Annotated in this window: 49 protein-coding genes and 6 pseudogenes (2 of these 55 running past the window's edge); 36 read left to right on the top strand and 19 right to left on the bottom strand. The window is 67.8% G+C overall.

Annotated features, from left to right (window positions below; all coding sequences use genetic code 11):
- Together QP166_RS15520 and QP166_RS15525 are read right to left on the bottom strand one after the other, a co-directional pair.
- Positions 1-655: the start of an alpha-amylase family glycosyl hydrolase gene (locus tag QP166_RS15520; protein WP_333916722.1), read on the bottom strand. Its footprint begins 923 nt before the window's first position; only the first 655 of its 1,578 coding nucleotides appear in the window; its start codon is at positions 653-655; its stop codon lies off the left edge, out of view.
- A gap of 337 nt (positions 656-992) precedes the next feature.
- Positions 993-1,544: a CAP domain-containing protein gene (locus tag QP166_RS15525; protein ID WP_333916723.1), complete on the bottom strand. Its 552-nt coding sequence runs from the start codon at positions 1,542-1,544 to the stop codon at positions 993-995.
- Between the two features lie 104 nt (positions 1,545-1,648).
- Between QP166_RS15525 and hemW the strand changes: the two genes are divergently transcribed.
- The gene (gene hemW / locus QP166_RS15530; protein WP_333917362.1) at positions 1,649-2,839 is read left to right on the top strand and encodes a radical SAM family heme chaperone HemW; all 1,191 of its coding nucleotides are present in this window, start codon (positions 1,649-1,651) and stop codon (positions 2,837-2,839) included.
- Positions 2,840-2,982: 143 nt separating this feature from the next.
- On the opposite strand, the gene QP166_RS15535 is transcribed toward hemW, so the two are convergent.
- Entirely contained in the window at positions 2,983-4,143 is a 1,161-nt protein-coding gene (locus tag QP166_RS15535) for a Gfo/Idh/MocA family protein (protein ID WP_333916724.1), read from the bottom strand.
- Positions 4,144-4,271: 128 nt separating this feature from the next.
- Here QP166_RS15535 and QP166_RS15540 point away from each other — a divergent pair, with 128 nt between their 5' ends.
- The 8 genes from QP166_RS15540 to QP166_RS15575 all read left to right on the top strand — a co-directional run bounded on the left by QP166_RS15540 (position 4,272) and on the right by QP166_RS15575 (position 12,243).
- Positions 4,272-4,652, top strand: coding sequence for a c-type cytochrome (locus QP166_RS15540; RefSeq protein WP_333916725.1), 381 nt, complete (start codon positions 4,272-4,274; stop codon positions 4,650-4,652).
- Positions 4,653-4,666: 14 nt separating this feature from the next.
- Positions 4,667-5,710 (top strand): sugar phosphate isomerase/epimerase family protein, encoded by a 1,044-nt coding sequence (locus QP166_RS15545; RefSeq protein WP_333916726.1) that lies wholly within the window; start codon positions 4,667-4,669, stop codon positions 5,708-5,710.
- Between the two features lie 53 nt (positions 5,711-5,763).
- Positions 5,764-7,074, top strand: a complete 1,311-nt coding sequence (locus QP166_RS15550) for an MFS transporter (RefSeq protein WP_333916727.1) — start codon at positions 5,764-5,766, stop codon at positions 7,072-7,074.
- Positions 7,071-7,979: a hydroxypyruvate isomerase family protein gene (locus QP166_RS15555; RefSeq protein ID WP_333916728.1), complete on the top strand. Its 909-nt coding sequence runs from the start codon at positions 7,071-7,073 to the stop codon at positions 7,977-7,979. Before QP166_RS15550 ends, QP166_RS15555 begins: the two co-directional genes overlap by 4 nt.
- 34 nt (positions 7,980-8,013) lie before the next feature.
- Positions 8,014-8,589, top strand: a complete 576-nt coding sequence (locus tag QP166_RS15560; RefSeq protein WP_333916729.1) for a gluconate 2-dehydrogenase subunit 3 family protein — start codon at positions 8,014-8,016, stop codon at positions 8,587-8,589.
- Positions 8,586-9,422, top strand: coding sequence for a sugar phosphate isomerase/epimerase family protein (locus QP166_RS15565; protein WP_333916730.1), 837 nt, complete (start codon positions 8,586-8,588; stop codon positions 9,420-9,422). The genes QP166_RS15560 and QP166_RS15565 overlap by 4 nt, the downstream gene beginning before the upstream one ends.
- A 26-nt stretch (positions 9,423-9,448) precedes the next feature.
- The gene (locus QP166_RS15570) at positions 9,449-11,128 is read left to right on the top strand and encodes a GMC family oxidoreductase (RefSeq protein WP_333916731.1); all 1,680 of its coding nucleotides are present in this window, start codon (positions 9,449-9,451) and stop codon (positions 11,126-11,128) included.
- Positions 11,129-11,220: 92 nt separating this feature from the next.
- Positions 11,221-12,243: a LacI family DNA-binding transcriptional regulator gene (locus tag QP166_RS15575; protein ID WP_333916732.1), complete on the top strand. Its 1,023-nt coding sequence runs from the start codon at positions 11,221-11,223 to the stop codon at positions 12,241-12,243.
- A 57-nt stretch (positions 12,244-12,300) separates the two neighbouring features.
- Here QP166_RS15575 and QP166_RS15580 read toward each other — a convergent pair whose 3' ends face one another.
- Positions 12,301-12,798 carry a hypothetical protein gene (locus QP166_RS15580; RefSeq protein ID WP_333916733.1) on the bottom strand — a complete coding sequence of 166 codons (498 nt, stop codon included), beginning with the start codon at positions 12,796-12,798 and terminating at the stop codon, positions 12,301-12,303.
- Between the two features lie 58 nt (positions 12,799-12,856).
- Positions 12,857-13,195, bottom strand: coding sequence for a DNA primase (locus QP166_RS15585; RefSeq protein ID WP_333916734.1), 339 nt, complete (start codon positions 13,193-13,195; stop codon positions 12,857-12,859).
- Positions 13,196-13,315: 120 nt separating this feature from the next.
- On the opposite strand from QP166_RS15585, the pseudogene QP166_RS15590 reads away from it, so the two are divergent.
- Positions 13,316-14,283, top strand: a pseudogene (locus QP166_RS15590) (isopenicillin N synthase family dioxygenase).
- Positions 14,280-14,522, top strand: coding sequence for a polymer-forming cytoskeletal protein (locus tag QP166_RS15595; protein ID WP_333916735.1), 243 nt, complete (start codon positions 14,280-14,282; stop codon positions 14,520-14,522). The pseudogene QP166_RS15590 and the gene QP166_RS15595 overlap by 4 nt, the downstream one beginning before the upstream one ends.
- A gap of 163 nt (positions 14,523-14,685) precedes the next feature.
- Here QP166_RS15595 and QP166_RS15600 read toward each other — a convergent pair whose 3' ends face one another.
- Together QP166_RS15600 and QP166_RS15605 are read right to left on the bottom strand one after the other, a co-directional pair.
- Positions 14,686-15,204 (bottom strand): phosphoribosyltransferase, encoded by a 519-nt coding sequence (locus QP166_RS15600; RefSeq protein WP_333916736.1) that lies wholly within the window; start codon positions 15,202-15,204, stop codon positions 14,686-14,688.
- Positions 15,205-15,250: 46 nt separating this feature from the next.
- Positions 15,251-16,453 carry a penicillin-binding protein activator gene (locus QP166_RS15605; RefSeq protein WP_333916737.1) on the bottom strand — a complete coding sequence of 401 codons (1,203 nt, stop codon included), beginning with the start codon at positions 16,451-16,453 and terminating at the stop codon, positions 15,251-15,253.
- Between QP166_RS15605 and rsmI the strand changes: the two are divergent.
- The 7 genes and pseudogenes from rsmI to QP166_RS15640 all read left to right on the top strand — a co-directional run bounded on the left by rsmI (position 16,452) and on the right by QP166_RS15640 (position 23,517).
- A pseudogene (rsmI, locus tag QP166_RS15610) lies at positions 16,452-17,305 on the top strand (16S rRNA (cytidine(1402)-2'-O)-methyltransferase). The gene QP166_RS15605 and the pseudogene rsmI sit on opposite strands and share 2 nt — an antisense overlap.
- Positions 17,306-17,397: 92 nt before the next feature.
- Positions 17,398-18,981 (top strand): beta-N-acetylglucosaminidase domain-containing protein, encoded by a 1,584-nt coding sequence (locus tag QP166_RS15615; RefSeq protein WP_333916738.1) that lies wholly within the window; start codon positions 17,398-17,400, stop codon positions 18,979-18,981.
- Positions 18,879-19,310: a hypothetical protein gene (locus tag QP166_RS15620; protein ID WP_333916739.1), complete on the top strand. Its 432-nt coding sequence runs from the start codon at positions 18,879-18,881 to the stop codon at positions 19,308-19,310. The genes QP166_RS15615 and QP166_RS15620 overlap by 103 nt, the downstream gene beginning before the upstream one ends.
- Before the next feature lie 76 nt (positions 19,311-19,386).
- Positions 19,387-21,450 carry a TonB-dependent siderophore receptor gene (locus QP166_RS15625; RefSeq protein WP_333916740.1) on the top strand — a complete coding sequence of 688 codons (2,064 nt, stop codon included), beginning with the start codon at positions 19,387-19,389 and terminating at the stop codon, positions 21,448-21,450.
- A gap of 70 nt (positions 21,451-21,520) precedes the next feature.
- Complete coding sequence (locus tag QP166_RS15630) at positions 21,521-21,901, top strand: YraN family protein (RefSeq protein WP_333917363.1); 381 nt, start codon at positions 21,521-21,523, stop codon at positions 21,899-21,901.
- 31 nt (positions 21,902-21,932) lie between these two features.
- Positions 21,933-22,898 carry a glutathione synthase gene (gshB, locus tag QP166_RS15635; protein WP_333916741.1) on the top strand — a complete coding sequence of 322 codons (966 nt, stop codon included), beginning with the start codon at positions 21,933-21,935 and terminating at the stop codon, positions 22,896-22,898.
- A gap of 19 nt (positions 22,899-22,917) precedes the next feature.
- Entirely contained in the window at positions 22,918-23,517 is a 600-nt protein-coding gene (locus QP166_RS15640) for a DedA family protein (RefSeq protein ID WP_333916742.1), read from the top strand.
- 1 nt (position 23,518) lies between these two features.
- Here the strand turns inward: QP166_RS15640 and QP166_RS15645 are convergent, their stop codons facing one another.
- Positions 23,519-24,421 carry a tyrosine recombinase XerC gene (locus tag QP166_RS15645; protein WP_333916743.1) on the bottom strand — a complete coding sequence of 301 codons (903 nt, stop codon included), beginning with the start codon at positions 24,419-24,421 and terminating at the stop codon, positions 23,519-23,521.
- A gap of 71 nt (positions 24,422-24,492) precedes the next feature.
- Between QP166_RS15645 and QP166_RS15650 the strand changes: the two are divergent.
- Positions 24,493-25,925 (top strand): annotated as a pseudogene (locus QP166_RS15650) (diguanylate cyclase domain-containing protein).
- 71 nt (positions 25,926-25,996) lie between these two features.
- Positions 25,997-28,169 (top strand): annotated as a pseudogene (locus tag QP166_RS15655) (primosomal protein N').
- Between the two features lie 37 nt (positions 28,170-28,206).
- On the opposite strand, the gene QP166_RS15660 reads toward QP166_RS15655, so the two are convergent.
- From QP166_RS15660 to QP166_RS15675, 4 genes and pseudogenes are all read right to left on the bottom strand, one after another.
- On the bottom strand, positions 28,207-29,031 hold the full coding sequence (locus tag QP166_RS15660) for a hypothetical protein (RefSeq protein WP_333916744.1): 825 nt from the start codon (positions 29,029-29,031) through the stop codon (positions 28,207-28,209).
- Positions 29,032-29,113: 82 nt separating this feature from the next.
- Positions 29,114-30,447 (bottom strand): annotated as a pseudogene (locus tag QP166_RS15665) (dihydrolipoamide acetyltransferase family protein).
- A gap of 5 nt (positions 30,448-30,452) precedes the next feature.
- A pseudogene (locus QP166_RS15670) lies at positions 30,453-31,456 on the bottom strand (alpha-ketoacid dehydrogenase subunit beta).
- Positions 31,457-31,679: 223 nt separating this feature from the next.
- On the bottom strand, positions 31,680-32,978 hold the full coding sequence (locus QP166_RS15675) for a 3-methyl-2-oxobutanoate dehydrogenase (2-methylpropanoyl-transferring) subunit alpha (RefSeq protein WP_333916745.1): 1,299 nt from the start codon (positions 32,976-32,978) through the stop codon (positions 31,680-31,682).
- Between the two features lie 278 nt (positions 32,979-33,256).
- Here QP166_RS15675 and QP166_RS15680 point away from each other — a divergent pair, with 278 nt between their 5' ends.
- The 6 genes from QP166_RS15680 to QP166_RS15705 all read left to right on the top strand — a co-directional run bounded on the left by QP166_RS15680 (position 33,257) and on the right by QP166_RS15705 (position 41,125).
- Positions 33,257-33,934 carry an ImuA family protein gene (locus QP166_RS15680; RefSeq protein ID WP_333916746.1) on the top strand — a complete coding sequence of 226 codons (678 nt, stop codon included), beginning with the start codon at positions 33,257-33,259 and terminating at the stop codon, positions 33,932-33,934.
- Positions 33,935-34,130: 196 nt separating this feature from the next.
- Positions 34,131-34,880, top strand: coding sequence for an ImuA family protein (locus QP166_RS15685; protein WP_333916747.1), 750 nt, complete (start codon positions 34,131-34,133; stop codon positions 34,878-34,880).
- Entirely contained in the window at positions 34,795-36,384 is a 1,590-nt protein-coding gene (locus tag QP166_RS15690; protein ID WP_333916748.1) for a Y-family DNA polymerase, read from the top strand. Before QP166_RS15685 ends, QP166_RS15690 begins: the two co-directional genes overlap by 86 nt.
- A complete protein-coding gene (locus tag QP166_RS15695; protein ID WP_333917364.1) occupies positions 36,372-37,166 on the top strand; it encodes a DUF6504 family protein in 795 nt (264 codons plus the stop codon). Before QP166_RS15690 ends, QP166_RS15695 begins: the two co-directional genes overlap by 13 nt.
- Before the next feature lie 139 nt (positions 37,167-37,305).
- Positions 37,306-40,611, top strand: a complete 3,306-nt coding sequence (locus QP166_RS15700) for an error-prone DNA polymerase (RefSeq protein ID WP_333916750.1) — start codon at positions 37,306-37,308, stop codon at positions 40,609-40,611.
- A 64-nt stretch (positions 40,612-40,675) separates the two neighbouring features.
- The gene (locus QP166_RS15705; RefSeq protein ID WP_333916751.1) at positions 40,676-41,125 is read left to right on the top strand and encodes a BLUF domain-containing protein; all 450 of its coding nucleotides are present in this window, start codon (positions 40,676-40,678) and stop codon (positions 41,123-41,125) included.
- 4 nt (positions 41,126-41,129) lie between these two features.
- Here QP166_RS15705 and QP166_RS15710 read toward each other — a convergent pair whose 3' ends face one another.
- The gene (locus tag QP166_RS15710; RefSeq protein WP_333916752.1) at positions 41,130-42,131 is read right to left on the bottom strand and encodes a fumarylacetoacetate hydrolase family protein; all 1,002 of its coding nucleotides are present in this window, start codon (positions 42,129-42,131) and stop codon (positions 41,130-41,132) included.
- Between the two features lie 51 nt (positions 42,132-42,182).
- Positions 42,183-42,749, bottom strand: a complete 567-nt coding sequence (locus QP166_RS15715) for a S24 family peptidase (protein WP_333916753.1) — start codon at positions 42,747-42,749, stop codon at positions 42,183-42,185.
- Positions 42,750-42,883: 134 nt separating this feature from the next.
- Here QP166_RS15715 and QP166_RS15720 point away from each other — a divergent pair, with 134 nt between their 5' ends.
- Positions 42,884-43,060, top strand: coding sequence for a hypothetical protein (locus QP166_RS15720; RefSeq protein WP_333916754.1), 177 nt, complete (start codon positions 42,884-42,886; stop codon positions 43,058-43,060).
- Between the two features lie 294 nt (positions 43,061-43,354).
- Here the strand turns inward: QP166_RS15720 and QP166_RS15725 are convergent, their stop codons facing one another.
- Both QP166_RS15725 and QP166_RS15730 read right to left on the bottom strand, forming a co-directional pair.
- A complete protein-coding gene (locus tag QP166_RS15725) occupies positions 43,355-43,654 on the bottom strand; it encodes a hypothetical protein (RefSeq protein ID WP_333916755.1) in 300 nt (99 codons plus the stop codon).
- A 108-nt stretch (positions 43,655-43,762) separates the two neighbouring features.
- Positions 43,763-44,314, bottom strand: a complete 552-nt coding sequence (locus QP166_RS15730; RefSeq protein WP_333916756.1) for a type 1 glutamine amidotransferase domain-containing protein — start codon at positions 44,312-44,314, stop codon at positions 43,763-43,765.
- Positions 44,315-44,389: 75 nt separating this feature from the next.
- Between QP166_RS15730 and QP166_RS15735 the strand changes: the two genes are divergently transcribed.
- From QP166_RS15735 to QP166_RS15765, 7 genes are all read left to right on the top strand, one after another.
- Positions 44,390-45,454 carry a DNA topoisomerase IB gene (locus QP166_RS15735; RefSeq protein WP_443027220.1) on the top strand — a complete coding sequence of 355 codons (1,065 nt, stop codon included), beginning with the start codon at positions 44,390-44,392 and terminating at the stop codon, positions 45,452-45,454.
- A 1-nt stretch (position 45,455) separates the two neighbouring features.
- Positions 45,456-46,622 carry a mechanosensitive ion channel family protein gene (locus QP166_RS15740; protein WP_333916758.1) on the top strand — a complete coding sequence of 389 codons (1,167 nt, stop codon included), beginning with the start codon at positions 45,456-45,458 and terminating at the stop codon, positions 46,620-46,622.
- A 214-nt stretch (positions 46,623-46,836) separates the two neighbouring features.
- On the top strand, positions 46,837-48,108 hold the full coding sequence (locus QP166_RS15745) for a dicarboxylate/amino acid:cation symporter (protein ID WP_333916759.1): 1,272 nt from the start codon (positions 46,837-46,839) through the stop codon (positions 48,106-48,108).
- A gap of 52 nt (positions 48,109-48,160) precedes the next feature.
- Positions 48,161-48,544, top strand: a complete 384-nt coding sequence (locus tag QP166_RS15750; RefSeq protein ID WP_333916760.1) for a glycine zipper 2TM domain-containing protein — start codon at positions 48,161-48,163, stop codon at positions 48,542-48,544.
- The gene (locus QP166_RS15755; protein ID WP_443027221.1) at positions 48,483-49,163 is read left to right on the top strand and encodes a MaoC family dehydratase; all 681 of its coding nucleotides are present in this window, start codon (positions 48,483-48,485) and stop codon (positions 49,161-49,163) included. The genes QP166_RS15750 and QP166_RS15755 overlap by 62 nt, the downstream gene beginning before the upstream one ends.
- A 23-nt stretch (positions 49,164-49,186) precedes the next feature.
- Positions 49,187-50,365, top strand: coding sequence for an acetyl-CoA C-acyltransferase (locus QP166_RS15760; RefSeq protein ID WP_333916761.1), 1,179 nt, complete (start codon positions 49,187-49,189; stop codon positions 50,363-50,365).
- A gap of 351 nt (positions 50,366-50,716) precedes the next feature.
- Positions 50,717-51,220, top strand: a complete 504-nt coding sequence (locus QP166_RS15765; RefSeq protein ID WP_333916762.1) for a pyridoxamine 5'-phosphate oxidase family protein — start codon at positions 50,717-50,719, stop codon at positions 51,218-51,220.
- 76 nt (positions 51,221-51,296) lie between these two features.
- On the opposite strand, the gene QP166_RS15770 is transcribed toward QP166_RS15765, so the two are convergent.
- A complete protein-coding gene (locus tag QP166_RS15770) occupies positions 51,297-52,544 on the bottom strand; it encodes a polyhydroxyalkanoate depolymerase (RefSeq protein ID WP_333916763.1) in 1,248 nt (415 codons plus the stop codon).
- 156 nt (positions 52,545-52,700) lie between these two features.
- Here QP166_RS15770 and QP166_RS15775 point away from each other — a divergent pair, with 156 nt between their 5' ends.
- Together QP166_RS15775 and QP166_RS15780 are read left to right on the top strand one after the other, a co-directional pair.
- Positions 52,701-54,473 carry an ABC transporter transmembrane domain-containing protein gene (locus tag QP166_RS15775; RefSeq protein WP_333916764.1) on the top strand — a complete coding sequence of 591 codons (1,773 nt, stop codon included), beginning with the start codon at positions 52,701-52,703 and terminating at the stop codon, positions 54,471-54,473.
- Between the two features lie 65 nt (positions 54,474-54,538).
- A complete protein-coding gene (locus QP166_RS15780; RefSeq protein WP_333916765.1) occupies positions 54,539-56,083 on the top strand; it encodes a hypothetical protein in 1,545 nt (514 codons plus the stop codon).
- Between the two features lie 210 nt (positions 56,084-56,293).
- On the opposite strand, the gene QP166_RS15785 is transcribed toward QP166_RS15780, so the two are convergent.
- Together QP166_RS15785 and atpD are read right to left on the bottom strand one after the other, a co-directional pair.
- Entirely contained in the window at positions 56,294-56,548 is a 255-nt protein-coding gene (locus QP166_RS15785) for an ATP synthase F1 subunit epsilon (RefSeq protein WP_184039176.1), read from the bottom strand.
- Between the two features lie 130 nt (positions 56,549-56,678).
- Positions 56,679-57,671, bottom strand: partial view of a F0F1 ATP synthase subunit beta gene (gene atpD / locus QP166_RS15790; protein ID WP_333916766.1) — the 3' portion only. 486 nt of this gene lie beyond the right edge of the window; 993 of the gene's 1,479 nt are visible here — the last part of the coding sequence; its start codon lies beyond the right edge, outside the window — the gene reads right to left on this strand; the stop codon is at positions 56,679-56,681.

Consider the following 57,671-nt stretch of genomic DNA (forward strand, 5'->3'; position numbering starts at 1 on the left):
GATTGTCGGGAAAGCCCTTCGCCTTGACGATATGCCACAGCACGTCGATCCGGAACCCGTCCACGCCGCGATCGAACCAGAAGCGCATCGCATCCAGCATCGCCGCCTTCAGCGCGGGGTTGCGCCAGTTGAGGTCGGGTTGCTGCTTCAGAAAGGCGTGCAGGTAATATTGCCCGCTCGCCGCGTCATATTCCCACGCCGACCCGCCGAAATCGCTGATCCAATTGTTGGGCGGTCCGCCGTCGGGCGCGGGATCGCGCCAGATGTACCAGTCGCGCTTCGAACTATCCCGGCCCGACCGGCTCTCCACGAACCACGGATGCTGGTCCGAACTGTGGTTGGGGACGAAATCGAGCAGCAGCTTGAGCCCGCGCGCATGCACTGCCGCCAGCAACCGGTCGAACGCCGCCAGATCGCCGAACAACGGCGCGACGCCGCAATAATCGGCAACGTCATAGCCGAAGTCGGCCATCGGCGAGGGAAAGATCGGCGACAGCCAGATCGCGTCGACGCCGAGCGATGCGACATGATCGAGCCGCCGCTCGATCCCGGCAAGGTCGCCGACGCCGTCCCCGTCGCTGTCCTGAAAGGAGCGCGGATAGATTTGGTAGACGGTGCCGCTTTCCCACCACGGGTGATCGTTTCGCTGGGTCATTGCGGGCGATAACCGCGCGGGCGGCATTGCGATCCAAACAAGTCGCGTGCGACCCGCCGCCTCACGGTCTCACGACCTGTGTCGCGTGTTCGAATGATCACCGCCGTATTCGTTCGCAGGCGGGGGTTGATCACCCGCTGCCAGCCACCGTTGCAGCGCCATGACCTGTCTCGAACAGGAGTCGTCATTGCGAGCGCAGCGAAGCAATGACGAACATGGGTCGGTTGCGTGCGATCATGATGCCGTAACAGGTCCGGCATGACGGTCGGGCTTTCGCAAGAGTGTCGTTCACGTGAGCGAAAGCATGCGTCGGCACGCCGTCAGCCTCGCCCCTGAACTAATACGGCCGCCGCCCGGCGATCTCACCCCCAGGATTGTAACGGCAAACCAGAAAATCCTCCGCTTCCCCGCTCTCCAGCGCGCATCCAAGCTCGGTGGTGTCGCGCCACACGATCTGGGCATAATGCGCCGCATCCTGCCAGCGGCCGGTGCGGCTGAAACGCGGGCTGGGACGGTTGCGGAAATGGCGGCGCTCGTCGATCCAGTACCGGACCATTTCACCGTAATCATATCCGCCACGCGTGCCCGCAAACAGGTTTTCCCCCTGCCGCGCGCCCGCCACGGATTGCTCGGCGTGGAACAGGCGACCGGCGCGCGCCAGTTCCTGCGCATGCTGGTCTGCCGCCGCCGCCAGCGTCGGGCTCCACGACAGCGGCGGCAGCCCCACCGCGCGGCGCGCGCGATTGTGCCCGTCGAGCATTGCGCGCTGGAGCAACGATCCGTCCCGCACCGCCGCCACACGCCGCGACCGCCACTCGACTCCGGCGCCAAAACCGGGCGCGGCGACGGTCAGGGCGAGCAGCAGCGTGACGAACCAGCGAACAAGCATCGCGCACCGATTGGCAAAAGACCGGCATAAACGGCAACATAGATTAGCGGCCCGAAATGGCGGCGGTGGCCTTTGCCGGGACGAACCGCCATATGCACGCGACCATGCACCTGATCGACCACGTTTCCCGCGATGCCGCTGCACGGGATCGCGCCGCGCGCGCCGCTGCACCGCTCGCGCTGTACATCCACTGGCCGTTCTGCGTGTCCAAATGCCCCTATTGCGACTTCAACAGCCATGTCCGCGCGACGGTCGACGAGGCGGAGTGGCATGAAGCCCTGCTCGCCGACCTTGCGCACGAAGCGGCGTTGCTGCCGGGCCGACGGCTGGGGTCGATCTTCTTCGGCGGCGGCACGCCCTCGCTGATGCCGCCCGCCACGGTCGCGGCGCTGATCGAGGCTGCGACGAAGGCATGGACGCCGGTCGGCGACGTAGAGATCACGCTGGAGGCGAACCCGTCCTCGGTCGAGGCGGCGCGCTTCGCCGATCTCGCCGCGGCGGGGGTCAATCGCGTCTCGCTCGGGCTACAGGCGCTCGACGACGAAGCGCTGCATTTCCTCGGCCGCGCACATGGCGTCGAAGAGGGGCTCGGGGCGCTCGACGTGGCGCAACGCCATTTCGCGCGCGTCAGCTTCGACCTGATCTACGCGCGCCCCGGTCAGCCGCTCGACGCATGGGATGCCGAGCTGGCGCGCGCGCTGTCGTTCGGCACCGAGCATCTGTCGCTCTATCAACTGACGATCGAGCCCGGCACGCGCTTCGCCACCGAGGCGGCGGCAGGGCGATTGACGATCCCCGATGGTGACAGTGCCGCCGACCTCTTCGAGCTGACCCGCGCACGCACCGCTGCGGCGGGGCTGCCCGCCTACGAAATCTCCAACCACGCCCGGCCGGGTGCGGAGAGCCGCCACAATCTCGCTTACTGGCGTTACCGTGATTACGCCGGGATCGGCCCCGGCGCACACGGGCGACGCGATCATCTCGCGACCTTCCGGCGCAAGAAGCCTGAGAACTGGCTCGCCGCCGTGGCGCGCAACGGTCACGGCCTGGAAAGCGAGGAACCGCTCGACGCGCCGACCCGCGTCAGCGAGGCGTTGCTGATGGGGCTACGGCTGCGCGAGGGCGTCGACGTGGCGGGGATCGCGGCGGCGGCCGGGATGCGTGTCGAGGACATCGTCGATCTCCCCGCGATCGCCGCGCTGCCCGAGCTGATCGTCCATGATGGCAATCGCCTGCGCGTCACCGAGGCGGGCATGATCCTGCTCGACGCGATCCTGCCGAAGGTGGTGCGGTAGCCGTTAGGCTTCACCCATTCCGTTCGTGCTGAGGAGGCATTGAGCGAAGCCGAAATGCCGTCTCGAAGCACGCTTGTTGCGCGTGCCCTCCGAGACAAGACGTCGACCGGCTCAGCCATTCCTCAGCACGAACGGAGCTAGTGTCACTCCGCCAACCCGCTCCACTTCTGATCCGACCCGGCATTGGCGACCACCGCCTCGACGAACGCCATCGTCCGCACACCGTCGCCCGTGCCCGGGAACCATGCCGCCGCGCCGCGCTCGGCGACCGTATCGCCGCCGCGGATCGTCGCCGCGACCGCGCGATAGAGATTCGCGAACGCCTCGATATAACCTTCCGGGTGTCCGGCCGGCGTGCGGATGCGGCCCAGCGTCGTATCGGCCAGTCCCGGTCCGCCGGTGCGCACGATCTCGCCCGGCTTGTCGAGCCAGCGCAGCGTCAGCGTATTGGGCTCCATCTGTGCCCAGTCGAGCCCGCCCTTCTCACCGTGGATGCGCAGCCGCAGGCCGTTCTCGTCGCCCGCCGCCACCTGCGTCGCCTTCAGCACGCCGCGTGCGCCGCCGTCGAATCGCAACAGCACGCTGACGTCATCGTCGAGGCGCCGCCCAGGCACATGCGTCGTCAGGTCGGCGCACAGCGTGTCGACGCGCAGCCCGCTGACATGTTCGGCGAGCTGGAAGGCGTGGGTGCCGATATCGCCCAGACAGCCGCCCAGCCCGGCGCGTGCCGGGTCGGTGCGCCATTCGGCCTGGCGATTGCCCTCGCGGTCCAGCGCGCTGCTCAGCCAGCCCTGCGAATATTCGACCTGTACCAGCCGGATCGCGCCGAAGTCGCCGCACGCCACCCGCGCGCGCGCTTCCTCGACCATCGGATAGCCGCTGTAGGTGAAGGCCAGCGCGTAATGCCGTCCGCTCCGCTCGGTCGCCGCGGCGATCGCCTGCGCCTCTTCGAGGTTCAGCGACATCGGCTTCTCGCAGATGACGTGGAAGCCCGCGTCGAGCGCCGCGATCGACATCGGTGCATGCAGGTGATTCGGTGTCACGATCGCCACCGCGTCGATTCGTTCGCCCTCCGGCAGGGCACGCTCGGCCGAAAGCAGCTCATCAATCGAGCCGTAGACGCGTCCCGCATCGAGACCGAGCAGCTCGCCGGTGCGCGTATTGCGCCCCGCGTCGGTACTGAACGCGCCCGCGACCAGCCGCCAGTCGCCGTCAACGCCCGCCGCCATCCGGTGGACCGCGCCGATGAACGCGCCTTCGCCGCCACCGACCATCCCAAGCTTAAGTGGTTCTACCCGCGCCATTCATCCTCCCGTCATCCGCATACCGGCATTACGAAGACCGTAACGTCAGCCGCCTTGCTATCGCCCGGTTTAGCGGTAAACTGGCGGCAATCAAATTGGCTTTGCCTAACTGGGTTTGGAGAGATGCGATGAAATTGATCGCCGGCCTAATCGCCGCCCCGATCGTCGCCGTGGCTGCGCTTGCGGTTTCGGCCCCTGCGCCTGCGCAACAGAATGGCCAGCAGGCGTTCGCGGCGTGCAAGGCGTGCCACACGCTCCATAAGGGCGAGCGCAACAGCATCGGACCGAATCTTGCCGGCCTGTTCACGCGCCCACCGGCCTCCGCGCCGGGCTTCAACTATTCGGCGGCCTTCAAGAAGGCGCAGCTGAAGTGGACCGACGCGTCGCTTAACGAATATCTCGCCGCGCCGCAGAAGAAGGTGCCGGGCACCCGGATGCCGATCTCGACCCCGGATCCCGCCAAGCGCGCCGCGATCATCGCCTATCTGAAGTCCGAGACCACCAAGTGAGCGGCGGCGGCACCATGCGCGGCCCGGGCGTCTTCCTCGCGCAGTTCATGGGTGACGCCGCGCCGTTCGACACGCTCGACAATGCCGCGCGCTGGATGGCCGACGCCGGTTACGAAGGCGTGCAGATCCCGACCCGCGACGAGCGGTGCATGGACCTGAAACTCGCTGCCGAGAGCCAGGATTATGCCGACGAGCTGGTCGGCCGCTGCCGCGAGGCGGGCGTCGCGATCACCGAATTGTCGACCCACCTGCAAGGCCAGCTCGTCGCGGTCCACCCCGCGTACGACACCGCCTTCGATGTCTTCGCGCCGGAGGAACTGCGCGGCAAGCCGGCCGAGCGGCAGGCGTGGGCGGTCGACCAGCTCAAGCTCGCCGCCAAGGCGAGCCGCCGGCTCGGGCTCGACGCGCATGCCACCTTCTCGGGCGCTTTCGCGTGGCCATTCGTGTATCCGTGGCCGCAACGCCCGGCAGGAATGGTCGAGGACGCCTTCGCCGAACTCGGCAAACGCTGGACCCCGATCCTCGACGCGTTCGAGAACGAGGGCATCGACCTTTGCTTCGAGCTGCATCCCGGCGAGGACCTGCACGACGGCACCACCTTCGAGCGGTTCCTCGACGCGGTCGGCGGGCACAAGCGCGCCAATATTCTCTACGATCCCAGCCACTTCGTGCTGCAGGCGATGGACTATCTCCAGTTCATCGACTTCTACCATGACCGGATCCGCATGTTCCACGTCAAGGACGCGGAGTTCAACCCGACCGGCAAGGCAGGCGTGTACGGGAGCTATTCGGACTGGGTCGATCGTCCGGGCCGCTTCCGCTCGCTCGGCGACGGGCAGGTCGACTTCGGCGGGATCTTCTCGAAGCTGACGCAATATGGCTATGCCGGCTGGGCGGTGCTCGAATGGGAATGCTGCCTGAAGCATCCCGAGGACGGCGCACGCGAAGGCGCTCCGTTCATCGCCGCGCACATGATCCGTCGTCCCGAACGTGCCTTCGACGATTTCGCAGGCGGGTCCGATCCGGCTGCGAACCGGCGCTTGCTCGGGCTCGACTGATCGGCCAGACTGTAAAAATCAGATAAAAGAATCGTGCGGTAAAGGGGTAGAGGGTGCAGACAGAGGCAGCGGCATTTACGGGGCAGCATCGGTCCCGATTATTCTGGCTGAGCGTACTCGCGCTGACCACCGCGGCGGTCAGCGCCTCGCTGCGTGCGGCGATCGCGAGCAGCCTCAAGGCGGAGTGGATCGATCCGATCGCCCCGGTACAGGCCGGTGAGCTGATCGGCGCAGCGCTCGGCTCGGCGTTCCTCGGCTTTGCCATCACTCTGTTCGTCGCCAGCGCGTTGCTCGACAAGATCGGCGCGAAGCGGATCGTGATTGGGTCGGGCATCTGCTTCATTCTCGGCACCGCCTTGATCGTCGGCGCAGGTGCGATCGCGACTGGCATGACGATCTATTCGCTGGTCTGGCTGGGCATGATGCTCAGCGGTATCGGCTGGGGTCTGGCCGAATCGTCGATCAACCCGCTGACCGCGCGTCTCTATCCTGACGAGACCACGCACCGGCTCAACGTGCTCCACGCCTGGTATCCGGGCGGGCTCATCATCGGCGGACTCGCGGGCGTGTTCCTCGCCAACGTGCTGCCGTGGCAGGCGATCATGGGGCTGGTCTTCCTGCCCGCGATCGGCGTCGTCATCATCGGTGCGACCACCACCTTCCCGCCTGCCCCCGCGGCGGTGGAGGGCGAGAGCTTCGGCACGATGATCGGCGAAGTGTTCCGTCGTCCGAGCTTCTTCGTGTGGTTCGGCGCGATGTTCCTGACCGCCTCGTCGGAACTGGCACCGGGCCAGTGGCTCGACGTCGCGCTCACCAACCGTGTCGGGATGCGTGGCATCCTGCTGCTCGTCTATGTCAGCGCACTGATGTTCGTGTTCCGCCACTTCGCGGGGCGCTTGGCGGGCAAGCTCTCCAATCCGGGGCTGCTGTGGATCTCCAGCCTGCTCGCCGCGATCGGGCTGTTCCTGCTGTCGCGCGCGCAGTCGCCGGTCGCGGCGCTGGTCGCCTCGACCGTCTGGGGGTTGGGCGTGTGCGCGATGTGGCCGACGATGCTCGCCTCGGTTGCCGAGCGCTATCCGCGCGGTGGAGCCTGGGCGCTGGGGCTGGTCGGATCGGCAGGCGCGCTTGCCAGCTTCTTCGTGCTCCCGGCGCTCGGGGGGATGTTCGACGAGGCGAAGGTGCGGCTCGCGGGCGGGCCGGACGCCTTCAAGCAACTGACCGGTGAGGCGCTGCGGCAGGTCGAGGACGCTGCGGCGTCGCAATCGTTCGCGAAGCTCGCGCTGGTGCCGATCGTGCTGCTGTTCGTGTTCGGCGCGATCTGGCTGTCCGAACGCCGCCGCCGCGCGACGGTCGCCGCGGCATGACCCCCTCGCGCCGCACGGTTCTGGCAGGAGCCGCTGCGGCGGCGCTGTCGTCGTCGGCGCAAGGACAGGCGCGCATGAGCAACGCCGCGACCTTCTCGCTCAACTACGCCCCGCATGAGGGCAGCTTCGCGAGCCGCGGCGACAGGCTGGAGCAAATCGCCTTCGCCGCCGATCAGGGCTTCCGCGCCTGGGAGGACAATGAGGCGCGCAGCCGCAGCGTCGCCGAGCAGGAGGCGATGGCCAAGGCGCTGCAACAGCGCGGGATGACGATGGGCGTGTTCGTCGCGTCGATGCCGAAATGGTCTGCGTTCCGCCCGATCTTCGGCAGTGACGACGGCGCGGAGCGTGAGGCATTTCTCGCCGACGTGCGTGCCTCGGTCGAGGTCGCCAAGCGCCTGAACGCCAAGCACATGACCGTCGTCACCGGCTTCGTCGACCCCAAGGTGCCGATCGAGATCCAGACCGGGCGCGTCATCGACCTAATGCGCCGCGCGGGCGACATCCTCGCCCCGCACGATCTGGCCTTGGTTATGGAGCCGCTCAACACGCGCACCGACCATCCCAACGTCTATATGCGCTCGTTTGCGGCCGGCTATGCGGTGGCGCGCGGCGTGAACAGCCCGGCGGTCAAGGTACTCGCCGATTGCTATCATGAGCAGATCCAGTCCGGAAATCTGATCCGTTCGCTCGGCATGATCTGGGACGAGGTCGGCTATATCCAGTTCGGCGACAATCCCGGCCGCAAGGAGCCCGGGACCGGCGAAGTCAATTTCAACAACATCGTGCGCTTCCTGCGCGAGCGTCGCTACCGCGGCGTCATCGGCATGGAACATGGCACATCGCAGGCGGGACGCATGGGCGAGGAGCGACTGATCGCTGCTTACCGCGCGATCGACGCGGCATGAGCCGGCGCAGCATCAGCATTACGGGAGAGGGTGAGTGATCGACAGACGACAAGCCTTGGGCGGCATCGCCGCCATGTTCGGGGCGTCCTTGTACGCGCCGCTGGCACGCGCGGCGACCGCCGCGGCGGCAAAGGGTGGCGGCATCCCCGTCATCAGCGAGGGACCGCCGAGCACGCAGGTGTTCACGCCGGCGCAGCGCGCGCTGATGAGCGCGCTCAGCGACCGGGTGATCCCGACCACCGACACGCCGGGCGCGGTCGCTGCGGGGGTGCCGGAATATATCGAAAAGCTGCTCGCCGACTGGTCGACCCCCGAGGATCGCGTACCGATCATCGCCGGGCTCGACGCGGTCGCGGCCCGCGCGCAGGCCGATTACAAGAAGGCCGGCAACCAGCTCACTCCAGCGCAGTATGACGCGCTGCTGACGCTGGCGATGGACGACAAGTTCCCCGGCGGCGCCGCCTTCTTCGGACCGTTCCGCCAGATGGTGATCGCCGGCTATTATACGTCGGAGATCGGCATCACGCAGGAGCGCGAATATCTGCCCGTCCCCGGCAGCTATGATGGCGCCTTCCCCTATTCCAACGTCAACAAGGTCTATTCCTCATGATCGCCAACCGTCGCAACGTCCTCGCCGGTGCCGGCGGCCTCGCCGCGCTCGGGCTGTTCGGGGTCTCGGCCCAGGCCGCGCAGCTCGGCGCGATCGGGCTCCAGCTCTATACCATTCGCGAGATCTTCGGGCCGGACCCGATGGGCACGCTCGAGAAGGTCGCCAAGATCGGCTACCGCGAGATCGAATATGGCGGTGGCGGCTATGACAAGATGGACCATGCCGCATTGCGCCGCACGCAGGACCGGCTCGGGCTGAAGGCGCCGTCGGTCCACGTCCCCTATGAGTGGCTGCTCGCCGACTTCAACGCCGTCGTAAAGATGGCCAAGACGCTGGGTGCCGACACGATCATCCTGCCGTACATGACGGACCAGCATCGCAACGAGGCCGCCTGGAACACGGCGCTCAAGGACTTCAATCGCTTCGCGCGCGATCTGAAGAAGGTCGGGCTGGCGTTTGCCTATCACAACCACGATTTCGAATTCACCGTGAAGCCCGGCGGCGTGTCGCTCTACGATCGCCTCCTCAAGGAAACCGACCCGGCGCTGGTGAAGCTGGAGATCGACCTGTTCTGGGCGATCACCGCAGGCCAGGACCCGGCGACGCTCATCCGGAAGAACGCCGGGCGCATCTACGCCTATCACGTCAAGGACAAGCGCGCCGACGGCAGCATGTGCGCGGTGGGTGAAGGCAAGATCGACTTCGGCGCGATCTTCAAGATGAACCGCGTCGCAGGCGTGAAGCACTTCTACGTCGAGAACGACGAGTGCCCCGCCCCGTACCTGCCTGACATCACCACCAGCTTCAACACGTTGCGCAAGCTGACGTTCTGATCGCGCCGACGGAGAGGATTTTACATATGGCAGCGACCGATACTTTCGACGCGATCGTCATCGGCTCCGGCGTCAGCGGCGGTTTCGCCGCGAAGGAGCTGACCGAGAAGGGCCTGCGCGTCCTGATGCTCGACCGCGGCGTCATGGTCGAACATGGCGAGGGCTATCCGTACGACGGCAAGCCCGCTTACGAGGTGCCCGCGCGCAACTCGATGCCGCCTGCGCTGATGGAGAGCGACTACTTCATCACGAAGCACGGCTATGTCACGCCCAGCAACCGCAAGTTCTACAACGACGACCGGCTGAACCCCTATGCCTATGACGAAGGCAGCAAGTTCTACTGGATCCGTCCGGCCGCGGTCGGCGGCAAGTCGCTGATCTGGGGCCGCTGGACCTTCCGCTGGGCGCCCGAGGACTTCGAAGCCAACAAGCGCGACAATGTCGCGATCGACTGGCCGATCCGCTACGAAGACGTCGAGCCCTGGTACAAATACGTCGAGAATTACATCGGCGTGTCGGGCTCGCGCGAAAATTTGCCGCAGCTGCCGGACAGCGACTTCCAGCCGCCGATGGACATGAACATCGCGGAGAAGTGGGTGAAGCCGCGGCTCGAGGGCAAGTTCCCGGGCCGCAAGCTCATCAACACGCGCCTCACCAACATGACCGAGGACAAGCCCGACCAGAACCGCACGAAATGCCAGTATCGCAACCAATGCGGTAACGGCTGCTCGTTCGGCGCGTATTTCTCGACCCAGGCGGTCACCCTGCCGGCGGCGCGTGCCACCGGACGGCTGACGCTGCGTTCCGACGCGGTCGTCACCAACCTCGAATATGATTCGACGAAGAAGCGCGTCACCGGCGTCCGCTACATCGATGCCAAGACCGGGCAGGCGCAGGTCGTCAAGGCGCGGATGGTGTTCCTGTGCGCCTCGGCGCTCGCCTCGGTGCAGATCATGATGAACTCGAAGCGTCCCGATGGGCGCAGCTGGTTCGACAGCAGCGGCACGCTCGGCAAGTATGTGATGGACCACATCTTCCGCGTCAGCATCGGCGGCAACATCCCCGGCATGACCGAATACATCGAATATGGTCGCCGTCCGGGTGGCGTCTACATCCCGCGCTTCCGCAACGTCGGCGGCGACGAGGGCGTCGGGTTCAAGCGCGGCTATGGCTATCAGGGCTCGGCCTATCGCTCGCCCGCCGGTCCGGTCGGCTTCGGCAAGTCGATGAAGGACGGGATGCGCAAGTATAACGGCTGGCAGTTCGGGATGACTGCGTTCGGCGAGTGTCTGCCCTATGAGGACAATCGCGTCTCGCTCCACCCGACCAAGGTCGATCGCTTCGGCGTGCCGCTGATGGTGTTCAACGTCACCTTCCGCGACAACGAGCTGAAGATGATGGCCGACGCACGCGAACAGGGCGAAGCGATGCTGCGCGGCGCCGGGCTGACTGACGTCCAGAGCCGCGAGGGCGAGCACGTCCCGGGTGACGCGATCCACGAAATGGGTGGTGCGCGCATGGGTGCCGATCCGCGCACCTCGGTGCTCAACAAGTGGAACCAGGCCCATGACGCGCCGAACCTGTTCGTCACCGACGGCGCGCAGATGGCGTCCGTGGCGTGCGTCAATCCGTCGCTGACCTTCATGGCGATGACCGCGCGAGCCTGTGACAATGCGGTCAAGCTGATGAAGGCCGGCTCCATCTAAGGCCGCGCCTTGCCGTCGCCGTCATCGCGCCCCCCACGGGCGGAGCAAGCCCGCCCTGCGGAGCGCGATGACGGACGACGCGAGGCTTTCCCGTGAGCGAGCGTCGTCGGCAGGGCGTCACGATCCGCTCGGTCGCCGAACGCGCCGGCGTGTCGGCGATGACCGTCTCCAACGTCATCAACCGCGCCGGGCGCGCCAGCCCGGCGACGGTCGCCGCGGTCCATGCAGCGGTCGCGGAACTCGGTTATGTTCCCAACGTGGTCGCCCGCCGCCTCGCGCGCGCCCGTGCCACCACCGTCGGGCTTCTTTACAGCGGCGCACGTGCGCCATTCCTCGATGCGATCCTCGTTGGTGCCCTGCGCGCCACCAATGCGCGCGGGTTGCAGTTGCTGCTTCACGAGGAACCACCCGGCACCCTCGAAGCCGCGGAAACCGCAGTACGCTCGCTCGCCCGTGGAGGGGCGGACGCTTTGTTGCTGGTGCCGCCGTTCGCCGAATTGTTGCGGGACTCGCGCGTGCTTCGGGAACTCGCACTTCCCATCGCGGCGATCGCGATCGGCCATGTCATGCCCGGCATCGCCACGGTGCGGATCGACAACCGCGCCGCAATGGCGGAACTGACCGCATTCCTGATCGAGCGTCAGTACCGTCGCATCGCGCTGATCGCGGGCAACCCCCGCCACTCGGACAGCGCCCCGCGCGTGCAGGGCTATTACGATGCGCTCGCCGCGCACGGCATCGCCCCCGATCCCGCACTGGTGATCGAGGGGCGCTTCGACCGCAGCTCGGGTGAGGAAGCGGCGCAGGCGCTGCTGTCCGGCGCGACCCGACCCGATGCGATCATGTGCAGCAACGACGATATGGCGGCGGGGGTCATCGCCGAGGCGCACCGTCGCGGGCTGGTGCTCCCGCGCGACCTTGCCGTCACCGGTTTCGACGACACCACGCTGGCGGCGCGTATCTGGCCACCGCTCACCACCGTCCGCCAGCCCGCCGAGGAAATGGCCTTCCGCGCCGCCGAGCGGCTGATCGGCACCGGCGACGGCGACGAAGCCGCCAGCGACATGATCATCCCGCACGCGATCATCGAACGCGAGTCCACGCCGGTGCGGTAAGGTTCGGCCGAGCGCGCGCGGCTTCGGCAATACGTCCGCTAACCACCTCAAGCCGACTTACGGATGCACCCGTCCCGCCAGCACCGGATCCTCGAGATCGATCGCGACGCGTTTCGTCCGGTCAGGCTTCTGCTTCCCGGCCTTGGCAACGCCCTTTACCGCGTCGCCAACCAACATGAAGGGGTTCGTAGCCTCGCCTTCCCGCTCGCAGCAACTGCCCGGCGCCACCAACTTCTGCACGCCCCGGACCGCCGCCACACCCATACCGAGGATGTTCAGCCCGGTGTTGCACCCGCCGACGATCGTCGCACAGGGTGCTTGTGCGGCATTCAGCGCGCCGACACCGGTCATGTCGCGATTGACTGGAACCGACCGCGTGGAAATTGCCTCACTCGGCAAAGGCAGCACCTGCGCCGGCAAGGGATCGGCGCACACCACGACTTCTTCCGCGTCGTCTTTGCGCACGCACGGCTGCGAAGCGACCGGCACCAGCACCGAATGTCTATCCGGCACCGACGGGGCCGCTGCCTGTAGCAAGAACGCGACGATCAACATCGCCGCGTATCCTGCGTCGTGCATCGGGCGCGGTCAATCCGGCGCGCCTTCTCCGGCGCTACGGCCGCAGCGCGGTGTCGTCGCGATCGTCGAGTTCGTCCTCCCCGACACTGCCGTCGTCGAACTCGGCCTGAACTTCGTCCTCCGCGACGTCACTATCTTCGGCGTCGACGTCGCCGTCCTGCCGCGCGACCTCGCCATCGGTCATCACCAGTTCGTCTTCGTCCTCGGCGTCATCGTCGCTGCCGAGATCGGGCTCGAGATCGACGATGATCGTGCCATCGCCCGGTCCGTCACGGGTCGCCTCGAGGATTTCGGCACGCTGGCTTTCGTCATAGCCGTCCTCGTCGTAGCCGTCGTCGCCAGAGCCCTGACCTTGCACCTGATGCCCGCCCATGACGCACTTCCTCCATTGTCCAAGTGGAACGAACGGCAGATGCGCCCACCCGGTTCCGGCGGCTGGCGCCGTGACGCGCGAACGCCTACCTTGGACGTTCAGAATCATGGACGATCAATCATGCTCGACACACCTGTCGCCCCCGACACCGCTCAGGTCCCGACGCTTAGCCTCGCCGATCAGGCCCACGATCCCGATGCGTTCGCCGCCGCACTGGGCGGGTCGTTCGAGCGGTTCGGCTTCGCGATCGTCGCCGACCATGGCGTGCCACAGCCGCTGATCGACCGCGCCTGGGCCGAAACCACCGACCTGTTCGCGCTGCCCGAAGAAGAGAAGCGCCGCTACCACACCCCGGCGGCGGTGGAGCCCGCGGCTACACCCCGTTCAAGACCGAGATCGCCAAGGACGCACGCCACGTCGACCTCAAGGAATTCTGGCACGTCGGGCGCGAGCTTCCGCAGGGACACCGCTACGCCGCGGACATGGCGCCCAATATCTGGCCCGAGCGGCCCGAAGGCTTTCGTGAGACCTTCATCGAGCTGTTCGCCGCCTTCGACCGTGCCGGTGACCAGCTGTTGTCGGCGATCGCCCGGCATCTCGGCCTCGCGCCCGACTGGTTCGATCCGGCGGTCAAGGACGGCAATTCGGTGCTGCGCCTGCTCCACTATCCACCGATCCCTGTCGATGCAGAGGGGGTCCGTGCCGGCGCGCATGAGGACATCAACCTCATTACCCTGCTGCTGGGTGCCGAGGAGGCAGGGCTCGAACTGCTCGATCGCCAGTCGGGCCGGTGGCTGGCGGTCAAGCCGCCCGAAGGTGCAATGGTCGTCAACGTCGGCGACATGCTGCAACGGCTGACCAACCACGTCCTGCCCTCGACCACGCACCGCGTCGTCAATCCGCCACCCGAGCGCCGCGGCCATTCGCGTTACTCGATACCGTTCTTCCTCCACCCCGCGCCCGATTTCCTGATCGAGACGCTGCCGCGGACGATCACCGCCGCGAACCCGAACCGCTATCCCGAACCGATCACCGCCAACGGTTATCTGCACCAGCGGCTGGTCGAGATCGGGCTCATCAAGGCATGAGGGATCTGGCAGGGATCATCAGCGGCGCGATCCGGCTCGACACTGACGCCGACGTTTCGGGCATCGTCAGCGGCGACATCACTGTGGCGACGGGCTGTCGCGTCACGATCTCGGGCATGGTGCGCGGCGATGTCACCGCCGAGCCCGGCGCAGAGGTGACGATCACTGGCATCGTCAACGGCGCGGTCCATGCCGAGGGCGCAACCGTGCATGTGACGGGGATCGTGACGCTGCCGTAAGCGGGCTACCCTTCTGCAGAAGAATATTCCGGCGTGCCGACGTCGGCGGCGGCCCTTCCCACCGTTCGTGCTGAGCTTGCCGAGTCACGTGCCCTCGGCAGCACGCGCTTCGACAAGCTCAGCACGAACGGCGCAGCGTGACTAACCGCCGGTCAGACAGAAGCTAGGCCGTTCGCTCGGGCACTTCTGCCGCATCGGCTGCGATCGACGTCGCCGGCGCCAGCGCTTCCCACGGGAACACGAACCAGTCCTTGGTCACCGAGCGGTCGATCGTGCGCGCGGCAAGGTCGACCTTCGCCGCTGAGCCGCGATTGTCGATCAGCGTCGCGAAGCGCATCGATCCGGCGGGCGCGCCTGCCTGCTCGAGCAAGCCGCGCAGCTGCGCGATCGTGCGCCCTGAGTCGTTGATGTCGTCGATGAACAGCAATTTCTGGCCCTCACGGGTCAGCGTCGCCAGCCGTTCGATCGCGGTCGCGGAAAGCGTCGCGTCCTGCGCGGAATAATCGACCGACTGCATCGGCAGGCCGGCCGCGTGGCTCAGGTACACCGCGGGAACCAGCCCGCCGCGCCCTATGCCCACCAGCAGGTCGGGGCGCCAGGCGGTATCACGCGCGATCTTCGCGGCGAGCGTCCGGACATCGGCAATCAAATCGGCATGGGTGACGGCGGTAAGGATCGGCATCACGATCCTCTACACGACCGCCACCGCCATGCCATAGCCCGTGCGGCTATTTTCCGTCGAAGCCCGACGGCGCAGGCGACACCGTCACCGCCTCGCCGCCCCGGACCTCCTGCACCTCCAGCGCGCGCTCGGCGACATTGTCGCGTCCGAAGCGGAACGCGCCGTCGATCCCCGCAAACCCGTCGGCATCGCGCAGGCGGTTTTCGGGGAAAGGCGACCCCGGACGCCACTCGCGCGCGATCCGCACGACCAGCAGCACCGAATCATACCCGAGGCTCGACAGCCGGTACGGCGCGGCGTTGAAGCGCGCGCGATAGTTACGCGCATATTGGCGATACAGCGTGTCCGGCACGCTCGCGAACCATGCCCCGTTCAGCACCGCGGACGATCGCGCCGCGCCATCCGAATTCCACAATTCGGTCCCCAGGATCTGCGTCGACGGGCTGTTGCGCCGGATCAGCGGCACCGCCGCGGTCGCGGTCGCCGCACTGTCGGCGATCAGCACCGCGCCGAATGGCGCATCCTTGGCCATGCGCTGCACCGCGCTGCCCAGCGCACCGCTGCCGCGATCATAGGTCTGGAGCGACACGACGCGCCCGCCGGCCTGCTCGACCGCGCGCAGGAACGCGGTCGACGCGCGGCTACCGTACAGCGCATTGGGAACGATCCCGCCGAAATTGTCGATGCCTCGCCCGCGGGCATATGCCACCACGCGCTCGATCGCCTGCGCGGGTGCATAGCCGAGCACATAGGCGCCATTCCCCGCCACGCCGGTATCGTTCGAGAACGACAGCACCGGCACCTTCGCGGCACGCGCGATCGGCGCAACCGCGCGGACGTCTTCGGCGAGCAGCGGCCCGAGGATCAGTTGCGCGCCTTCGCGGATCGCGCGGCTTGCCGCAGCTCCCGCGCCGGTCGCCGTGTCGTAGCTGGTGATCCGCACCTGCTGGTTGCGCGTGTCGAGTAACGCCAGCTGCGTGGCATTGGCGAGGCTCCGCCCCACCCCGCCATTGCTGCCGGTCAGCGGCACCAGCAAGGCGACGCGATTGCGCGCGGCGTCTTGCGGCAGCCCGGTCACCACCTCGGGCGCAGTTTCGCGCGGCGGCGGCGCGGGCTGCGCGGTCGGCGCCTGCTGCACGGGTCCACGCGGCACCACCGTCGAACAGGCCGCCAGCAACAGCGCCCCCGCGACCGTGATGACGCGCGACATTGCGCTCGACCATTGCGAACGCCCGATCGCCTCTGCCATGACTACTCCCGTGAACCCGTTGAACCCCGGCCTGTACATCGTCGCCACCCCGATCGGCAATCTCGGCGATCTCTCCCCCGCGCGGCCGAGGTGCTCGCGGGCGCTGACGTGATTGCCGTGGAGGATACGCGCGTCACCGCCGGATTGCTCCGCCACATCGGTACCAAACGCCCGATGACCCCCTATCACGACCATAATGCCGAGCATGTCCGTCCCCAATTGATCGCGCGGATGGCCAGCGAGGTGGTGGCGTTGGTCTCGGATGCCGGCACGCCGCTGATCTCCGACCCCGGCTACAAACTGGTTCGCGATGCACGCGCGGCCGGGCATCACGTCGTCACCATCCCCGGCCCATGCGCCGCGATCGCCGCGCTGACGCTCGCGGGGCTGCCGACCGATCGTTTCTTCTTCCTCGGCTTCCTGCCGTCGAAGGAACAGGCGCGCGCCACCGCGATCGCCGAGGTTGCGGCGATCCGCGCGACGTTGGTGATCTACGAATCCGGCCCGCGGCTGTCGGCCTGCCTTACCGCGCTCGCCGCCGGTCTCGGCGACCGCGAAGCGGCGGTGACGCGCGAGATCACCAAGAAGTTCGAGGAGGCGGTCACCGGCACGCTGTCGACGCTCGCTGCGCGCTATGCGGATACGCCGCCCAAGGGCGAGATCGTCATCGTCGTCGCCCCGCCCGAGCCGCCGGCCCCCGCTGCGATCGAGGATGCCGATGCCGCGCTCGCCGAGGCGCTCACCCGCCTCTCCGCCTCCAAGGCCGCGGGTGAAGTCGCCAAGGCCTTCGGCGTCGACCGCAAGGCACTCTACGCCCGCGCGCTGGAGATGAAGGGCGAAATGGACGCGTAAACCCATGTCGGAGCGCACCATCAGCGTGGTTGCGACAGGGAAAGCAACGCCGTACGACAGCGCCTAATACCAATATCATACCGGAGAACGACATGACCCGCTGCATCGGCCTGCCCCTGCTCGCCGCCACGCTCCTGTCGTCCACCCCGGTCGCGGCCCAGCTCGCGACCCGCCCGGCGATCTTCCCCGCGCCGGCCGAGCTGACGCTCGGCACCGACACGATGACGCTGGGTCGACGCGTCACGCTGATCGCCGCGGCCGGCACCGATGCCGCCACCGTCGTGCTCGCCGGGCAGATCCTGCGCACCGCCGGTGTCGAGACGATTACCGCCGCACGCCGCGCCGAGCGCGCGCCGACGCAGCCGCAGATCGTCCTGGGCCTCGCGGACACGGCGATCATCCGGACCGCGCTCGCGGGCACCACGCCCGACGCTGCGCCCGAAGGCTATACGCTCACGATCACCCCCGCGACGAACACGATCACGCTCGCCGGCCATGACGCTGACGGCCTGTTCCACGCGGTCCAAACGCTTCGCCAGCTCATTCAGCGCTCCACGCTCCCCGCGCTGGTGATCCGCGACCATCCCGCGATGCCGGTGCGCGGAACGATCGAGGGCTTCTACGGCAAGCCATGGACGATGGCCGAGCGCACCCGCCACCTCGACTTCCTCGCGACGGTCAAGGCCAACACTTACGTCTACAGCCCGAAGGACGATCCCTATGCGCGCGACCGCTGGCGCGAAGCCTATCCCGCCGAGACGCTGACCCAGCTCGGCACGCTGGCGGCGGCAGCGACGCGCAACCATGTCGACTTCGTCTATGCGATCTCGCCGGGGCCGAGCATCTGCTTCTCCGCCCCCGCCGATCTTCAGGCGCTGCGCACCAAGTTCGATGCGCTGCGCGCGATCGGCATTCATCGCTTCTACGTCGCGCTCGACGACATCGAATATAAGAAGTGGAATTGCGACGCCGATCAGGCCGCCTTCGGCCCCTCGAGTGCGGCCGCGGCGGGCGAGGCGCAGGCGCGCTTGCTCAACGCGGTCCAGGCGGACCTGACGCGCCGCGATCCCAAGGCGCCGCCGCTCATCATGGTGCCGACCGAATATTACGACGCCAAGGATTCGCCGTACAAGGCGGCGCTACGCGACGATCTCGATCCGAAGGTGGTGGTGCAATGGACCGGCACCGATGTCGTGCCGCCCGCGATCTCGGTGCCCGACGCCAAGGCCGCCACCAAGGCATTCGGGCGCAAGACGCTGTTGTGGGATAATTATCCCGTCAATGACTATGCGCAGACCACCGGCCGGCTCCTGATGGCGCCTTATGCACGCCGCGAGGCCGGACTGGCGGGCGAGTTGACCGGCATCCTGTCGAACCCGATGAACCAGGAGGCACCGAGCCGCGCCGCGGTCACCGGCGTGCTGGCGTTCGCGTGGAACGACAAGGATTATGACGCTGAGCGGACATGGCACTGGTTGGCGCGCGAGCTGGCCGGCGGTGACGCACAGGCGACCGCAGCGTTGCTGACCTTCTTCGACACCCAGCACATGGCCCCCACCTTCGGCAGCCAGCCGTGGCAGGAACAGGCCCTCGCCTCCACGCACTGCTCACCCGCGTCCGCGAGGCGCTGGCCGACGGCGATGCGGAAGTACGCGCGCAGGCGATCGCCGACCTGACCCGCGCCGCCGACGATCTTGCCGCCGCCCCCGACACGATCCGCGCCGGGGTGGCGGACGCGTCGTTCACCGATCAGTCGCGCCCCTGGCTCGACGCGCTGGCGCTATGGGGCCGCGCGCTGCAACAGACCGCCGCCGGCCTCGCCGCCGCCGACGCGAGCAGCCCCGCCGCATCACGCTACTTCACCGACGCGCAACGGCTCGCGAGCGAGGCGGCGGCGGTCAAGACCATCCCCGGCGCCACCCGCTTCGACGGCACGATCCACATCGCCGACGGCGTTCTCGACCGCTTCGTCGCGGATGCGCCGGGGTTGATCGCCCGACCGTAAAAACATGAATTATTATTGCGACTCGTTATCAATATCACTACCGGCACCTTTCAACGACAATGAAGGGGCCATTACTATGTTCGCCGATCTCGCATTTGCCGGGCTTTTGATGGCCGTTGCGCCCGACGCGGCCGCGCCGGCTGACGAATCGGGCGTTCCAACGGAAACCAACCGGACCACAGGGGACATTCTGGTCGAGGGACGTCGCGACGAAGCCATTGCCGCCACGAAGACCACCACGCCGCTGATTCAGGTGCCGCAACCGATCACCATCGTCACCGACGACGTGTTCCTGGCGCAAGGCGCGATCAACGTCTCCGATACCGTACGTTACGCGGCGGGCGTCAATTCGGACGCTTATGGTCGCGAGACGCGCTCGGACGGCTTCACGATCCGTGGCCTCGACGCCTTGCAGTTCCGCGACGGCATGCGCGACGTCTTCAGCTATTGGGCGACGATCCCCGCCGATCCGTACAACTTCTCCCGCGTAGAGGTGGTCCGCGGCCCGGCATCGGTCTTGTTCGGACAGGGATCGCTGGGCGGCCTGGTCAATCTTGTGTCGAAGATGCCACTGTTCGAGAACGGCGCCGATGTCGCGCTGGTCGCGGGCAACTACAACCGCAAGGAAGTGCTCGCCGACCTCAACGGCGTGCTCGGCAGCGACCTGGGCTTTCGGCTGGTCGCGCGCGCCCGCGATGCCGACACCTATATCGCCGATACCCCCGACAACCGCGTGATGCTGGCACCGTCCGTCACTTGGCGACCGGGCTCGCGGACGGCCGTCACGTTGATGGGCCTGTACCAGAAGGACGATGGCGGCTCGACCACCAACTTCCTGCCGATCGTCGGCACGTTCCTCGTCAATCCCGGCAATCCACCGCTCGACCGCTACCTGTTCGTCGGCAAGCCGGGGTGGGACCGGTTCGGCGGCCGGCTGCTGCAGGGCGGCGGGTCGATTACGCACCGCTTCGGTGACGACGTCACGCTCAGCCTGAAGGCGCGGTACATCGACAGCAACCTGCAATATAACACGCATTATACCGACAGTTACTCGAACCCGCGCGATCCCTATACCGCCGGCAGCAACGGACGGCGGATCGGGCTGTACGCATTTGGGCTGAATGCGCGGATGAATGTCTTCTCGACCGACGACAACCTGCGTATTCGCTTCAACACCGGGGTGGCGGTCGAGCATGTGCTGCTGGCGGGCATCGACTACAGCTGGAACGCCGTGAAGAAGCAGGGCGGATATGGCTTTCAGGAGGTCGACCTCTACAATCTCGATCGCACCGCGATCCTGACGCCCGAGCCGACCGGCGCGTTCGACCGGGAAGCGCAGAAGCAGCTCGGCATCTATGTGCAGGACCAGATCCGCTTCTGGGATCGCGTCTCGGTGGTCCTGGGCGCCCGCCGGGACCGGGTGACGACCACCGGCACGCCCGATCGCGTCGATAGCGCCACCACCTTCCGCTTCGGGATCATTGGAGAGATCGCAGCCGGCGTGTCGCCGTTCTTCAGCTATACCGAAAGCTTCCTGCCGATCGCGGGCACCGTCACCGACGGCACGCCGTTCCGGCCGCAGATGGGCCACCAGTTCGAAACAGGGTTCAAATGGCAGCCCGATCGCGCGACGCTCGTCACAGTCACGGGCTTCAGCATCAAGGACACCAATCGTCCGATCGCCGATCCGATCAATCCGATGGGCCGCATCCAGGCCGGCGAAGTCACCAGCAAGGGCGTCGAACTGGAAGCGACGCGCACCCTTCCGGGCGATTACGATCTGTCGCTGTCATACGGCTTCAACGACGTGTCGGGAGGCGGTTTGACCGATTTCAGTTCGCGACACATCGCCTCGGCCTGGGCCACAAAGACCTTCGTGCAAGGTGCGAGGACGCTGCGGCTGGGTGCGGGCGTCCGATATCTGGGACGGCAGGTGTCGAGCAACGACGTCTGGACGATCGTCACGCCTGGCCGAACGATGGCCGACGCGCTTGTCGAGATCAGCGAGGGCCGCTGGCGCCTGACGGTCAACGCCACCAACCTGTTCGACAATCGCACCTATGCGAGCTGCCTCGCGCGCGGCGATTGCTTCATGACCGCGCCGCGGAACGTCATGGCCTCGGTTGGCTACCACTTCTGACGCGAGGAAAGCCGACGTGCCGGTCCTGCTGGGTTGCGGCGCGCCGGTTGCCACGCCATCGTCGTGCATCATGCGCCCACCCCGCCCCCGCTCCACCGCCACCCGCCGCGTCGCGGAGGAAAGCGGGCGGCGCGGCGAGCGGCTCGCGGCGTGGTGGCTGCGGCTGAAGGGCTGGCAGATCCTCGACCGCCGCGTTCGCACTCCCGCCGGCGAGGTCGATCTCGTCGCCAAACGCGGCGCGCTGATCGCTTTCGTCGAGGTGAAGTCGCGCCGCACCCCCGCCGAGCTCGATCACGCGATCGACCAGCGCCGCCTCGCCCGCGTCGCCGCCGCCGCGGAGGTGTTGATGCCGCGCTACGCCACGGCGGGCGAGGACATTCGCGTCGACGTGATCCTGCTCGCCCCCGGCACGCGCCCGCGCCATCTCGAGAATGCGTGGATCGGCTACTGACAGCCGCCGCCGCCCGCCCTACATCCGCGCCATGACCCAGCCGCTCACCGTCGCCGTCCAGATGGATCCGCTCGATCAGATCAACATCGCGGGGGACAGCACCTTCGCGCTGATGCTCTCGGCGCAGGCCCGCGGGCACCGGCTGTTCCACTATACCGCCGATGCGCTCAACTATCGCGACGGCCGCGTCTGGGCAAAGGCGCACCCGGTGACCGTTCAGCGTGTCGCGGGCGATCACTTCCGCTTCGGCGAGCCGGTCGCGCTGGACCTGGGCGAGCAGGCCGACGTCGTGCTGATGCGGCAGGATCCGCCGTTCGACCTGGGCTACATCACCGCGACGCACCTGCTGGAGCGAATCGCCGACCGCACCTTGATCGTCAACGATCCGGTCAGCGTCCGCAACGCGCCCGAGAAGGTGTTCGTGCTCGATTACGCACGCTTCATGCCGCCGACGCTGGTGACGCGCTCGCTTGACGAGGCGCGCGCGTTCCTCGCCGAACATGGCGAGATCGTCGTCAAGCCACTGCACGGAAACGGCGGCAAGGCGATCTTCCACGTCCGTGCGGCGGGCGAGAACCTGTCTGCACTGATCGAGGTCTTCAACCAGACGTGGCGCGAGCCGCATATGGTGCAGGCGTTCCTGCCCGCGGTGGCGAAGGGCGACAAGCGGATCGTGCTGGTCGACGGCGAGGTCGCGGGCGCGATCAACCGCCTGCCCGGCGAAGGCGAGATCCGCTCGAACCTCGCCGTCGGCGGCTCCGCGCAGAAGACCGAGCTGACCCCGCGCGAGCGCGAGATCTGCGACGCGCTCGGCCCCGAGCTGAAGAAGCGCGGGCTGATCTTCGTCGGGATCGACGTGATCGGCGGCGAATGGCTCACCGAGATCAACGTGACCTCGCCGACCGGGATTGTCGCGATCGAGCAGTTCGACGGCACCGACGTCGCCGGGCTGATCTGGGACGCGGTCGATCGCCGGCTCAAGGAACGCACGCGCTGACGGAGCCGTTGGCGCGAATGTGACCGACTTCATCATCCACTGGATCGTCGCGGGCGGCTATCTCGGCATCTTCCTGTTGATGGCGCTGGAGAATGTCGTTCCGCCGATCCCGTCCGAGGTCATCATGGGACTGGGCGGGATCGCGGTGGCGCGCGGGCAGATGGAAATGATCCCGCTGCTGCTGTGGGGGACCGCGGGGACGACCGCCGGCAACGTCTTCTGGTATGCGGTCGGACGGCGGATCGGCTATGCGCGCTTCCGTCCGTTCGTCGAGCGGCACGGCCGCTGGCTGACGATGGAATGGCAGGATGTCGAACGCGTGCGCGGCTTCCTCCACGATCACGGTGGCTGGGTGATCTTCGTCTTCCGCTTCATGCCGACCTTCCGCACGATGATTTCGTTGCCCGCGGGAATGGCGGCGATGCCGATGCCGCGCTTCCTGGTGATGACCTTCGCGGGCAGCATCATCTGGAATGGCGTGCTGGCGGGCGCGGGCTTCTATCTCGGCAGCCGCTTCGCCGAACTCGATCGCTATGTCGGCCCGGTCGGGATCGCGCTGACCGTGCTCGCGCTCGGCTGGTACGGCTGGCGAGTGGCGACGTGGAAGCCGCGCGGCTGACTTAACTCCGCGGATGCGCCGCGCGATACACGTCGAGCAGGTGCGCCGCATCCACCCCGGTATAGACCTGCGTGGAACTGAGGCTCGCGTGACCCAGCAATTCCTGCAACGCGCGCAGGTCCGCACCACGCCCCAGCAGGTGAGTCGCGAAACTGTGGCGCAAGGCGTGCGGCGTCGTCCGTTCCGAAAGCCCCAGCCGCGCGCGCGCGGCGCGCACCCGCGTGCGCACGATCCCGCCGTCCAGCGCCCCGCCGCGCACCCCGCGGAACAGCGGCGCCTCGCGCGTCATCGGCCACGGCACCCGCGCCGCATAATCCTCGATCGCCGCGCGGACCGGGGGCAATAACGGCACGATCCGCGTCCGATCCCGCTTGCCGGTGACGCGCAGCGTCTCCCCCAGCGGCAGCACCGCGCCGGTCAGCGCCAGCGCCTCGCCGATCCGCAATCCAGCGCCATACAGCAGCAGCAGCACCGCCCAGTCGCGCGCCGCCACCCACGGCTCGTCGCTTTCCTCCATGACATCGGTCGCCAATGCCACCGCCTCGTCAGGCGAGATCGGGCGCGGCACGCCCTTCTTGACGCGCGGCCCCTTCATCCGCGGTGCCGCGCCAGCCCCGCCCGCCCAGTCGAGGAATCCGCGCACCGCCGACAGCTCGCGCGCCGCCGATGCGTTCGACAGCCCGCTCCCGCGCCGCTGTGCCAGATAGCCGCGCAGGTCGCCTGCGGTCACCCGCGACAAATCGCTGCGGTCGACCGCCGCGCCCCAATGCTCGCCCAAAAACGCCAGCAACCGCTCGGCCGTCGCGCGATAGGCGCGCACGGTATGCTCGGACCGGCGACGGTCGCGCGCCAGATGGATCGACCATTGGACGGGCAGCGGCAACTGGGCGGGTGTATCGCTCACCCTGACGCGTCTCCCGCGCGTAAAGGAAATTGGCAAATCAAATTTAACTTCATCTCTGTTACAGAGTCGCCATGACCCTGGTCGCTTCCCGCTACGATGACCCGGCCGAGGCGGCGCGTGCCACGGCTTTGCAGGCGCTCGCGTTGCTGGGCACCGCCTCCGAACGGGAGTTCGATGCGCTCGTCGCGCTCGCGGCGGAGCTGCTCGGTTGCTCCACCGCCTTGCTCAACCTCGCCGACAACGACCGCCTGTTCGTCAAGGCGCGCACGACTCCGGGGCCGATGGCGTTCGCGCGCGACACCGCCTTTTGCGACCGCACCGTCTCGGAAGACCGTCTGACCGTGATCGCCGACACGCTGATCGACGAGCGCTTTCGCGACAGCCCGCTGGTCACCGATGCCGGGGTGCGCTTCTATGCCGGCGCGCCGCTGCGTGTCGCCGGTCCGGACGGCGTGCGCCGCGCGGTCGGCACGCTGTGCGTCGTCGACATGGTCCCGCGCACTGCCGCGCCGCGCGAGTTGGCGGCGCTGGTGCATCTCGCCACGCTGGCCGAAGCATTGCTGGAGGCGCGCCGCACCGCGTTGAAGGCGATCCATATCGCCACCACAGGCGAAGAGCTGGTCACGCAGCTGGCGCGTCAGGACAAGATCTTCCGTCAGGCCGAGCAGATCGCGCAAATCGGATCGTGGCGGCTGTCGATCGATCAGCGCGCGCTCGACTGGTCGGACAACGTCTATCGGATCCACGGTTTGCCGGTCGGCGAGAAACCGCTGCTCAGCGACGCGCTGAGCTTCTATCCCGAACACAGCCGCGCGACCGTTCAGGCGTCGCTGAACGAGGCGATCGCGCACGGTCATTCGTTTTCGATCGAAACCGATTTCATCACGGCGGACGGCCGGAGACGGCGCGTCCGCGCCATGGCCGATCCTGAGATCGTCGACGATCGAGTCGTCGCGATGGTCGGCGTGTTCCAGGACGTGACCGATCGCCACGCACTCGAACAGCGGCTGCGTCACTCTGCCGACACCGACGCGCTGACCGGCATCGCCAATCGCGCCGCCTTCGATCGCGAACTGCAGGCGGCGATGACGCGCGCGCGACAGCACGGCACGGCATTGCAGCTCGCGCTGATCGATCTCGACGGATTCAAGGCGATCAACGATACGCTCGGCCACGACGCAGGCGACGATGTGCTGCGCCTGACGGGGCGGGCCCTGTCCGAGCCGTGGCTGATGGGCAGCGTCGCCGCCCGGATCGGGGGGATGAATTCGCGGTGATCGTCGAGCATGCGTCGCTCGTCGGCGACAATGCCGACCTGCGCGAACGGCTCGAAGACGCGTTGCGGGTGCCGATCGAGGTCGGCGGCGTGACGATGACCAGCGCGGGGTCGGTTGGCATCGCCGCCTTCGACCACGACTGCCACTCGCTGCGCGACTTCGCGCGCCGCGCCGATACGATCCTGTACGTCGCCAAGCGCGCACGCGTCGGCGCGCCGCAGTCCTAAACCACACGACGGCGATCGCGCGGCATCGCGCCGCTTCCCTCCGACTCTCCATGGCCCCATATGGCGCGGCAATGTCCTCCCGCGCGCGCGTCATCGTCATGAACTCCGCCCTCGGCCCGCTCGACTATCGGGTGCCGCACGGCATGACGGTCGAGCCGGGCTCGGTGGTGGTCGCGCCGCTGGGGCCGCGCCAGTTGCTCGGCGTCGCGTGGGAGGCCGAGCGGATGCCGTCCGATGCCGAGGTCGGCGACAATCGCCTGCGCAACCTGCTCGCGGTCGCCGACGTCCCGCCGCTTGGTGCAGCCTTGCGCCGACTGATCGAATGGACCGCCGATTATTATCTCGCGCCGCCGGCTGCGGTGGTGCGGATGGCGCTGTCCTCGACCGCCGCGCTGGAGGGCGGACGCAGCGTCGTCGAATATCGCGCAACCGGTGAAGTGCCCGATCGGCTGACCCCGCAGCGCGAACAGGCGCTTGAACGAGATCGGCGACCGGCAAGGACTGATCCGCGAACTGGCGACGATCGCCGACGTCAGCGATGCGGTGATCCGCGGGCTGGTAAAGGTCGGCGCGCTCGAAGGCGTGTCGGTCGACATCGACAGCCCCTATCCGGTCCCCGACCCGGACCACGCGCCGCCTACCCTGTCCGACGACCAGCGCGCCGCCGCCGCAATCCTGGTCGATGGCGTCACGGCCGCGGCCTTCCGCCCGACGTTGCTCGACGGCGTCACCGGCTCGGGCAAGACCGAGGTTTATTTCGAGGCAGTCGCGGCCGCGCTCCGTACCGGCAAGCAAGTACTGGTTCTGCTCCCCGAGATCGCATTGACCGAGCCGTTCCTCAAGCGCTTCCACGACCGCTTCGGCTGCGAGCCGGTGGCATGGCACAGTGGGCTGCGCGCCACGCAGCGTCGCCGCGCGTGGCGCGCGATCGCCAGCGGCGAGGCGCGCGTGACGGTCGGTGCGCGCTCGGCGTTGTTCCTTCCTTACGCCGACCTCGGCCTGATCGTCGTCGACGAAGCGCACGAAACCAGCTTCAAGCAGGAAGACGGCGTCCATTATCATGCGCGCGACGTCGCGGTGATGCGCGGCCTGTTTGAGGCGTGCCCGGTGATCCTCGCCAGCGCCACCCCCGCGATCGAGACCCGCCATCAGGTCGCGCTCGGCAAATATGCCGAAGTGAAACTGCCAGGCCGCTTCGGCGTCGCGCAGATGCCGACGATCGAGGCGATCGACCTGATCGCCGAGCCGCCCGAGCGCGGGCGCTGGATCAGCCCGCGCCTCGTCAAGGCGATGGAAGAGGCGCTGGAGCGGCGCGAGCAGTCTTTGCTGTTCCTCAACCGCCGCGGCTATGCCCCGCTGACGCTGTGCCGGACGTGCGGGCATCGCTTCCAATGCCCGAACTGCACCGCCTGGATGGTCGAACATCGCCTGACGCGGCGGCTGGCGTGCCATCATTGCGGGCATATCGAGCCGGTCCCGCGCCTCTGCCCCGAATGCCAGAATGAGGATACGCTGGTGGCGTGCGGCCCCGGTGTCGAGCGGATCGCCGACGAGGTCGCGGCGCTGTTCCCGGAGGCGCGCACCGCCGTCGTCACTTCCGACACGATTTGGAGCCCCGCCAAGGCCGCCGAGTTCGTCGCGCGGATGGAGGCGGGCGACATCGATATCGTCGTCGGTACGCAATTGGTGACCAAGGGCTATCACTTCCCCAATCTGACGCTGGTGGGGGTGATCGACGCGGACCTGGGGCTCGACGGCGGTGACCTGCGCGCGGCGGAGCGGACCTTCCAGCAGATCCGGCAGGTGTCGGGGCGCGCGGGGCGCGGCGCGAAACCCGGCCATGTCTATATTCAGACGCACAGCCCGAAGGCGCAGGTGATGCAGGCATTGATCACCGGCGACGCCGATACCTTCTACGCGGCGGAAACCGAGGCGCGCGAGGAGGCCGGCGCGCCGCCGTTCGGCCGCTATGCCGCGATCATCGTGTCGAGCGAGGATCAGGGCACAGCGCACGAGACCGCGCGTGCGATCGGCCGCGCCGCGCCGCGCGTCGACGGGATGGAGGTGTACGGCCCCGCCCCCGCGCCACTGGCGATGCTGCGCGGGCGGCATCGCTTCCGGTTGCTGGTTCATGCGCGCCGCGCGCTCGACGTGCAGGACGTGATCCGCGCGTGGCTCGGCGCACTGGACTGGCCTGCGAAAGTGCGCGTCGCGGTCGACGTCGACCCGTATAGCTTCCTCTAGGCCCGTCGTCCTCGACCTAGGTGGCCGTCATTGCGGGTCATCCCCCCACCCGCACCCACAAGGCGGTCGCATCGTCGCTTGCCTTGAACCGCGGATAGCGCCGGCAAGCGGCATCGCTCCGCTCGATCGCGCGCAACTCCTGCGCCAGGGCCGCAAGCCCGTGCGAACGCATCACCGCCACCAGCCCGGCCGCATCATAGGCCGCATAGGAGTCGATCAGCGCCGCCATGCCGTCGCTCATCAGCAGCAGGTCGTCACCCCGCGCCACCGCCACGCGCGTCATCTCCATCGCACGCGCGCTCTCCGCCGCATCGATACTCATCGCCCGCTGACCCGGCCGCGCGCGCGCCGCGCGACGGTCGGCCAACACGGCGGGTGTGCGCAGCTTCGTCGCGCCGACTCCCGGCCCGAGTGAAGCCGCCTGCGCGCTCTCGCGCGTCCGATCCGGCGCGGGCGTGCACCACGCCACCGTGTCTCCCGAGGCGTGCAGCACCGCACAATCCGCCGCCCAGGCGACCTCGAGCATGTCGTCGACCAGCTGCACCGCCGCAAAGGCAGCACGCGGCCATTCCCATGGCCCCTCCGGCGCGCGCTGCCGCTGCGCCGCATATCGCGTCTCGACCGTCGCGAAGACGTGCGCGCATGTCTCGTGCAACGCACCGTCCGAAGCCGTCGCAAACGCCGCATCGGCGGTCGCCGCCAGCCACGCCGCGCCACCCTGCGCGCCCAGCAATCCCGGCGGCGACAAATCGGTCGCGCCATCGATCACCCAGGCCCGATCGACGGTGCTACCCGCACGATCGTCATTGGGCGTGGCAACGTCGCCGCACAGGCTGAGCGACTGGATCAGGTCGAAATGCATGTCCGGCGACGTAGAGGATTTGCCGTGACGGTTCGATGACCATGCGACCCGAAAAGGCGGATGGCCATCGGTCACACCCTCGTCAGTCGGCAAACAGCAGCACCGGAGTCTCCAGATACGTCTTCAATGCCTGCACATAGCTCGCCGCGTCCCAGCCATCGACGACGCGGTGGTCGCAGCTGATCGACAGGTTCATCAGCTTGGCGCGCACGATGTCGTCGCCCCGGAACACCGGACGCTCGACGATCTTGTTCGGACCGATGATCGCCACCTCCGGCCGGTTGATGACCGGGGTGGTCGCGATCCCGCCGAGCGGCCCCAGCGACGTCACGGTGATCGTCCCGCCGCCCAGCTCCTGCGGCGTCAGCTTGTTGGCACGCGCTGCGCCCGCCAGCCGCGCGATCTCGGTCGCGAGCTGCCAGACGTTGCGGTCCTGCGCATCGCGGATCACCGGCACGGTCAGCCCGGCATCGGTCTGCGCCGCCATGCCGACATGGACGCGACCCGAGCGTGTGACCACGCCGGCTTCGTCGTCATAGCGCGCGTTGAGCATCGGGAAATCGGGCAAGGTCCGGCACATCGCGACGATCAGCAGCGGCAGCAGCGTCAGCTTGGGACGCGCGCCGCGATGCGCGTTGAGGTCGGCGCGCATGTCCTCCAGCGCGGTGACGTCGATCTCGTCGACATAGGTGAAGTGCGGAATGTTGCGCTTCGACGCCGCCATATTCTCGGCGATGCGACGGCGCATTCCGATGACGCGCACCTGCTCGTCGTCGCGGACGCGGCTGGCGTGCGGGGCGTGATAGCCCTGGCCGCTGTTGTAGCGGAGGTACGCGTCGAGATCGGCGTGCCGGATGCGCTCGCCCTCGGGCACGCGGATCGCGGAGAGATCGACGCCCAAGTCCTTGGCGCGCGCGCGAACGGCAGGGGAGGCGAGGACGGGAGCGGTGTGAGAGGAGCTAGGCGAAACAGGCTCCCTCTCCCCTCCGGGGAGAGGGCTGGGGTGAGGGGCTGGTGTCTCACCGAGAGCGTCCTCTCTGCGAGGCTCCGTCCCCTCACCCAAACCCTCTCTCCGAGGGGGAGAGGGCTTATCGGTGGCTTCCTCTACGCCGGGGTTTTCGGCTTCCAGCGTCGCGGGTTCGGTGGCGGGAGCAGCGACCTCGCCCTCCCCTCACCCTCGGTCTCGATCACCACCAACGGGGCGCCGATCGACACCTGATCCCCGACCGCGCCTGCGATCTCGACCACGACCCCCGACACCGGCGATTCCATCTCGACGGTCGCCTTGTCGGTCATCATGTCGGCGAGGCTCTGGTCCTCCTCGACGCGGTCGCCGACCGCCACGTGCCACGCGACGATCTCCGCCTCGGAAATGCCCTCGCCGATATCCGGCAGCTTGAAGGTGAAACGCGCCATCTGCCTTAGTCCTTCAGGATTTTCTTGAGCGCCTGCCCGATCCGCACCGGTCCGGGGAAATAGGCCCATTCGAGACTGTGCGGGTACGGCGTGTCGAAGCCGGTGACCCGCTCCACGGGCGCCTCGAGGTGATAGAAGCACCGCTCCTGCACCAGCGCCGCAAGTTCCGCGCCGAACCCGCTGGTCCGCGTCGCTTCATGGACGATCATGCACCGCCCGGTCTTCTTCACGCTCGCCTCGATCGTCTCGATGTCGAGCGGCACGAGCGTGCGCAGATCGACGATCTCGGCGTCGATGCCGGTGTCGGCCACCACCTGCGCGCAGACGTGCACCATCGTGCCGTATGCGAGCATCGTCACCGCCTCGCCCTCGCGCACGACGTTCGCCTTGCCGAGCGGGATCTTGTAATACCCCGTCGGCACCGCGCCGCCGGGATGCTTGGACCAATTCTCCGCCGGGCGGTCCCAATGGCCGTTGAACGGGCCGTTGTAGATGCGCTTCGGCTCGAAGAAGATCACCGGATCATTGTCTTCGATCGCCGCGATCAACAGTCCCTTGGCGTCGTACGGCGTCGAAGGGATGACGGTCTTCACGCCCGAGACGTGCGTGAAGATCCCCTCGGGCGATTGCGAGTGCGTCTGCCCGCCGAAGATCCCGCCGCCGAACGGCGAACGCACCGTCAGCGGCGCGGTGAACTCGCCCCCGAACGATAGCGCAGCCGCGCCGCCTCGCTGACCAGCTGATCGAGCGCCGGGTAGATATAATCGGCGAACTGGATTTCCGGCACCGGCCGCAGCCCGTACGCGCCCATCCCGACCGCCACGCCGATGATCCCGCATTCGGTGATCGGCGTGTCGAAGACGCGGGTCTTGCCGTACTTCTTCTGCAAACCGGCGGTCGCACGGAAGACGCCCCCGAAATAGCCGACATCCTCGCCCATGACGACGATCGACGGATCGCGCGCCATCGTCATGTCCATCGCGGAATTGATCGCCTGGATCATGTTCATGCGGGTGGTGGTATCTTCCACCGGCTCTTGCTGGATCGTATCGCTCACCACACAAACTCCGTCATTCCCGCGCAGGCGGGAATCGAGACCCGCTGCCGTGTCGATTCCTGCGAAAACCTGCGCGTCTGGATCCCCGCCTTTGGCCTTCGGCCAAAGTTTATCCTGAGCGCCTGCCTTGCAGGCAGCCGAAGGGCGGGGATGACGGCACAAAGGGAGGCGATCATCACTTCCGGTCCCACGGCCGGCCGCTTGCGGTTTCCTCGTCGATCATCATCTGCCGCTGCTCGCGCAAATGCCACGGCATCTCCTCGAACACGCCGTCGAACAGCGAGTCGAGCGGCTGGCGCAAGCCATGCCCGAGCACGCCGTTCTTCTCGGCCTCCTTCTGCGCCGCCTTCACCTCCTCGGCGACCTCGCGGTCCATCTCGGCCTGCCGCGCCTCGTCCCACTCGCCGATCGCGACCAGATGATCCTTCAAGCGCCGGATCGGATCGCCGAGCGGCCACGCCGTCGGCTCGCCGGCCGAGCGATATTGCGTCGGGTCGTCGGAGGTCGAATGACCCTCGGTGCGATAGGTGAAATGCTCGATCAGCGTCGGCCCGGCATTGGTGCGCGCTCGCTCGGCGGCCCAGGCGGTCGCGGCATAGACCGCCAGCGCGTCATTGCCGTCGACCCGCAACCCCGCGATCCCATAACCGACCGCGCGCGCCGCGAAGGTCGTCGCCTCCGCCCCCGCAAACCCCGAGAAGCTGCTGATCGCCCACTGATTGTTGACAACGTTGAAGATCACCGGCGCACGATAGACGGTCGCGAAGGTCAGCGCGGAATGGAAGTCTCCCTCCGCGGTCGAGCCCTCCCCGCACCATGTCGCCGCGATCCGCGTATCGCCCTTCGATGCCGACGCCATCGCCCAGCCGACCGCCTGCGGATATTGCGTCGTCAGATTGCCCGAGATCGAGAAGAAGCCGAAGCGCTTCTCCGAATACATGATCGGCAGCTGCTTGCCCTGCAGCTTGTCGCCGGTGTTCGAGTAGATCTGGTTCATCATGTCGACCATCGGGCACCCCCGCGCGATCAACAGCCCCTGCTGGCGATAGGAGGGGAAGCACATGTCCTCCGCATCCAGCGCGTGCGCCGCGGCGACCGCCACCGCCTCCTCGCCGAGCGACTTCATGTAGAAGCTGGTCTTGCCCTGCCGCTGCGCGCGAAACATGCGTTCGTCGAAGGCGCGGACGGTCGCCATGTGGCGCAGCATCCGCTGCAGCGTGTCGGGCGACAAGCGCGGGTTCCACGCGCCGACCGCCTGATCGTTCTCGTCGAGGACGCGCACCATCGTGTAGGCGAGTTCGGTGAAATCGCGGGCGGCTTCGGCGGTATCGGGGCGCCGCGCCGCGCCGGCGGCCGGGATCGGAACGTCGGCGAAGTCGACCGCATCGCCGGGTCGGAATTTGGGTTCGGGGACGTGCAGCGACAGGGGCGGCAGGTTGCCACGCGGGTGCACGATACCGGGTTCTTCGCCCACGTTTCACTCTCCGTCATGCGCTGCTTGGCACGCAGCACGATTTCAGCCGCTTGTAATATTGTTTCAACGCCAGTCAAAGCCCTTTTCGCCGATCCGCAACGCCATACGGCTAGTCCCGGATCGTGACAGACCATTGACTCGCACCATCGTTCTGGAACAAATTGCGAACGACAATCCGCTGCGGAGTCGTCCTTGTCGTGCCCGAGTCGAGCGTCCTTTGTTCCCTGCGTGAGACGCTGCGCGCCATACCGGGCGACGGGCACAGCCGGCGGCGAGTCATGCCGTTCGGCGTGCCGGACATCGACTCGCAGTTGACGGATGGCGGACTGCGGCTCGACGCGCTGCATGAAGTCGCGGCGGCGACGCCGTCGCTACGCGACGAGGCGGCCGCTACCTTGTTCGTCGCAGGCGTCGCGGCCCGGGCATGGGGGCCGATCCTGTGGGTCGTGCGACGCCGCGACCTGTTCGCCCCCACGCTCGCACAGTCCGGATTGATGGCGAAGCGCGTGATCCATGCCGAGGCCGATGATGACGCCGGAGTGCTCGCGCTGGTGGAGGAAGGTCTGCGCCATCCGGCACTCGGCGCGGTGATCGGCGAAGTCCGCCGCGCCTCTCCCGCCGCGACGAAGCGCGTACAGCTGTCGGCGTCGCGCGGGCGGACGGTCGCGCTCCTGCTCAAACGCCCGGCGTGCGGGAGCGGCGATCCGTTCGCGGTGTCGTCACCCGCGGCCACGCGCTGGCGGATCGGCACCGTCTCGATGGTCGGCACCGCCCGCCCCCGCTGGGAGGTGACGCTCGCCCGTCAGACCGATGGCGCGCCGTTCGCCGCGACCGCGATCGCCTGCGACGACACCGGACGCCTGGCGCCAGTCGTCACGCGCCGCGAGCACCGGCGCGCGGTAAGCGAGATTTTGCGTGTGACGCCCTCGGCAGAGGAACAGGCGGAGGCAGCGTAGTCACCTCCTCCGTCATCCCGGACTTGATCCGGGATCCCGCCGCTTCCCACTCCGCCAGAAAGAAGCGGGGCGTCGGATCAAGTCCGAAGTGACGATCCGCAGGGCAGCCGCGCACCCACATTCCTAGTCTCCGCAAAGCCTTGACGCCGGAACACCAATAGGAACAAATAGCGAACACATTGATTGCGAGTCGCCTGTGTCCGGTCCCGTTCCCACCCTTGCCGCGCTCCGCGAGAGCTTGCAGGCCATCACCGGCGAGGCGCGCGACCGGCCCGTGCTGCCGTTCGGCATCGACGCACTGGACGACCGCCTCGCCGATCGCGGGCTGCGGAGCGACGCGCTCCACGAAGTGTCTTCACGCGGCACAGGCTGGGGCGACGATGCCGCCGCGGTGCTGTTCGTCGCCGGGATCGCCGCGCGCACGCACGGCGAGGTGTTGTGGGTCGTCCGATCGCGCGACCTGTTCGCGCCGGGGCTGTTCCAGGCCGGGCTCGCACCGTCGCGCGTCGTCTATGCCGAGGCGCGCGACGACGGCGAATTGCTCGCCTTGGTCGAGGAAGGGCTGCGCCACCGCGGGCTCGGCGCGGTGGTGGGGGAGGCGAAGCGCGTCCAGATGGCGCAGGCACGCCGTCTGCAACTCGCCGCCGAGGGAGGTGGCACCCCCGCGCTGCTGCTGCGCCGCCCGGCCCGCGACGGCGCCGATCCGATCACGGCTCCGTCCGCCGCCGTCACGCGCTGGCGCGTCGCGCACGCGCCCTCGTCCGAGGTGCCGTGGGGCGGGCTGGGCCGCGCCTGCTGGCACGTCGAATGCGTGCGCCAGCGCGGCGGCGATCCGTTCGAACTCTTGGTGGAGGGCTCCGATGAAACGGGTCGCCTCGCTCTACCTGCCCAGCTGGTCGATCGACCGGCTGCGGCGGATCGAGCGCCGCGCCGCGCGGTCGGCTGAGGCCGACGGCCGCGCCGCCTTCGACGCGCTGGGTGGCGACGCCGCCGCCGAACGTGCGCAGCACTGCTCGGTGCCGCGGGGCGGCGGCTGGCGTCCCGGCGCGCGGTGGGCGCGCACCGATCCCGGCAGCGGGCTCGCCGACACGCGCGATCAGGTCGAAGGCGCGGTAGCCAGCCTGCCCGTGCACCGTTGCCCCGCGCAACGCGAACTCAGCCGCACCAGCGAGGCCGCCGCCACCCCGTTCCGCGAGCTGTCGCGCCGCACCGAGGCTGCCGAGCCGCTGTTCCGCCCCGGCACGCGCGGTTGGCAGGGCCAGGACCTGCAAGCTTCGGTCGAGGCGCTCCCCGCGCATCGCCGCCCGTCGCTGCAGGAATTGTCGCGCAAGACCGAGCTGGTCGACAACCCGTTCCGCCCGATGCCCCCCGACGAATCGGGTGCGCTCCGTCGTTTGGCCAAGATGCCGCCGGTGCTCGGCCCCGGCGAGGATGTCGTCGTCCGCCGCGCGATGAAGGCCCCACGCCGCAGCGCGCGCGACGGGCATGGCGGTGAGGCCGGGCATGTCCCCCCGCCCAATCTCGCTCAAAGCCTCAAGCAACTCGCCGCAATGCCCGCGGTGCACTTCCCCGGCGAGGGACCGCACCCGGACAATCACGGCAAGAGCGCGCCGACCGCCCCCGGCTATGGCCACGGCCGCTTCTTCCAGACCGGGCGCACGCTGGCGACGATGGTCGCGCGCGTCTGCGACGACGCCGACGAGGACGCGCCCACCCCTGCGCCCGTCGACGACCCGCCGCTGGTGACGGTGCGGCGCAGCGGCGCACGCGTCGAGGTCGCCGCCGCCAATGCCGCGGCACGCGCGCTCGGCATCGGTCCCGGCACCGCGCTCACCATGGCGCGCGCGCAGGTGCCGGGGCTCGACGTGCGCGAGGCCGATCCCGAACGCGACGCCGCCGATCTCACCGCGCTCGCCACGCTGCTCGCGCGCCGCTGGGCTCCCACGGTCGCGGTGTCGGACGCCGACGGGCTGTTCGTCGAACTGACCGGGGTCGCGCATCTGCATGGCGGCGAGGCGCTTTTCTGTCGTCGGCTGCTGCGGCTGCTCGCGCGCTACGGCATTACCGCGCGCATCGCGGTCGCCGACACGCCGGGCGCGGCCTGGGCGCTGGCGCGGTTCGGCGCGCTGAACGCCGCGCAGATCGTGGCGCCGGGGGACAAAGCGCCGCGCTGGCGCAACTTCCGGTCGCAGCGCTGCGGCTCGATCCGCCCGCGCTGGAACTGCTCGCGCGGCTGGGTATCGAGGCGATCGGCCAGCTCACCGCCCTCCCCCGCGCGCCGCTCGTCCGCCGCTTCGGCCGCGCGATCGCCGACCGCATCGATCAGGCGCTCGGCCATCTGCCCGAACCGTTCGAACCGATCGTTCCCCCGACGCGCGTCGCGGTCGAGCAGCGCTTCGTCGAGCCGATCGCCACCCCCGAGGCGATCGAGCATTGGCTGCGCGAATTGATGCAGCGGCTCGCGGTCGCACTGGCGAAATCGGGTCTGGGTGCGCGCGCGGTCGAGATGATCGCCGCGCGCGTCGACGGCGTGCCGCAGATCCTGCGGCTCGGTTTCGCGCGCCCGACCCGCGACGCGGCGCACATGCTGCGGCTGACGCTGCGCCGCATCGAGGAGATCGAGCCCGGCTATGGCATCGACGGCATCGCGCTGATCGTACGCCGCGCCGATCCGCTCGGCGCCGAGACATTGGCCCCTGCGCTCGCCGACGATGCCGCGCCCGATCTCGCCCCGCTGATCGACGCGCTCATCAATCGCATCGGCGCGGGCCGGCTGTGGCGCATCGCCCCGGTCGAGAGCGACGTCCCCGAACGCTCATGGACGCGCACCGCGCCGCTCGACCCACCGCCGCGCGAGACGCGTGCGCTGCGCGATGACGACGTTCGCCAGCTTGACGCCCGCAGCCCCGACCATCCGTGGCACCCGCGCTGGCCGCGCCCGGTGTTGCTGCTGCGCCGCCCGGAGCGGATCGACCATGTGCTCGCCGAACTTCCCGACCAGCCGCCGAAGCGCTTCACCTGGCGCGGCACCACGCACCGCATCGTCCGCGCCGAAGGACCGGAGCGCGTCGCGGGCGAATGGTGGCGGCGCGCGCCCGAGCGGATGGCGGTTCGCGATTATTACCGGGTCGAGGACGAGGCCGGCCAACGCTTCTGGCTGTTCCGCCGCGGCGACGGCATGCGCAGCGAAACCGGTGACCTGAGCTGGTTCCTGCACGGGCTCGGCAATTGAGGATGGCGGTCAGCCACGTCGTCATTGCGAGCGCAGCGAAGCAATCCAGAGCCGGACCAGGACGCCCTGGATTGCTTCGCTACGCGCGCAATGACGGCAGGGCTTACGGCTGCTGCCCCTGTACCCGCGGCCTGACCCCATGACCTATTCCGAACTGCAGGTCTCGACCCACTTTTGCTTCCTGCGCGGCGTGTCGTCGTGCGAGGAGCTGTTCACCACCGCCTCGCAAATGGGCCTCCCCGCGCTTGGCATCACCGATCGCAACTCGGTCGCCGGGATCGTCCGCGCGATGGTCGCCGCCGAACAGACCTCGGCACAGGGCAACCCCGTCCGCATGGTCGCCGGCTGCCGGCTCGATCTCGTCACCGGCGCGTCGCTGCTCGTTTGGCCGCAGGACCTCGCCGCATGGAGCCGCCTCACCCGGCTGCTGACGATCGGCAAGGCCCGCGCCTGTCCGCAGCATGGCGAGAAAGGCCGCTGCTTCCTGCATTGGGAGGATGTCGCCGCACATGCCGCCGGGCTGGTCGCCGCGCTCGTCCCCGGCGCGGACGGCGCGGATGAGGGCGAAATGCGCTGGATGGCCGACCTGTTCAGCGCCGGCTCAGGTGACCCACGCGGCCATGTCTGCCTGACGCAGCAACGCCGACCCGACGACGCGCGCCGGCTCTACGAGGCCGCCTTCGTCGCGCGGCGCTACGGGCTGGCACCGCTCGCGACCGGCGACGTGCTCTACCACCATCCCGACAAGCGCATGATCCAGGACGTCGTCACCGCGATCCGCGAGAAGACCACGATCGACGATCTCGGGCTGCGCCGCGAACGCTCCGCCGACCGCTGCCTCCACCCGCCTTATGAGATGGAACGCCGCTTCGCGCGCTTCCCCGACGCGCTCGCCGCGGTCGAAGCGGTGGTCGAGCGCTGCACCTTCTCGCCGCGCGACCTTCGCGACCAATATCTCTACCCGGAAGAGAAGGTGATGACCGGGCAAACCCCGCAGCAGGCGCTGGAGAAACTCGCCATTCGCGCGCTCGACCGTCGCTTCGACGGCGCGGTGCCGCAGGCGTATCTGGACCTGCTCGCCAAGGAACTCGGGCTGGTCGCCAAGCTCAACTACGCCGCCTATTTCCTGACCGTCCATTCGATCGTCGAATATGCGCGCAGCCAGGACATCCTGTGTCAGGGGCGCGGATCGGCGGCCAATTCGGTGATCTGCTTCGTGCTCGGCATCACCTCGATCGACCCGATCGTCCACCAATTGCTGTTCGAGCGCTTCCTGTCGGAGAACCGCGCCGAGCCACCCGATATCGACATCGATTTCGAGCATGAGCGGCGCGAGGAAGTGATCCAGTGGATCTACGACACCTATGGCCATGACCATGCCGCGCTGACCGCGGTGGTCAGCCGCTTCCGCGCGCGCGGTGCGGTGCGCGAGGTCGGCAAGGCGCTCGGCCTCCCCGAGGACATGACCGCCGCGCTCGCCGGGCAGGTGTGGGGCTGGTCGGAGGAGGGCGTCGCCGACCGCCATGTCGATGCGCTCAATCTCGATCGCGGCGACCCCCGGCTCGCGCTGACGCTGGAGCTGGCGCGCGAGCTGATCGGCACGCCGCGGCATCTGTCGCAGCATCCCGGCGGCTTCGTCCTCACCCGCGACCGGCTCGACGCGCTCGTCCCGATCGAGCCCGCCGCGATGGCGGATCGCCGCGTGATCGAATGGGAGAAGGAGGATGTCGAGGAAGCCGGGATGATGAAGGTCGACATCCTCGGTCTCGGGATGCTCGGCTGTATGCGCCGCGCCTTCGATCTGCTCGCGCGCCACAAGAACGTGCAGTTGACGCTCGATCATCCCGATCTGCAGACCGACGATAAGGCGACTTTCGCAATGATCCAGAAAGCCGATACGCTCGGCGTCTTCCAGATCGAGAGCCGCGCCCAGATGGCGATGCTACCGCGCATGCTGCCGGTCAATTTCTACGACATTGCGATCCAGGTCGCGATCGTCCGTCCCGGCCCGATCCAGGGCGACATGGTCCACCCCTATCTGAAGCGCCGCGAACAGAAGCGACGCCACCCCGCGATCGAGTTCGACTATCCGTCGCCGGAACTGAAGGCGGTGCTCGGCAAGACCTTCGGCGTGCCGCTGTTCCAGGAACAGGCGATGAAGGTCGCGATCGAGGGCGCGGGCTTCACCCCGGCACGCGCCGACGAATTGCGCAAGGCGATGGCGACCTTCAAATACACGCAGGGCGTCGGTCAGTTCAAAACCGAGCTGATCGAGGGAATGGCGAAAAAGGGCATTGGCCCCGACTTCGCCGAGCGGCTGGTCAAGCAGATCGAGGGGTTCGGCTCCTACGGCTTCCCCGAAAGCCACGCCGCGTCCTTCGCGAAGATCGCCTACGCTTCGAGCTGGATGAAATGCCATCACCCGGACGTCTTCTGCTGCGCATTGCTCAATGCGCAGCCGATGGGATTCTACGCCCCCGCGCAGATCGTCCGCGACGCGCGCGAGCATGGCGTGGAGATCCGCCCGGTCTGCGTCGTCGACAGCGATTGGGACACGCGGCTGGTCGAGGAAGGCGACCCCGCGCGCCTGCCGCTGCGGTTGGGCATGAAGATCGTCCATGGCGTGTCGATGATCCATGTCGCGCGGATCATCGCCGCGCGCGCCGAGGCGCCGTTCCGCTCGGTCGAGGATCTGTGGCGCCGCTCGGGCGTGCCGCTCGCGACGCTGGAGAAACTCGCCAAGGCCGACGGCTTCCATGCGCTCGGGCTCGATCGGCGGCAGGCGTTATGGGCGATCCGCGGGCTTGGCGAGACCCCGCTGCCGCTGCTGGAGGCCGCCGAGCGTCGCGAACCGCCGGTCAGCCTCGTGCCGCTGACCGCCGGCCGCGAGGTGGTCGAGGATTATCGCGCGACGCAGCTCACCCTGCGCGAGCATCCGTTGTTCTTCCTGCGCGACCGGCTTGCCGACCAGCGCGTGATCCCGTGCGCACAGCTCCGCCAGACACGCGACGGCCGCCGCGTCGAGGTCGCGGGGATCATCCTCGTCCGCCAGAAACCCGGCTCGGCGAAGGGCGTGCTGTTCATCACGATCGAGGACGAGACCGGTGTCGCCAATATCATCCTGTGGCCCGACCGGTTCGAGGCGCAGCGCACCGTCGTCATGTCCTCGGCGATGATCAGCGTCACCGGCGTCGTCCAGCGCGAGGGCGAGGTGATCCATGTCATCGCCGACCGCATCCACGATCGCACCGCGATGCTGCGCGAGGTCGGCGATATCGACCTGCCGCGCCTCACCAGCCGCGGCGACGGCGCGACCCACCCCGGCTCCCCCGATCGCGGCGACCCCGGCTGGAAGACGCGCGTCCGCAGCGATTATCATCCGCCGTTCCGCAACGGCTGCGATCCAGAGGATGTCATCCCGATCCGCAGCCACGATTTCCATTAGATACGTCAGTAACTTGTAATGAATCACGCTAACAATTTCGCGCCGGTTCGGCCATGGCCGGCGCATGGCTGACCCCGTCTACCAGCTGGTCTATATCAGCCGCGCTACCCGACCCCTCGACGACCCCAACCTCACGCGACTGGCGACGAGCGCGTCCCGTTTCAACGGCAGTCAAGCGATCACCGGGCTCCTGCTCCATGACGGCGGTCGCTTCATCCAGGCGCTCGAAGGATCGCAGCCGCAGGTCGAAGCGCTGATGACCCGCATCGCGCGCGACCCGCGCCATGACGCGATCGCCTTCGTCGAACGACGCGCGGTTGCCGAGCGGCAATTCGGCGGCTGGGCGATGGACGCGCGCCGCGTTCGCGATGCGAGCGGCGCGAAGCTGTTCCTCCACGATCTCAAGCAGATGCTGGACGCGGTCGACGACCATCGACAGGTCGCCGCCTTCATCGGCTTCGCCATGCTCGGCCGCCCCGAGCTGCGCGCCCAACGCGCGTCGCCCGAGGCGTAGCAGGTCAGCCGACCGTCTGTTCGATCGTCCCGAAGATCGGATGGTGGCGATCGTCCTCCATCCAGATCCGCACCGTGTCGCCCTTGGCCAGGAACGGTGTCTTCGCCGTCCCCTGCTTGATCGCCTCGACCGTGCGCAGCTCGGCGAGACACGAATATCCGACCCCGCCGTCCGCGATCGGCCGTCCCGGTCCGCCATCGGCATCGCGGTTGGAGACGGTGCCCGATCCGACGATCGTCCCTGCCCCCAACGCGCGCGTCTTGGCGGCGTGCGCGATCAACGTCCCGAAGTCGAAGGTCATGTCCTCGCCCGCCTCCGCGCGGCCGAACGGTGCGCCGTTCACCTCGACCAGCAGGCGGCGGTGCAGCTTGCCGTCCTGCCACCAATCGCCCAGCGCCTCCGGCGTCACGAACACCGGCGAGAAGGCCGAGGCCGGCTTGCTCTGCAGGAACCCGAAGCCCTTGGCGAGTTCGGCGGGGATCAGGTTGCGCAGCGACACGTCGTTGGTCAGCCCGACCAGCCGGATCGCATCAAGCGCCTGTTCGCGCGTCGCGCCCTGCGGCACGTCGCCGGTGACGACCACCACCTCGCCCTCCAGATCGCAGCCCCAATCCTCGTCGGCGAGCGGGATCGCGTCGCGCGCGCCAAGGAAGCCGTCCGACCCGCCCTGATACATCAGCGGATCGTGCCAGAAGCTGTCGGGTAGCTCCGCCCCGCGCGCCTGCCGCACCAGCGCGACATGGTTCACGTACGCCGAGCCATCGATCCATTGATAGGCGCGCGGCAGGGGAGCGGCGGCGTCATGTTCGTGGAAGCGCTCGCGCGGAATCGCCTCGTTGCGCAGGTCGACCGCCAGCAGCTCCAGCGCGGGCGCGACCTGCGCCCAATCGTCCAGCGCGGCCTGCAGCGTCGCGCAGACATGCCCGGCATCGGCATACCAGGCCAGATCGTCCGAGACGACGACCAGGCGACCGTCGCGACCCTGCTTCAGACTGGCGAGTTTCATGCGCTACCTCTCCTTGTTTCGACCGAGTGTAACGAGCCCGCGCGCGCCCCGCTACAGCCGCCGCAGCAGCAACGTCGCGCGTCCGATCACCTCGATCTCCGCCAGCGGCACCTGCTCGACCGGCCATAACGGATTGTCGCTGCGGATCTCGACCATGTCACCGTGCGGCACCAACCGCTTGACCAGCACCGTGTCGCCCCGCCGCACGACATAGATGCCGCCGCGCGCCGCCAGCCGCCGCGCGCTGGCATCGACCAGCAAGCGATCGCCATCCCTCAACGTCGGCGCCATCGATTCGCCCGTGACCGCGATCACCGACGCCGCCTCCGGCGCCACCCCCGCGCCACGCAACGCCGCACGCGGGAGTCGCTCGGTCCGCAGCACCCGCTCGTCGGGCACCTGCCCCACACCCGCCGCCGCCTTCACCGCCAGCCACGGCACTGCCACCACGTCGTCGGGCGGCGTCGGCGCGCCGAGCAGCGCCTCGTCGATCGCCAGGAAATCGGCCAGCATCCGCCGCTCTCGTTCGGGCAGCACACGCGGCGAGCCGCGGCTCACGAACTGCCCCAGATACGCCTGATTGCGCCCCACCATCCGCGACAACGCCGACAACGCCACCCGCGCGCGCGCGCTGCCGCCGCAAGTGCCTGTTGTGGAGTGTCGTTCATGGCATCACCCTACGCTGAGGATTTTTCCTCGACAAGGAGAACAAAGTAGAACATATGGCGAACGAAGAGTCGGAGGGCTGATCCATGTGTCTGTTGAGCGACATCGACACCTATTTGCGGCGGACGGGCGTCGCCGAAACGACGTTCGGGCGGCGCGCAGTGAACGATCCGCGGCTGGTGCGTGACCTGCGCCGCGGCCGCATCCCGGGCCCGGCGCTTTGCGCGCGTGTAGCGGCGATCATCGCGGCGCGCGCGTCGTGATCGGTCCGCGGTTCGAGCGCGCGGTGGCGCGCGACGCGGCGCGGGCCGGCGTGCTGCTCGCGACAGAACATCATTGCGCGGTCGCGTGGCACAGCGCCACGTTCTCGGGCGCACGCCACGAACTGGTCGTCAGTGCTGCGGCGGACGAAGCGCTCGATGGCTGGCTGGCACGGCTCGCGACCTTCGATCCAGCCATCCCCGGCCAGATCGTCGCCGACCTGCACGTCGCGGCGCGCGAGCCCTTCGGCGATCGCGTAATGCTGCGGCTCGAAGGCGTGACGGTCGCGTGCGACCTCAGCGGGCAGGAATGCGGTACAACGTCCGTTCGAGGAGCAGTGGGTCGACGAACGCCGCCGCCGACACCGGCTTGCACCGGCGCAGCGCACCTGGGTCGAACGCGCTGAGCGGCAGGTTCAGGTCACGCGGCAGCGCGCGTTCGGGCGGCGGCGCCATCCACGCACACGGTGCCTGACCACCGGCGGCCGTGACGCGCTCGACGCGTCGCCGGCCAAGCCGCGATACCGCGGCAAGCATCGTATCGAGCACGCCATGGCTGCGCGCGGCGGGCGAGTGGAGCAGGGTGTCGTCGAACATGCCGCTTGATACCGCAGCAATGGTAAGCCGATGGTAAACGCCGCGGTAGCCATCTTTGGATACCGATTGCGGCACGCCGACGACACCACGCCGGCGTGCCGCACGGGATCAGTCCGCCAGTTCCTCGGTCAGCGCGTCGATGATCGCCTTGTTGAAGGCGGGGATATCGTCGGGCTTGCGGCTGGTGATCAGATTGTCGTCGATCACCACCTCTTCGTCTTCCACTTCCGCCCCGGCGTTCGCCAGGTCAGTGCGGATCGAGACGAACCCGGTGACGCGCCGCCCGTCGATCACGTCGGCCTCGGCGAGCAGCCACGGCGCGTGACAGATCGCGGCGACGATCTTGTCCTCGTCCATGAACTGCTGGACGATCTCGACCGCCAGGTCCTCGACGCGCAGCTTGTCGGGGTTCGCGACTCCGCCGGGCAGCACCAAAGCGTCGTAATCGTCGACCTCGACCTCTTCCAGCGTCAGATCGGGCGTGGCGGTTTCCGCCTTGTTGATGTCGCCCTTCATTCCCTGGATCGGATCGCGCTTGATCGAGGCGAGCGTCACCGTTGCGCCCGCCGCTTCCAGCGCCTTGCGCGGTTCGAACAATTCCACGGTCTCGAACCCGTCGGCGGCGATCATCAGCACGCGGGCTTGCGACAAATCGGCCATGTCATTCTCCTGATGGAAAGAAAGTGTCCCGGCGCCCCAACCCCCGCGCTGCGCGCACGTTCCGGGAACGATGCGATGGGTTTGCGCATTTCAAAAGCCGGGTCACAGCACCGCGGAAGGGCACCGGTGGCAGGAAATATCGTGTTCTTTGAGGATGATACGGCTGGCATTACGCGCAAGCGCACGCGCCACGATGCCTGGGCCTATTACGATGTAAGCGGCAAGCGGATCACCGATCGCGACGAAATCGATCGATTGAACGCGATCGGCCTTCCCCCGGCCTATACCGAGGCATGGTTCTGCCCCGATCCCGACGGCCATATTCAGGCGTTCGGATGGGACGAGAAGGGCCGCAAGCAATATCGCTACCACCTCGGCTTCCGCGCGCAGCAGGAAGCAGCCAAATACGACCTCTGCGCGCCGTTCGGCCGCGCGCTGACCAAGCTGCGCACCCGCGTCGAGGTCGATTTGGAGCGCCGCCGCCACACCAAGGAGCGCACCGTCGCCGCCGTGGTCAAGCTGCTCGACGTCGCCGCGCTGCGCATCGGCAACGAGACCTATGCGAAGACGAACAAGAGTTTCGGGCTGACCACGCTCCGCGACCGCCACGCGCAGATCAGCGGCAGCACGCTGAAGCTCGAGTACAAGGCGAAATCGGGCAAGATCCGCAAACTCAAGATCACCGACGGCAGCCTCGCGCGCTTCGTGAAGAAGTGTCAGGATTTGCCCGGCCAGAAGCTGTTTCAATATGTCGGCGACGATGGCGAGCCCCATGCGGTCACCTCCTCGGACGTCAACGCCTATCTCCGCGCGTCGATGGGGGAGAACTTCACCGCTAAGCATTTCCGGACCTGGGGCGCGAGCGTGGTCGCGTTCGAGGCGCTGATCGAGGCGGATGCCCCGATCGGTCTCAAGGCAATGCTCGAACCGGTCGTCGCGCATCTCGGCAACACCCCCGCCATCGCGCGAAAATCCTACGTCCACCCGGCGTTGATCGAACTCGGCAAGGACAAGGCCGCGCAGGCGGCGTTTCGCCAGACGCTGCGGCTGCCGCGATCGACGCACTATCTCACGCGTACCGAGCGCGGGCTGATCGCCTTTCTCGAAGCCTGCGGTGCGTGCGAGCTGAAAGCCGCCTGACATGAGCAATACCAGTGCCGCCGCCGCCCAGAAGGCGGCGTTCGATGCCGATCGCGTCGGTGCGCAGGCCGGCGCGCTGTTCCATTCCAGCCTGATCTGGCTGCAACAGCATTGGCTGCAAATCCTGATCGCGGTCGGGATCGGCGTCGCGATCGCGCTGTTGCTGTTCTGGGTCCGCGCGTTCGGGCCACGGCTCGCGCATCGCAGCGCCTCGGGCAAGGGCTGGGCCGCCGTGCTCGGCCGCGCGATCGAGCGAACCAACGCCTTCTTCATCGTCATGCTCTCGGCGAAGCTGGTCGACGGCTATGCCGCCACCCCCGCCGATGTCGACAAGACGATCACCTTCCTGTTCACCGTCGCCGCGGTGTTCCAGGCGGCGATCTGGGCACGCGAGCTGATCCTCGGTGCGATCGAGCACCGGACCCGCGACGAACATTATTCGGGCGAGGCGCTGATGAGCGCGATGGGGCTAATCCGCCTGCTCGTCAGCTTCGCGGTGTTCGCGATCGCCTTGGTCGTCGTGCTCAGCAACCTGGGCGTCAACGTCACCGGCCTCGTCGCGGGTCTCGGCGTCGGCGGCATCGCGATCGGTCTCGCGGCACAGGGCATCTTCGCCGATCTGTTCGCGGCGCTGGCGATCATCTTCGACCGCCCGTTCCGCCGCGGCGACAAGATCAGCTATGGCACCACCAGCGGCGTGATCGAGGCGATCGGGCTCAAGTCGACGCGCATCCGCGCCTTCACCGGCGAGCTGCGGATCATCTCCAACCGCAACCTGCTCGACAAGGAAATCCAGAACACGTCGCAGCGCGATCACGTTCGCGTGTCCTACACGATCGGCGTCGCATATGAGACGTCGCCCGAGACGCTGGAACGCATTCCGGCGATCCTGACCGAGCTGGTCGAAGCGGAAGGCGCCAAGGTCGCGCGCGCCGGCTTCGAGACGTTCGGCGCGTCGAGCCTCGACTTCGTGCTCCAGGTCGACACGCCCGGCGACGATTGGGCGACTGCCCACTCCACCCGCAACCGCCTGCTCGTCGCGATCATCCGCCGCTTCGCGCAAGAGGGGATCAGCATCCCCTATCCGACCCAGACCACCTACACCGCCGCCCCGGACGGAACCTTGGTGATGCCCTACGCCGCACCTGAACACCTCCCGAAAGACTGACCGTCGCTCGCTCCCCCACCCCCGTCATTCCCGCGAAGGCGGGAATCCAGAACCTCGGACGTGGCGGCCCTTGCCAAGACCCGCGTGTCTGAATCCTCGACTGCGCGGGCATGACGGCGCAGGTCGACCACGGCCCACCCGCCAAAAGCCCCGCTCCCCACCCGCAAACGCAAAGTTGCTGGCACAAACCCCTGCCCGCTCTCACCTCGGCAACATGCAGAAACCTTCCTTCACCGTGCAGGTCTTCGCCGGCATGGCGATCGGCATCGCGCTCGGCTTCGTGGCGCGCACCGCTCCCGACGGCGCACTCGCCGAAACGCTCCGCCTGACCGGCGACAGCTTCGTCAAATTGCTGAAGGCGCTGGTCGTCCCGCTGGTCTTCACCGCGCTGGTCGCCTCGGTGGCCGCGTTGCGAGACCTCGGCAACGCCGCACGGCTGGTCAGCCAGACGCTCTTGTGGTTCGCGATCACCGCACTGATCGCGGTCGCGATAGGGCTGACGCTCGGCACGATCCTCCAGCCCGGCGTCCGCGCCGGGGTCGATGCCGCGAGCGCGGTCGCACCGGGCACCGCGGGCTCGTGGCTCGATTTCCTGCGCGGGCTGATCCCCGGCAATTTCCTCGGGCTGGAGGCGTCGACCAAGCTGAAGGACGGCGCAGCCACCACCGGCATCTCGTTCAACGTCCTGCAATTGATCGTCGTCGCGATCGCGGTCGGCGCCGCGGCGGTGAAGGTCGGCACGGCGGGCGAGGCGTTCCTGTCGGTCAACGCCTCGCTGCTGACGATCTTCCGCCAGTTGCTCCGCTGGGTGGTCCGACTCACGCCGATCGGCACCGCCGGGCTGATCGGCACCGCGATCGTCCGCTACGGCTGGTCGTCGCTCGCCGCGCTCGGCAGCTTCGCGGGGGCGGTCTATCTCGGACTCGCGCTGGTGTTGTTCGGGGTCTATCCCGCGCTGCTCGCCGCCAACCGCCTGTCCCCGCGCCGTTTCTTCGCGACCGCTTGGCCGGCGATCCAGCTCGGCTTCGTCTCGCGCTCGTCGATCGCGACCTTGCCGGTCACCGAGGATGTCGCCGAAAAGGCCGGCGTCCCGCGCGATTATGCCGCCTTCGCGGTGCCGTTCGCCGCCACGACCAAGATGGACGGCTGCGCCGCGATCTATCCGGCGGTGTCGGCGCTGTTCGTCGCGCAATATTACGGCATCGCCCTCCATGCGCCCGACTATGTCTTGATCGCGCTCGTCTCCGTCATCGGCTCGGCCGCGACTGCGGGGCTGACCGGCGCGCTGGTGATGCTGACGCTCACGCTCACCACGCTCGGCCTGCCGCTCGAGGGTGCCGGACTGTTGCTCGCGATTGATCCCATCCTCGACATGGGTCGCACCGCGGTGAATGTGGCGGGGCAAATCGTGGTCCCGCTGATCGTTGCACAGCGTGAAAAGCTGCTCGTTCCCGATACCGGACAGTCCGTAACGCAACCGGCATGAACCCTTCCGTGCCTGCGACGTTCGTGCAGTCACTGGTAGGAGTATGATCGACATGAAGAAGGCTCTGCTGACGGCGCTGGCGATCGCCACCGTCTCCACCCCGATGGTCGCCGCCCCAGCGGATGCCCAGCGTCGCGATCGCGACCGGGATTATCAATGGCATGGCGACCGCAACGACTGGGACGCCTCGCGCGATTATCGCCGCGGCAACTATCGCGAGCGTCGCCTGTCGCGCGAGGATCAGGTGTACCGCGGACGTGACGGCCGTTCCTACTGCCGTCGTAACGACGGCACGACCGGTCTGGTCGTCGGCGGCGCGGGTGGCGCCTTGCTCGGCAACCTCGTCGGCGGCGGCCTGCTCGGCACGCTGGCCGGTGGCGGCGCGGGTGCGCTGCTCGGTCGTCAGATCGATCGCGGCAAGGTGCGCTGCCGCTGACGCGATCGCCCGCGCCGGAGCGTATCACCGGCGCGGGCTTTTGCTTTTAGAAGATCGGGTCCGCCTTTTTAACCCGCCCTTAAGTCCATTTCAAATTTTCGGTCCGCGCCAGCTTGCGAGCGAAGCACTGAAGCGCCTAAACAACCGCAGCGGTTGGGAGAGGCAGACGGTGACGCTCGACGAAGTGGAGGCTGCGGTCGGACGAACCAGCGTCTCGGCATGGATTACCGTCACTCAGACGATGATCGACGCCTTCGCCGAGGCCACGGGCGACCGCCAGTTTATCCACATCGACCCGGTCCGCGCCGCCGCGACGCCATTCGGCACGACGATCGCGCACGGCTTTCTCACTTTATCGCTGCTGCCTCGCCTGATGGCCGAGACGCCTGACCTCCCGGTCGTGAGCGATGCAAGGATGCACGTCAATTACGGCGGCAATCGCGTCCGCTTCCTTGCGCCCGTTCCCTCCGGCGCGCGCATCCGCGCCCACTCGACGCTATTGTCGTTCGAGCAGAAGCGCCCTTGTCAGTATCAATCGACCGCCGAGGTCACGATCGAGATCGACGGGCAGGAAAAGCCCGCGATGCTCGCCGAATGGATCACCCAAATCTTCGTCTAGGCTGTCCCGAAAGGCATCGTTCCATGCGCTCCGCCGTCATCGTCTCCACCGCCCGCACCCCGATCGGCCGCGCCTATCGCGGCGCGTTCAACGACCTGCCCTCCCCGACGCTCGCGAGCCACGCCATCAAGGCCGCGGTCGAACGCGCCGGCATCGACGGCGCGGAGGTCGACGACGTCGTGATCGGCGCGGCGCTGCAACAGGGGCATCAATCGCCGAACATCGCGCGCACCAGCCTGTTGCGCGCCGGGCTGCCGACCAGCGTGCCGGGCATGTCACTCGATCGGCAATGCGCCTCCGGACTGATGGCGATCGCAACCGCTGCCAAGCAGATCGTCAGCGACGGGATGCAGATCGCGATCGGCGGCGGTGTCGAGAGCATCAGCATGGTGCAGACCCCCGCGATGCGCGTCGCCCCCGATCCGGAGCTGCTGGCGATGCACAAGGACATCTACATGCCGATGCTCCAGACCGCCGAGATCGTCGCCAAGCGCTACGGCATCACGCGAGAGGCGCAGGACGAATATGGATATCGCTCGCAGATGCGCACCGCCGAGGCGCAGGCCGCCGGGCGCTTCGATGCCGAGATCGTCCCCGTCACCGCGACCAAGGCGAACGTGAACAAGGACACCAAGGAAGTCTCTCACGAACAGGTCACGCTCACCAAGGACGAGGGCAATCGCGCCGACACCACGCTGGAAGGATTGCGCGGGCTGAAGCCGGTACTGGGGCCGGACCTCAACATCACCGCCGGCAATGCCTCGCAGCTGTCGGACGGCGCCTCCGCCAGCGTGTTGATGGAGGAGCGGCTCGCCGAACAGCGCGGGCTGACCCCGCTTGGCCGCTATGTGGGCATGGCCGTGGCAGGCACCGCACCCGACGAAATGGGGATCGGCCCGGTGTTCGCCGTCCCCAAGCTGCTCGAACGCAACGGCCTGTCGATGGACGATATCGGCCTTTGGGAGCTGAACGAGGCGTTCGCGGTGCAGGTGCTCTATTGCCGCGACACCCTCGGCATCCCCGACGAGCTGCTCAACGTCAACGGCGGCGCCATTTCGATCGGCCATCCCTATGGCATGTCGGGTGCGCGCATGGTCGGCCACGCGCTGATCGAGGGAAAGCGCCGCGGTGCCAAGCATGTCGTCGTCACGATGTGCGTCGGCGGCGGCATGGGCGCGGCGGGCCTGTTCGAGGTGCTGTGACGTTGAACGGGCGATTGCTATCCGCTATGTAGGTCGTCGGTGACGTCATAGCACCGCCTCATGTGGGCCCCGGCTGCTGCTACAGTCGGGGCTCAAATGCGTTTGGGGCCCGAGCTGCTACCCGAGCCCCGCCCGTGCGCTACTGCCGCGCCGCCTCGATCATCCGCACGACCAGTGTCGCGAAGGCGATCAAAACGCCGAGGAACATGCACAAGTCGGCAAACGTCATAGTTCACTTCCTCATGGCGGCAGTAGGATTGCCGCCGCGCGAGATCATGACGGCCACGCAACGACCGCGCAACCAATGCCCGTGCCTCTCGTTCTCCCGTCGAACCGAACAGGAGATGCGATATGGCCGATGCCAACACCGATCCGAAGAAGCTGAAGCAGGATCTCTGGAAGAAGATGGCCGACAGCCCGTTCGTGATGGTCGGCCCGGCGGACGGTCACGCCCACCACGAACCGCTGACCGCACAACTCGACGAAGATCAGGTCGACACGCTGTTCTTCTTCATCGGCAAGACCAACCGGCTCGCCAGCGGTGGGCGCGTGATGGCGCAATATGTGTCGAAGGGGCACGACTTCTTCGCCTGCCTTGACGGTAATGCGCGGATCGACAACGATCAGGCGCAGATCGACAAGCTCTGGAATAAGCAGGCCGAAGCGTGGTTCCCGGAAGGCCGCAACGACCCCAACCTCGCGCTGCTCCGCATCGATGTCGAATCCGCGGAACTGTGGGAGACCGACCTGTCGCTGTCGGGGCGTGTGAAGATGCTGTTCGGCGGCACGATCAAGGCCGGCGAGGAAGGCAGCCACGCCAAGGTCGAGACCACGGCCGAGAACAGCCCCGCCTGACCCGTCGCCCCCGCATGGGCAGGGATGACGAAGAGATCAACGGGCCGGTCGCCAGCAGCGACCGGCCCGTTTCGCATCAGCTGTTCGCCGCCATCCATTCCTCGACGACCGGCGCGATCCGGTTACGCCATTTCGAGCCGTTGAAGATGCCGTAATGGCCGACACCCTCGGCCATGTAATAGCGCTTCTTTTCCTCCGGCAGCGCGCCCGCGATCGTCAGCGCCGCCTTCGTCTGCCCCAGCCCGCTGATATCGTCGCGCTCGCCCTCGATCGCGAGCAGCCCGACGTCGATGATCGCCCCCGTGTCGACCAGGCGTCCACGGTGCATCATCTCACCCTTGGGCAGGCTGTGCGATTGGAAGACCGTGTCGATCGTCTGCAGGTAGAATTCCGCCGTCATGTCGCAGACCGAACGATATTCGTCGTAGAAGCGCTTGGTCGCCTCCGCGCTGTCGTCGTCGCCGGTGACGAGATGTTTGAACAGCTCGTAATGGCTCATCATGTGATTGCCGAGGTTCATGGTCATGAACCCCGAAAGCTGCAGGAAGCCCGGATAGACCTTCCGCCCCGCGCCCGGATACAGCAGCGGCACGGTCGCGATGACGTTCTGCTCGAACCACGCGAACGGCCGCTCGGTCGCCAGCGTGTTGACCGCGGTCGGCGCCTGGCGGGTGTCGATCGGGCCGCCCATCATCGTCAGCGTGCGCGGACGGCACGGGTTGCGGTCGGCACTCATCAACGCGGTCGCGGCGAGACACGGCACCGACGGCTGGCACACCGCCAGCATGTGCGCGCCATGCGCCCCGTCCGCCGCGCCGTCCTGATCCGGCCCGATCGCTTCGAGGAACGCGACCAGATAATCGATATAATCGTCGAGATCGAACCGCCCGTCGCGCGTCGGCACCAGCTTCGCGTCGCGCCAGTCGGTGATATAGACGTCGGCGACCGGCAGCATCCGCTCGACCGTGCCGCGCAGCAAGGTCGCGAAGTGCCCAGACATCGGCGCGGCGATCAGCAGCCGCGGCCCGCCCTCGACGCCCTCGCGACGGAAGCGCTTCAGCTGCCCGAACGGGCGTTGCAGCACGATCTCCTCGACCACCGCCACCTCGCGACCGTCGACGATCGTCTTCTCGAATCCAAACGGCGGCTTGCCGCGCGATGCCGATGCGTGCGCGAACACCTCCAGCGCCGATGCCATCACCGGGCCGCCGCCAAGATAGGCGAACGGATTCGACGGATTGTTCAGCCAGTTGGCGCCCACCGTCGCCATCGCACTGGCCGAGGCCAGCCACGAACGCTGGAATTCATAGGCGTCGTACAACATTCGCGTCTTCCTTCCCCGGCCCCGCCGGTGCGGCGCCTATAGCAACTTCGCCGGTTGCAACGCGACTGCAACGATTGCAGTCCCATTCCGGGCCCGCTGGTCGCCGCGCACCAGCGATACGTTGAGCGGCGCCGCCCGCGCTGCTAGGCCCCGCGCATGGCCAGCGCTTCCGACGTCGCCCCTTCCCGTCACCTCGGCAATCTGGCGATGGTCTTTCGACATGCCCGCAAATACCCGCGACAGATTACCGCCGCATTGACCGCGCTGACGATCACATCCGCGGCGACGGTGGCGATCCCCTATGGGTTCAGGCGCGTGATCGATCGCGGCTTTGCCGGAGGCGCCTCACCCGAATCGGTCGCCGCCTCCTTCCACTACATGCTGATGATCGTCGCGGTGCTGGCGATCGGCACCGCGGTACGTTTCTACTTCGTCGCCTGGCTCGGCGAGCGCGTGGTCGCCGACATCCGCACCGAGGTGCAGCGCCACCTGATGACGCTCAGCCCGTCCTTCTACGAATCGAACCGTCCGTCGGAGATCGCCTCGCGACTGACGTCGGACACCGGACAGATCGAGACGGTGGTCGGCAGCACGCTGTCGATCGCGCTGCGCAACACCTTCGTCGGCATCGGCGGGCTGATCTACCTGTTCGTGATCTCGCCCAAGCTCGCCACGCTGCTGCTGGCCGGCATCCCGCTCATCATCGCGCCGATCACCTTGCTGGGGCGACGCGTGCGCGGATTGTCGCGCGCATCGCAGGACCGTGTCGCCGACGTCGGCGCGATCGTGGTCGAGACGCTGGGCGCGATGAAGATCGTTCAGGCCTTCGGACAGGAAGCGCGCGAGGGTGCGCGCTTCGCCGACGCGGTCGAGGCGACGATGGCCGCGGCACGCAAGCGCGTGGCGCTCCGCGCGATCATGACCGCCATCGTCATCGGTCTGATCTTCGGCGCGATCACGATGGTCCTGTGGGAGGGCGCGGACGATGTGGCGGCGGGACGGCTGTCGGGCGGAGCGATCACGCAGTTCGTGCTGACCGGCGCGATCGTGGCAAGTTCGTTCGGCGCGCTGACTGAAGTCTACGGCGATCTGCTGCGCGGCGCGGGCGCGGCGGGGCGGTTGAGCGAATTGCTCGCCGAACGCCCCGAGATCGCGCCGCCTGCCCACCCGGTCACGCTGCCGCAGCCGCCGCAGGGCCGCGTCGCCTTCCGCAACGTCGAGTTCCGCTACCCTAGCCGCCTTGACGTCGCCGCCCTCCACGACTTCACGCTGGAGGTCACCCCCGGCGAGACGCTGGCGGTCGTCGGCCCATCGGGCGCGGGCAAGTCGACCTTGTTCCAGCTCCTCCAGCATTTCTACCAACCGGCGCGCGGTGAAGTGCTGGTCGACGGCGTCGACCTCACCCGCGCCGATCCCGCCGCGGTCCGCGCGCGGATCGCGATGGTGCCGCAGGACACCGTGATCTTCGGCACCAGCGCGCGCGACAATCTGCGCTATGGCCGCTGGGACGCCGATGACGCGCAGGTCTGGGCTGCGGCAGAGGCGGCCAATGCCGCCGACTTCCTCCGCGCGCTACCCGAGGGGCTCGACACCTTCCTCGGCGAAGGCGGTGCGCGACTGTCGGGAGGCCAGCGGCAACGCGTGGCGATCGCGCGCGCGCTGCTCCGCGACGCACCGATCCTGCTGCTCGACGAGGCGACCAGCGCGCTCGATGCCGAGAGCGAGCGGCTCGTGCAGGACGCGCTCGAACGGCTGATGGCGTCGCGCACGACGATCGTCATCGCGCACCGCCTCGCCACCGTCCGCGCCGCCTCGCGGATCGTCGTCATGGACGGCGGCCGAATCGTCGAGGAGGGCAGCCATGCCGCGCTGATCGGCGCCGGCGGCCTGTACGCGCGCTTGGCGAGCCTGCAATTCCAAGACGCTTGATCCGCGTCCCTTGACGCTTCGCGCGCGGCTCGTACGCTGCGCGCGGGGAAGACGGACGGGGGTCGATGATGCGCAGGTTGTGGGCAGCGGTGGCGCTGGCCCTGGGGGTCGCCACACCGGCGGCCGCGACGTGGCAACAGGCGTCGTCGCGCCACTTCGTCGTCTATTCGGAGGATGAGCCCGACAAGGTGACCGAGTTCGCCACGCGGCTCGAACGGTTCGACAAGGCGATGCGCGTGATGCGCGGCCTGGAGGATCCGGCATTCAGTCCGACCCAGCGCGTGCACGTCTTCGTCGTCAAGGATATCGGGGCCTTGCAGAAATTGCTCGGCGACCGCGACATGGCCGGCGTCTACATGCCGCGGCTGTCCGGCCCGGTCGCGTTCGTGCCGCGCATGACCAACGACACGGGCAAGCTCGCGCTGACCCCGCAGGCGGTGCTGCTCCACGAATATGCGCACCATTTCATGTTCTCGCTCTGGGGCGATCGGCCCTTTCCGGCGTGGTTCGTGGAGGGTTTCGCCGAATTCAACGCGACGATGGTGTTCGAGCCCGAGCGACTGATAATCGGCGCGCCGCCGCTCTACCGTGCCTACGGGTTGATCGACGATCAGATGCTGCCGATGCGCGACCTGCTGACCATGTCGCCCAGCGACAAGCGGCTCGACCCGAATCAGAAGCAGGTCTTCTACGGCCGGTCGTGGCTGCTCACCCATTACCTACTGCTCAATAACGAGCGCCGCCCGCAACTGGCCGCCTATCTCAAGGCGCTTGAGGAAGGCGGCGATCCGAAGAGCAAGGCGGCCCTGCTCGGCGACCCGCGCAAGCTCGACAGCGCGCTCAACAATTACGCGCGCAAGGCGCTGCCGTTGCTGGGTTTGAAGATCGAGGCGCTACCGATCGAGCCGGTGAAGACGCGCGCGCTGACGCCCGGTGAGGCGGCGATCATGCCGGTGGTGCTCCGCTCGACGCGCGGCGTGAATGCAAAGACAGCGCCCGCCGTCGCTATCGCCGCGCGTAAGATCGCCGCCGACTGGCCGAACGATCCGGCGGTGCAGGTGGCGCTCGCCGAGGCCGAATACGACACCGGCGCCTATGCCGCTGCGGATGCCGCGGCAGCGCGTGCGCTCGCTGCCGATCCGAAATCACGCAAGGCGTTGATCTATCGCGGCATGGCGCAGGCCGGACTTGCCGAGAAGGAGCATGTTACCGATGCCGCCCGTTGGAAGGCGGTGCGGCAATGGTTCATCACCGCCAACCACCTCGATGCCGAAGACCCATGGCCGCTCGTCGCTTATTATCAGGCGCTGCGCAGTTCCGGCGGACCGATGAGCCCGAATGCGGAGAAGGGCCTCGACTACGCCTTCTCGCTCGCGCCGTTCGACACCGGACTGGCGATGCAGGTCGCCGCGATGCACATCCGCAAGAAGGACTATAGCGCCGCGATCCCGGCGCTGCGCCGCGTCGCCTATGATCCGCACGGCGGCGCTTTGGGGACGATGGCGGGGGTCGTGCTGGCCGCGATCGACGGCAAGGACAAGACGGCGATCGACGCGATCGCGGCAACGCTGGATGGGAAACAGGAGGATGGCGACGACGGGGAAAAGTAGCGCCGGACCCTCGTTGGCCAGAGACATCCCGCCCCTGCACCGTCGGTCCAAGCTCAACCCGGAACCCCGCTTCTCCCTTCGAACGCCCGGCTTCGATGCAAGCCGACCCGCCCCGTCGTCATTGCGAGCACAGCGAAGCGATCCAGAGCCGGATCACGACACCCTGGATCGCATCGCTACGCGTGCAATGATGACAGCACGTCTAAACGCTTACCCCGCGTGCTCGGCAAGCACGGTCAACCCGCGCGCATTGACCTCGGCGAAACCGCCGCGGATCGCGATCGTTTCCGGCTGGCCACCCGGCGTCTTCTGCACCAGCACCGCACCGTCGCGGATCGTCGACATGAACGGCGCATGGCCTTCCAGCACGGCGAAATCGCCATCGGTCCCCGGCACGGTCACCATGTGAACGTCCTCGGAGATGAGCAGGCGTGCCGGCGTGACGAGTTCGAAATGCAGCATGATCTTGACCTTTAACTCCCTCTCCCCTCCGGAGAGAGGGGTAGCGGGGACGGCGACCATGCAACACGCGACAACGTGCGTGGCCGCCCCTCACCCAACCCTTTCCCCAAGGGAGAGGGCTACAGGCGGAAGCTTACGCCTCCTTGGCCATCTTCTCGGCCTTCGCGATCGCCTCGTCGATCCCGCCGACCATGTAGAAGGCCGCTTCCGGCAGGTGATCGTACTCGCCGTTCACGACCGCCTTGAAGCTGCGGATCGTGTCCTCCAGCTGCACGAACTTGCCGGGAATGTTGGTGAACACCTCGGCGACGTGGAACGGCTGCGACAGGAAGCGCTGGATCTTGCGCGCGCGGCTGACGGTCAACTTGTCCTCTTCGGACAGCTCGTCCATCCCGAGGATCGCGATGATGTCCTGCAGCGACTTGTACTTCTGCAGCGTCGCCTGCACCGCACGCGCCGTCTCATAGTGATCCTGCCCGACAGTGCGCGGCTCCAGCACGCGGCTGGTCGAATCGAGTGGATCGACCGCCGGATAGATGCCCAGCTCCGAGATCGCGCGGTTGAGCACCGTCGTCGCGTCAAGGTGCGCGAACGACGTCGCCGGCGCCGGGTCGGTCAGATCGTCCGCGGGAACGTAGACGGCCTGCACCGAGGTGATCGACCCCTTGTTGGTCGAGGTGATCCGCTCCTGCAGCGCACCCATGTCGGTCGACAGCGTCGGCTGATAGCCCACCGCCGACGGGATACGACCGAGCAGCGCCGACACTTCCGCGCCCGCCTGCGTGAAGCGGAAGATGTTGTCGACGAAGAACAGCACGTCCTGCCCTTCCTGGTCGCGGAAATATTCCGCGATCGCCAGGCCCGACAGCGCGACGCGCGCACGCGCGCCTGGCGGCTCGTTCATCTGGCCGTACACCAGCGCGACCTTCGAGCCCTCGCTGATCGCATTGCCCTCGGAATCCTTGGCGATGACGCCCGCGTCGAGGAATTCGTGATACAGGTCGTTGCCCTCGCGGGTCCGCTCACCGACGCCCGCGAACACCGAGGTACCGCCATGGCCCTTTGCGATGTTGTTGATCAGCTCCTGGATCAGCACGGTCTTGCCGACGCCCGCGCCGCCGAACAG

This window comes from Sphingomonas sp. LR60 (assembly GCF_036855935.1).
GTDB lineage: Bacteria > Pseudomonadota > Alphaproteobacteria > Sphingomonadales > Sphingomonadaceae > Sphingomonas.

Coding starts and splice junctions, on each gene's coding strand:
- QP166_RS15525 (WP_333916723.1), bottom strand. CDS start 1,544: ATGCTTGTTCGCTGGTTCGTCACGCTGCTGCTCGCCCTGACCGTCGCC.
- hemW (WP_333917362.1), top strand. CDS start 1,649: ATGCACCTGATCGACCACGTTTCCCGCGATGCCGCTGCACGGGATCGC.
- QP166_RS15535 (WP_333916724.1), bottom strand. CDS start 4,143: ATGGCGCGGGTAGAACCACTTAAGCTTGGGATGGTCGGTGGCGGCGAA.
- QP166_RS15540 (WP_333916725.1), top strand. CDS start 4,272: ATGAAATTGATCGCCGGCCTAATCGCCGCCCCGATCGTCGCCGTGGCT.
- QP166_RS15545 (WP_333916726.1), top strand. CDS start 4,667: ATGCGCGGCCCGGGCGTCTTCCTCGCGCAGTTCATGGGTGACGCCGCG.
- QP166_RS15555 (WP_333916728.1), top strand. CDS start 7,071: ATGACCCCCTCGCGCCGCACGGTTCTGGCAGGAGCCGCTGCGGCGGCG.
- QP166_RS15565 (WP_333916730.1), top strand. CDS start 8,586: ATGATCGCCAACCGTCGCAACGTCCTCGCCGGTGCCGGCGGCCTCGCC.
- QP166_RS15570 (WP_333916731.1), top strand. CDS start 9,449: ATGGCAGCGACCGATACTTTCGACGCGATCGTCATCGGCTCCGGCGTC.
- QP166_RS15580 (WP_333916733.1), bottom strand. CDS start 12,798: ATGTTGATCGTCGCGTTCTTGCTACAGGCAGCGGCCCCGTCGGTGCCG.
- QP166_RS15585 (WP_333916734.1), bottom strand. CDS start 13,195: ATGGGCGGGCATCAGGTGCAAGGTCAGGGCTCTGGCGACGACGGCTAC.
- QP166_RS15595 (WP_333916735.1), top strand. CDS start 14,280: ATGAGGGATCTGGCAGGGATCATCAGCGGCGCGATCCGGCTCGACACT.
- QP166_RS15600 (WP_333916736.1), bottom strand. CDS start 15,204: ATGCCGATCCTTACCGCCGTCACCCATGCCGATTTGATTGCCGATGTC.
- QP166_RS15605 (WP_333916737.1), bottom strand. CDS start 16,453: ATGGCAGAGGCGATCGGGCGTTCGCAATGGTCGAGCGCAATGTCGCGC.
- QP166_RS15615 (WP_333916738.1), top strand. CDS start 17,398: ATGACCCGCTGCATCGGCCTGCCCCTGCTCGCCGCCACGCTCCTGTCG.
- QP166_RS15625 (WP_333916740.1), top strand. CDS start 19,387: ATGTTCGCCGATCTCGCATTTGCCGGGCTTTTGATGGCCGTTGCGCCC.
- QP166_RS15630 (WP_333917363.1), top strand. CDS start 21,521: ATGCGCCCACCCCGCCCCCGCTCCACCGCCACCCGCCGCGTCGCGGAG.
- gshB (WP_333916741.1), top strand. CDS start 21,933: ATGACCCAGCCGCTCACCGTCGCCGTCCAGATGGATCCGCTCGATCAG.
- QP166_RS15660 (WP_333916744.1), bottom strand. CDS start 29,031: ATGCATTTCGACCTGATCCAGTCGCTCAGCCTGTGCGGCGACGTTGCC.
- QP166_RS15680 (WP_333916746.1), top strand. CDS start 33,257: ATGCCGTTCGGCGTGCCGGACATCGACTCGCAGTTGACGGATGGCGGA.
- QP166_RS15690 (WP_333916748.1), top strand. CDS start 34,795: ATGAAACGGGTCGCCTCGCTCTACCTGCCCAGCTGGTCGATCGACCGG.
- QP166_RS15700 (WP_333916750.1), top strand. CDS start 37,306: ATGACCTATTCCGAACTGCAGGTCTCGACCCACTTTTGCTTCCTGCGC.
- QP166_RS15705 (WP_333916751.1), top strand. CDS start 40,676: ATGGCTGACCCCGTCTACCAGCTGGTCTATATCAGCCGCGCTACCCGA.
- QP166_RS15710 (WP_333916752.1), bottom strand. CDS start 42,131: ATGAAACTCGCCAGTCTGAAGCAGGGTCGCGACGGTCGCCTGGTCGTC.
- QP166_RS15720 (WP_333916754.1), top strand. CDS start 42,884: ATGTGTCTGTTGAGCGACATCGACACCTATTTGCGGCGGACGGGCGTC.
- QP166_RS15725 (WP_333916755.1), bottom strand. CDS start 43,654: ATGTTCGACGACACCCTGCTCCACTCGCCCGCCGCGCGCAGCCATGGC.
- QP166_RS15730 (WP_333916756.1), bottom strand. CDS start 44,314: ATGGCCGATTTGTCGCAAGCCCGCGTGCTGATGATCGCCGCCGACGGG.
- QP166_RS15735 (WP_443027220.1), top strand. CDS start 44,390: ATGGGTTTGCGCATTTCAAAAGCCGGGTCACAGCACCGCGGAAGGGCA.
- QP166_RS15740 (WP_333916758.1), top strand. CDS start 45,456: ATGAGCAATACCAGTGCCGCCGCCGCCCAGAAGGCGGCGTTCGATGCC.
- QP166_RS15745 (WP_333916759.1), top strand. CDS start 46,837: ATGCAGAAACCTTCCTTCACCGTGCAGGTCTTCGCCGGCATGGCGATC.
- QP166_RS15750 (WP_333916760.1), top strand. CDS start 48,161: ATGAAGAAGGCTCTGCTGACGGCGCTGGCGATCGCCACCGTCTCCACC.
- QP166_RS15760 (WP_333916761.1), top strand. CDS start 49,187: ATGCGCTCCGCCGTCATCGTCTCCACCGCCCGCACCCCGATCGGCCGC.
- QP166_RS15765 (WP_333916762.1), top strand. CDS start 50,717: ATGGCCGATGCCAACACCGATCCGAAGAAGCTGAAGCAGGATCTCTGG.
- QP166_RS15770 (WP_333916763.1), bottom strand. CDS start 52,544: ATGTTGTACGACGCCTATGAATTCCAGCGTTCGTGGCTGGCCTCGGCC.
- QP166_RS15775 (WP_333916764.1), top strand. CDS start 52,701: ATGGCCAGCGCTTCCGACGTCGCCCCTTCCCGTCACCTCGGCAATCTG.
- QP166_RS15780 (WP_333916765.1), top strand. CDS start 54,539: ATGATGCGCAGGTTGTGGGCAGCGGTGGCGCTGGCCCTGGGGGTCGCC.